This window comes from Cupriavidus pauculus (assembly GCF_008801835.1).
Lineage (GTDB): Bacteria > Pseudomonadota > Gammaproteobacteria > Burkholderiales > Burkholderiaceae > Cupriavidus > Cupriavidus pauculus.
The window spans coordinates 1-57,671 of record NZ_VZOW01000021.1; the positions used below are offsets into that span (position 1 = coordinate 1).

Sequence of the window (57,671 nt, forward strand, 5' to 3'; positions counted from 1 at the left end):
AGGCCCGCACCGACCAGACCGCCGGTTCGGCCACCCATGGCGTTGCCCGCCGCAGTGCCCGCGCCGCCACCCACCGCGCCGCCGAGCACGGCGCCGGTGCTGCCGCCCAGCGCGCCGCCTACGGCAGCGCCAGCCACGCCGCCCAGACCGCCGCCGAGCGCATTGTTCAGATCACCCCCAGCGAACGCCGGCAGCGCAGCCGCCGAGAGGGCAAGAGCCAGAGTCAGGTTGCGAAGGCGAGACATCGTATTTTCCTTATTCGGTGTGGATCTGGAGCGGAGTGTAGAGAAGGAGCCCTCCCCTTGCTGTAACTAGTTGTGAGGCCCTGTAACCCCCTGCAGAAACGGTATCGGTCTGTTAAAAAATGCGGCAAATCGGCAACAAATGGGTCGCAAAAGCCACTGCGCGCATAAAAAAAGCGGCCCCGAAGGGCCGCCCTGTGGCGCCGGAGCGCGTCCGGTCAGGTCAGCAGCATTTGCCCTGGCCGCCGCCGTAGCGCGCTTGCTGGCGTTCGCGGAAGAACTCCTCGTACGTCATCGGCGTGCGATCCGGATGGGTGCTTTCCATATGGGCCACGTAGGTCTGGTAGTCCGGCAGGCCCACCATCAGCCGCAGCGACTGGCCCAGGTAACGTCCCATGTTTCCGATCTGTTCCAGCATGATGGCCTCCGCCAGTGGTTCAATGCGACGCGGCCGAGGCCTGCGCAGGCATGGGTTCGAACGGCGTTTCGCTGTCCGTGCGCCTTGCCTGGTTGCGAGCGGCCATGGCCGTCTTGAAACCGTAGAACACAATCGACAGCACTACAAACATGAACAGCGCGCACAGGCCCGCGTCCAGATAGTCGTTGAAGACGATGCGGTGCATCTGTTCCATCGACTTGGCCGGAGCCAGCACCTTGCCTTCGGCAATCGCCGCGCTGAATTTCGACGCGTGGGTCAGGAAGCTGACCTTAGGATCGGCGTCGAACAGCTTCTGCCAGCCGGCGGTCAGCGTGCAGATCAGCAGCCAGCAGGTGGGCAGCAGCGTCACCCATGCGTACTGCCCGCGCTTCATCTTCACCAGCACGCAGGTGCCCAGCACCAGTGCCACGGCGGCCAGCATCTGGTTCGAGATGCCGAACAGCGGCCATAGCGTGTTGATGCCGCCCAGCGGATCCACCACGCCCTGGTACAGGAAGTAGCCCCAGGCGGCCACGGTCAGCGCGGTGGCGATCAGGTTGGCCGGCAGTGACTCGGTACGCTTGAGCGACGGCACGAAACTGCCCAGCAGATCCTGCAGCATGAAGCGGCCGGCGCGCGTGCCGGCGTCGACGGCCGTCAGGATGAACAGCGCTTCGAACAGGATCGCAAAGTGATACCAGAACGCCATCATGGCCTGGCCGCCCACCACCTGGTGCAGGATGTGCGCGATCCCGACGGCCAGCGTCGGAGCGCCGCCGGCACGCGAGATGATGGTGTTTTCGCCCACGTCCTTGGCGGTCTGGATCAGCACGTCGGGCGTGATCACAAAGCCCCAGCTGGACACGGCCTGCGCCACCGTTTCCGGCGTGGTGCCGATCACCGCGGCCGGGCTGTTCATCGCGAAGTACACGCCGGGTTCGATCACCGATGCGGCGACCAGCGCCATGATGGCGACGAACGACTCGGCCAGCATCGCGCCGTAGCCAATAAAGCGTGCGTGCGATTCGTTTTCCAGCAGCTTGGGCGTGGTGCCCGACGAAATCAACGCGTGGAAACCCGACACGGCGCCGCAGGCGATGGTGATGAACAGGAACGGAAACAGGTTGCCCGACCACACCGGGCCACCGCCCTGCGCAAACTGCGTGAAGGCCGGCATCTTCAGCTCCGGCGCCACGATCAGGATGCCGATGGCCAGCGCGATGATGGTGCCGATTTTCAGGAACGTCGACAGGTAGTCGCGCGGCGCCAGCAGCAGCCACACCGGCAGCACGGCGGCGATGAACCCATAGATGATCAGCATCCACGTCAGCGCCTTGCCGTCATACGTGAACAGCGGCGCCAGCGTGGCGCTTTCGTGCACGTGCTGGCCGCCGACGATGGCCAGCATCAGCAGCACGAAGCCGATCACCGACACCTCGCCGATGCGCCCCGGACGGATATAACGCGTGTAGATGCCCATGAAGATCGCGATGGGAATCGTCACCGCCACGGTGAACGTGCCCCAGGGCGAGCCAGCCAGCGCCTTCACCACGATCAGCGCCAGCACCGCCAGGATGATGATCATGATCATGAAGCAGCCGAACAGCGCGATCAGGCCGGGCACGGTGCCCATTTCCGACTTGACCAGATCGCCCAGCGAGCGGCCGTCGCGGCGCGTCGAGATAAACAGGATCATGAAGTCCTGCACCGCGCCGGCAAACACCACGCCCGCAAGAATCCACAGCATGCCCGGCATGTAGCCCATCTGCGCGGCAAGCACCGGCCCAACCAGCGGCCCGGCGCCGGCGATGGCGGCAAAGTGGTGGCCGAACAGCACCGCCTTGTTGGTCGGTACGTAGTCCAGGCCGTCGTTATGGCGCCAGGCTGGCGTCATGCGCTTGGGGTCAAGTTGCATCACCTTGTCGGCGATGAAACGGCTGTAGTAGCGGTAGGCGATCAGGTAGATGCAGAGCGCGGCAACCACGATCCACAGCGCGCTGACGGCTTCACCGCGCGACAGCGCGACGGTGGCGAAGGCAAACGCGCCGAGTACGGCGACGGCCAGCCACAACAGGTGTTGTCCGATGCGATTCATGTTGAAGGGTCTCCTCAGACCGGCTGAAAGAGCCTGCGGCGACGGATTGCGGGCAGCGGGGGCGTGCCGGATGGCGGCGCCGACAATCGTGCGGAAGGTGTCTCCTGAGTGTCTGCGACGCCCGGTCTGTTCTCGTCTGAGCCGGATCTTGTCGTGCAGGCAGGCAGTGCACCCGAGGCGGGCAATCGCCAGGGTCGGGGCACCTACTGCATAGGATTGCACCGCGGGCGGGCCCGGGTGCAATCCGGCGTGTAGTATTGACACCCGCCCATGTCGGCACAAGCGCGAAACTACGCAGCCATATTGCGTAGTAGTACGTAGATCGACGAAGTCAAGCGGCCTTCCCGGCATCGGTGTTTACCCCCGGCTCAGATGAAACTCCGCCAAAAGATACTTTTGCTCGCCGTGGCGCCGCTTGCCGTCGCCATGCTGGGCATCGCGCTGGCCGTCCGCTACCAGGCCACGGCGCTGGCTCGCCACGAGCGCGCGCTGGTCGAGGCGGCCTACCTGCAAAGCAAGGAAACCGAACTGCGCCACTACGTGGAGCTGGCGCAAAGCGCGATCGCGCCGCTGGTGCAGTCGGGCCGCACCGACGCCGCCACGCGCCAAGCTGCCATGGAGGCGCTGGCGCGGCTTGACTACGGCCCGGACGGCTATTTCTTCCTGTATGACCTGCAGGGCCGCAATCTCATGCATCCGCGCCAGCCGGAACTGGTGGGGCAGGATCTGTGGCTGCTGCGCGACCCGCAAGGGGCGTTGACGATCCAGAAGCTGGTGAGCGCCGCAAAGTCCGGCGGCGGATCGGTGCGCTACCTGTGGCGCAAGCCGTCGTCGCAGCAGGTGGCGCCCAAGCTTGGCTACGTGGTGGCCGTGCCGGCGTGGAACTGGATGCTCGGCACCGGCATTTACCTCGACGATGTGGAGCAGACCTTGCGCCAGCTCGATGCGCGCGCGGAAACCGACATCCGCGAGACCATGGCGTGGATTGGCGTGATTGCGGCCATCAGCATCCTGCTGGTGGCGGCCAGCGGCTTGGCGCTCAATATCAGCGAACACCGCGAGGCCGACGCCAAGCTGCGGCAACTGGCGCAGCGCGTGGTGCAGTCGCAGGAAGAAGAGCGTGCGCGCCTGTCGCGCGAACTGCATGACGGCATCAGCCAACTGCTGGTGTCCGTCAAGCTGGTGCTGGAGGCCGCCACCAACCGCATCCGGCTGGCCCCGGCCGAGGGCGCGTCCGTGGCGCCGATCCTCGGCATGGCGCTCAATCGGCTCGATTCCGTCTTCAACGAAGTGCGGCGCGTGGCGCGCAACCTGCGCCCGGCGTTGCTCGACGATCTTGGCCTGTTCGCCGCGCTTCAGCATCTGGCGCGCGAGATGCAGGCCGGCAGCACGCTGGGCATTGACGTCAGGCAGCGCGGCCAGCCGCGCGAACTGTCCGACGATCAGGCCACGGCGCTGTTCCGCATCGCCCAGGAGGCGCTGACCAATGTCGAGCGCCACGCGCATGCCACGCACGTCGATGTCGAACTCGAATACCTGCCGTCTGGCACGCGGCTGGTGGTGCGCGACAACGGCACTGGGTTCGACGTCGCGCGCATGCAGCGCGATCCGCAACGCGGCATCGGCCTGCGCAACCTGCGCGAGCGCATGGCGGCGTTGGGCGGCCAGTTCGACATCGTTTCACTGCCGTCCGGCACGCGGCTCACCGCGGCCTTGCCACTGAAAACTCCCTCCTCGGAACCTTCGCAGTCATGAATTCGTTGCACGACGACGATCCCGCAACCCATTCGCCCGCCAGCCCTGCGCGCGTGCTGTTGATCGACGACCACGCGCTGGTGCGCGACGGCATGCGCATGCATCTGTCGCTGCAGCCCGATCTCGAAGTGGTGGGCGAAGCCGACGACGGCGAGGCCGCGTTGGCGTGGCTGGCGCAAGCCCGGCCCGGGTGTCTGCCTGACCTGGTGATCACCGATATCGGCATGCGCGGCATGGGCGGGATTGCGCTGGCGGGCGCGCTGCACGACCAGTATCCGCAACTGGCCGTGCTGATCGTGTCGATGCACGACAACCTTGAATACGTGCGCCAGGCGATCCGCGCGGGCGCGCGCGGCTACGTGCTCAAGGACGCTCCCGCCGACGAATTGATGGCAGCCATTCAGGCCGTACTGGCGGGCCGCATGTTCTATAGCGCGCGCATCGCACGCGGCATGGCCGAACAGACGATCAGTCCGCTCGATGCGCTGACCCCGCGCGAACGCGACATCCTGCACGGCATCGGCAAGGGCCTGGCCAACAAGGAAATCGCCGCCGGGCTTGGTGTCTCCGTGCGCACGGTGGAAACGCACCGGCTCAACCTGAAGCGCAAGCTCGGCATCGAGGGCCGCGCGGAACTGGTCAAGTACGCGGTGCGGCATATCGTGACCGACGCAGATTCGGGACAGTCGATCTCGTGAGCGAGCCGCGACGAATCGTCCCGGGCCAGCGTTGCGCGCGCAAAAAAAAAACCGACCGGCGTCAACCGGTCGGCCTTGTACATCCGAAAAACGGCTGGGATCAGGCGGCCAGGCGTTTGGCCAGCGCTTCCTTGGTTTCCAGCAGTGCCTGCGGCAGGTTCTGCTTGAGCTGGGTGAACAGCTCGTCGTGCAGCGCCAATTCCTTCTGCCAGGCGTCGTGGTCGATCGACGTGACCTGTTCGAATTGCTCGGTGGTGAAGGTCAGGCCGTCCCAGTTCAGGTCGGTGTAACGCGGCGACGTGCCGAACACGTGATCGACGCCCTGGCCGCGGCCTTCCACGCGATCGATCATCCACGACAGTACGCGCATGTTTTCACCAAAGCCGGGCCACACGAACTTGCCGTCGGCGTCCTTGCGGAACCAGTTCACGCAGTAGAACTTCGGCAGCTTTGCGCCGGTTGCCTCGAGCTTCTTGCCCAGGGCCAGCCAGTGGCCGAAGTAATCGGCCATGTTGTAGCCGCAGAATGGCAGCATGGCGAACGGATCGCGGCGCACCACACCCTGCTGGCCGGCTGCGGCGGCGGTGGTTTCGGACCCCATCGTGGCGGCCATGTACACGCCTTCGGTCCAGTTGCGCGCTTCGGTCACCAGGGGCACCGTGCTGCTGCGGCGGCCGCCGAAGATGAAGGCGTCGATGGCCACGCCAGCCGGGTTGTCCCAGTTCTCGTCGATCGACGGGCACTGCGACGCCGGTGCGGTGAAGCGGGCGTTCGGATGCGCGGCCTTGGCGCCGGTCTGCTTGGCGATCTCGGGCGTCCAGTCATTGCCCTGCCAGTCGATCAGATGCGCCGGCGCTTCCTTGGTCATGCCTTCCCACCACACGTCGCCGTCATCGGTCAGCGCCACGTTGGTGAAGATGACGTTTTCCTTGAGCGTCGCCATCGCGTTGTAGTTGGTCTGCTCGCTGGTGCCTGGAGCCACGCCGAAATAGCCGGCTTCCGGGTTGATCGCGTACAGGCGGCCGTCCTGGCCCGGCTTGATCCACGCGATATCGTCGCCGATCGTGGTGACCTTCCAGCCGTCGAAGCCCTTGGGCGGGATCAGCATGGCGAAGTTGGTCTTGCCGCAGGCCGACGGGAACGCGGCGGCGACGTGGTACTTCTTGCCCTCGGGCGAGGTCACGCCCAGGATCAGCATGTGCTCTGCGAGCCAGCCCTCGTCGCGGCCCATGGTCGAGGCGATGCGCAGGGCGAAGCACTTCTTGCCCAGCAGCGCGTTGCCGCCGTAGCCCGAGCCGAACGACCAGATCTCGCGCGATTCCGGGAAGTGCACGATGTACTTGGTCGGGTTGCAAGGCCACGGCACGTCCTTCTCGCCAGCGGCCAGCGGCTTGCCAACGGTATGCACGCACGGCACGAATTCGCCGTCGGCGCCCAGCACGTCGTACACGGCGCGGCCCATGCGGGTCATGATGCGCATGTTCACGGCGACGTACGGCGAATCGGACAGTTCCACGCCGATGTGCGCGATCGGCGAGCCCAGCGGACCCATCGAGAACGGCACCACGTAGAGCGTGCGGCCGCGCATGCAGCCGTCGAACAGGCCGCTCAGCGTCTGGCGCATTTCGCCCGGGGCGACCCAGTGATTCGTGGGGCCGGCGTCTTCCTTCTTCTCGGAGCAGATGAAGGTGCGGTCTTCAACGCGCGCCACGTCGGACGGATCGGACAGGGCCAGGAACGAATTCTTGCGCTTGGCGGGATTCAGGCGACGCATGGTGCCGGCGGCGACCATCTGCTCGCACAGGCGGTCATATTCTTCCTGCGAGCCGTCGCACCAGTAGATCTGGTCCGGCTTGGTCAGCGCGGCGATATCGGCAACCCAAGAGACCAGTTTCTGGTTCTTTACCCAGGCCGGTACGTTCAGTGCCGGTGTGCCTTGCATTGTGGGATGGTTCATCTAACTGCTCCAAAGCTAAAAAGAAACCTTGCAATGTCCGACAGGCAGCTGCGACGGGGAAAGACGGCGTGTCGAGTGGCGGCCGCGTAGGGCCTGACGCACTCGCGCTCTGACCGTCACATCCCGTTACAACTCGGCGGCGACCAGATGGGTGCAAATGGTCGCGGGGGTCCCTGCGGCTGCGATACAGTTGCGCTTCGCCCGTTTCTGGCGGGCGGCAGGGGTCGGTCGGGCATTGTCCGGCGGCGCGCAGGAGGCGGGAGCGTGGCTCGACCGCACTGTCGCATCGCGAGAGCGCGCAAGGATACCACTGCACGGATCCCCTGTTTTTTGCTGCGCAGCATTGTCTCCCCTGTCAGAATGCCCGTTCGCCACCGCGCAGCATCGTCTCGCGGCGGTTGCCGCTCGGACGCGTCTGCAGTCAATGTTGCGTCAGGGAAGCCAACAATACTGTCGGTTGCGCGCTGATTCTGTGGCCGCGCACACCAAGCCCCCGAGGTTAAAGAGTTACCGATGAAGATTGCCGTTCTCGACGATTACCAGGATGCCGTCCGCAAGCTGTCCTGCTTTTCCTTGCTGGAAGGGCACGACGTCAAGGTCTTCAACAACACCGTGAAGGGCGTCGGCCAGCTCGCCGCGCGACTGTCCGACGTGGAGGCGCTGGTGCTGATCCGCGAGCGCACGCGGGTGACGCGCCAGGTACTCGAGAAGCTGCCGAAGCTGAAAATCATCAGCCAGACCGGCCGCGTGGGCAACCATGTGGATCTCGATGCCTGCACCGAGCGCGGCGTGGTGGTCTTGCAGGGCGTGGGCTCGCCAGTGGCGCCGGCCGAACTGACCTGGGCGCTGATCATGGCGGCGCAGCGCCGCATCCCGCAATACGTGGCCAGCCTCAAGCACGGCGCGTGGCAGCAGTCGGGCCTGAAATCGACCACGATGCCGCCCAATTTTGGCCTTGGCCAGGTGCTGCGCGGGCAGACGCTGGGGATCTGGGGATACGGCAAGATCGGCCGCCTGCTGGCCGGTTACGGTCGCGCTTTCGGCATGAACGTGCTGGTCTGGGGCCGCGAGGCGTCGCAGCAGGGCGCGCGCGAAGACGGCCTGAACGTCGCCGAATCGGTCGAGCAGCTGTTTGCCGACAGCGATGTGCTGTCGCTGCACCTGCGCCTGAACGACGAAACGCGCGGCATCGTCACATTGGCCGATCTGCAGCGCATGAAGCCGACAGCGCTGTTCGTCAACACCAGCCGCGCCGAGCTGATCGAGGAAAACGCGCTGGTGGCGGCGCTGAATCGGGGACGCCCGGGCATGGCGGCGATCGACGTGTTCGAGTCGGAGCCGATTCTGCAGGGCCACGCGCTGCTGCGCATGGAGAACTGCATCTGCACGCCTCACCTGGGCTATGTCGAGCGTGACAGCTACGAGCTGTACTTCCGCACCGCGTTCCAGAACATCCTCGACGTGCTGGCCGGCAAGCACGACAGCATCGCCAACCCCAAGGCGCTGACACCCGCGTTGTCGCGCTGACCCGGCGCGCTCCAGCCGATCCAGCGGGGCGCGTCTTGCGCGCCTGCGCTTCTCCCCGGCATGCCAGGTCCGGCGTTGCAGATGCACACCGTCGGCTGGCTGCCCGCTCGGTCGACGCGCCGTGCGTCTGTTTCCCCACATTTCCCGCCCTCAAACGTGCGCACGAGTCGGTACACTCGGTTCACAAACAACGTCAGCGCACGACGTCCCGTGATTGACGTTGCGCGCGGCCCCGCACACGCGAAGGAGGGCGTACCGTGGCCGAATCCGATCCGCGTCCCAATCCCGCAGGCGCCGGCGGCACGGCCGTCGGACGGGTGCTGGCGGTCAACGTCGGCACGGCGCTACCGCTGGTGGTGGCCGGCGCCGGCTGCGAGGCCGTGGTGCTGTCGGGCGTGCGCAAGCACCCGCTGAGCACGCTCCATCATCCGATCGCGGTCGGTGTGCATCGGCTCGGGCTGGCGGGCGACGAGCAGGTGGATCGCACGGTTCACGGCGGCCCCGACCGCGCCGTCTATGCCTATCCCATCGAGCACTACACTTGGTGGAACACGCGCCGGCGCGAGGCCGGCGTCGAGGAGTCCGAGCGGCCGCTGGCGTTTGGCGCGATGGGCGAGAACCTGACCACGCAGGGTCTGCTCGAAACGGCGCTATGGCTGGGCGACCGCCTGCGCATCGGCGAGGTGGAACTGGTGGTCAGCGCGCCCCGCCTGCCCTGCTACAAGCTCAATGCCGTGATGGGCTACGCCAACGCCGTGCGCGACATGACGCGCAGCGGTTTTTCGGGCGTCTACCTCAGCGTGGCCCGCGCGGGCGTGATCCGCGCCGGCGATACCGTGGTGCTGGCCGCCGGCCCCCGCGCGGTGCCGCTGCACGGCCGCCATCGACGCGAAAGCGCCTGATCCGGGTTTTTCCACGGTTTCCCACGGTTTCCCGCGTTTTTCCCGAGTGGTCCAGCCTGGATTTTCTGCTAATGTTTTAATTTCGATACAAGCAATCGGAGCGCCCTTCCGGGCTGGTCCGGGCAGCGTTCCATGCTGCTGTAATGGCTTGTAATACAACGCGCTGGCCTTGAAGGGTCCGGCGCGGTACTAGTAGCGGTTTGCGCGGGCAAAACCAGTTCCAAGAAACCGGTGCCAGGGAAGTCGCGCGCCAAGCGGTCTTTGAGGGTCCTCATAATGAAAACTGACGGGATCGACCAGCCCAAGGGCTTCGTCGATGGCAACTGGAGCGCGGCTGCCCGCGCAGGCCGCGGCCGGACTTCGCCCTGGGTGGCAATCGCGGTGGTCGTGCTGCTGGCCGTGCTGGGCTGGTTTGGCTGGAAGCACTGGTCCGCGCCCAAGCCGCAGACCAAGGGGCCGGCCGCCACCGCCGTCACCACGGCGCGCGTCATGCAGGGCGATGTGCCGCTCGAAGTCACCGCCAATGGCACGGTCACCGCGATGCAGTCGGTCGACGTGCGTCCGCAGGTGTCCAGCACGGTTCGCGCGGTGCATATCAAGGAGGGCCAGTCGGTCAAGCCGGGCGACTTGCTGTTCACGCTCGACACGCGCATGGACGAAGCCAATCTGGCCCGCGCGCGCGCGCAACTGATGCGCGATCAGGCCGATCTTGCCGATGCGCGGCGCACGCTGGCGCGCAGCCAGGAACTGCTGCAGCGCAATTTCATTTCGCGCAGCGCGGTCGATACCGCGCAGGCCAAGGTCGACGGCTTCGAAGCGACGATCCGCGCCGACCAGGCCGCCATCGAAGCGAGTCAGGTGGCCATCAGCTACGGCACCATCCGCGCCACGATCGGCGGCCGCACCGGCGTGATCAACGCGTTTCCGGGGTCGCTGGTGACGCCGGCCAACACGACCACCACGCCCGCGATGGTCACGATCGCGCAGATCGCGCCAATCACCGTGATGTTCACGCTGCCCGAGCGCCAGCTGGCCGCGCTGCGCGAGGCGCTGCAACAAGGCCCGGTCACCATTACGGCATTGCCCAACGACGGCAACACGACGCCCGTGACCGGCAAGATCACGTTCGTCGACAACACGGTCGATCCGCAATACGGCAGCATCCGCGTCAAGGCGACCTTCGACAATACCGAGCACCGGCTCTGGCCCGGCACCTATGCCAACGTCAGCGCCACGGTGCAGGTGCTGAAGGGCGCGCTGAGCGTGCCGCCGCAGGCCATCGTGACGGGTCCGGAGGGCCGCTTCGTCTATACGGTGCAGCCGGACAGCAAGGTGGCGCGCGTACCGGTGCGGGTGGTGGCGACCACCGCCGCCGCCGCCGTGGTGGAAGGTGTGCAGCCGGGCGTGCGCGTGGTGACCGAAGGCGCGCAGAATCTGCGTCCGGGCAGCCTGGTGCGCGAGGCCGCCCCGCGCGCCGCAGCCGCCTCCGCCGTCTCCCCTGCCGCGACGCCGGCAGCCGCCGACAAGCACTAAGACCATGACGCTGTCCGAGCTCTGTATCCGCCGGCCCGTCATGACGGTGCTGCTGTGCCTGGCCGTCATCGTGACCGGCATCGTGCTGTATCCGACGATTCCGATTGCGGCGTTGCCCAGCTTCAATTCGCCCGTGATCCAGGTCACGGCCACGCTGCCCGGGGCCAGCCCCGAGACGATGGCCGCGTCGGTGGCCACGCAGCTGGAAAAGCAGTTCGCGACGATTCCTGGCGTCACGGTGATCAGTTCGTCGAACACGCTTGGCAATTCGAGCATCACGATCGAATTCAACAGCGACCGCGATATCGATGCGGCCGCGGTCGACGTGCAGGCTGCGCTGTTCCGCGCCCAGCGCTCGCTGCCGATCGAAATGACGGTGCCGCCGTCATACCGCAAGGTGAATCCGGCCGATGCCCCGGTGATCCTGCTGGCGATCAATTCGCCGTCGATGAGCCTGGGCGAACTCAACGCCTTCGGCGACAACCTCATCTCGCCCACGCTGGCCACGCTGCCGGGCGTGGCGCAGGTGCAGATCTTCGGTCAGAAGCGTTTTTCGGTACGGGTCCGCGCCCATCCGGACGCCCTTGCCGCACGCGGCCTGACGCTGGACGAGCTGGCCACGGCGCTCAATCGGGCCAATGCCAACACGCCGGTCGGCACGCTCGACGGCGCGCGCCAGACGCTGACGATCCAGGCCAATCGCCAGATGACCAGCGCCGAGGCGTTCCGCAACATCATCGTGGCCAGCCAGCCCAGCGGCGCCGTGGTGCGCCTGTCGGACGTGGCCGATGTGGAGGACGGCGTCGAGACCATCAAGACCGGCAGTTGGCTCAACAACGAGCGCTCGATCGTGCTGGCCGTGCTGCGCCAGCCCGACGCCAACACCGTGGCGGTGGTGGACGCCATCAAGGCCGCGCTGCCGCGGCTGCTCCAGCAGATGCCGGGCTCGGTCAACGTCAATGTGGTGAACGATCGCTCGATGTCGATCCGCGAATCGATCCATGACGTGCAGTTCACCTTGGCGCTGACGGTGGCGCTGGTGGTGATGGTGATCTTCCTGTTCCTGCGCCGCGCTGCGGCCACGCTGATTCCAACCGTATCGCTGCCGATCTCGCTGATCGGCACCGTGGCGCTGATGAAGGCGTTTGGCTACAGCCTCGACAACGTTTCGCTGCTGGCCATCACGCTGGCGGTGGGACTGGTGGTCGACGACGCGATCGTGATGCTGGAAAACATCGTGCGTCATATCGAGGAAGGCGTGCCGCCGCTGAAAGCCGCGCTGGTCGGCTCGCGCGAGATGGGGTTCACGATTCTCTCGATCTCGATTTCGCTGGTGGCGGTGTTCATTCCGATCTTCTTCATGCCGGGCGTGATCGGCCTCCTGTTCCACGAATTTGCCGCGGTGGTGTCGCTGGCGATCCTGGTGTCCGCGCTGGTGTCGCTGACGCTGATTCCGATGCTGTGCGCGCGCTTTTTGTCGGCGGAAAACGTGCCGGTCGACGAGTCACAGCATGCCTATGGCGATCACGCCGGCGCCGCACCCGCGCATCGCGCGCCACAGCAGCGCACGCTTGGCATGCGCTCGACGCAGTGGTTCGAGGATCTGTTCGAATGGACGCTGCACCGGTACGCGCGGGGGCTCGACTGGTGTCTGGCGCATCGGCGCATCGTGCTGGGCGTGGCGGGTTTGACGTTCGTGCTGACCGCCGTGCTGTTCGTGAAGATTCCGAAGGGCTTTTTCCCTGAGGAGGACATCGGCCAGATCCAGGTCAACGCCGAAGGCCCGCAGGACATTTCGTTCGACGCGATGGCCGAGCGCCTGCGCGACGCGGCCGAGCGCATCCGCGCGAATCCGGCCGTGAAGAGCGTGGTGGCGTCGATTGGCGGCGGCCCGTCGCCGGCCATCAACACGGGCCGCATGTTCGTCGAACTGAAGCCGCTGGGAGAGCGGCCCAAGATGGCGCAGGTGGTGGAGTCGCTGCGCAAGGACGTGTCCGTGGTGCCAGGCCTGCAGGTGTATTTCTCTCCGGTGCAGAACCTGCGCCTGGGCGGCCGGCAGAGCAAGAGCCGCTACCAGTACACGTTGCAGAGCGTGAAGGCGGACCAGTTGCAGGCGTTCAGCGACAAGCTCATGGCCAGGATGCGCGCCGAGCCGATGTTCCGCGATGTCACCAGCGACTCGCAGCAGTCGGGGTTGGAGGCGCAACTGACGATCGACCGCGACAAGGCCAATGCGCTGGGCGTGCAGATGCAGGACGTGCGCACCGCGCTCTACACGGCGTTCGGCGAGCGCCAGGTGTCGACGATCTACACGCCGATCGACAATTACTACGTGATTCTGACTGCCGCCGATATCGATCGCGTCGATGAAACGGCTTTCTCGAAGCTGTACGTGCGCAGCAAGACCGGGCAGATGGTGCCGGTGTCGGCATTCGCCACGACCGAGCGCCGCGTCGGGCCGATCGCAGTCAACCACCAGGGCCAGCTTCCGTCGGTGACCGTGTCGTTCAACCTCGCGCCCGGCGCGGCGCTTGGCGATGCGTCAAAGTTGATCGACCGCTACCGCCAGGAGATCGACATGCCGACGTCGATCTTCACGAGCTGGGGCGGCGACGCGGCGGTGTTCCAGTCGTCGCAGGCCACGCAGGTGGTGCTGCTGGTGGCGGCCATCGCCGTGATCTACACGCTGCTGGGCGTGCTGTACGAAAGCTATATCCATCCGCTGACGATCCTGGCGGGCTTGCCTTCGGCGGCGATCGGCGCGTTGCTGACGCTGTTTATCTTCAACGTCGAGCTGTCCCTGATCGCCACGATCGGCGTGCTGATGCTGATCGGCATCGTCAAGAAAAACGCCATCATGATGATCGACTTCGCGCTGGCGGCGCAGCGTGAACAGGGCATGCATCCGTCCAAGGCGATCCGGCAGGCGTGCCTGCTGCGCTTCCGTCCGATCATGATGACCACGTTTGCCGCCGTGATGGGCGCCCTGCCGCTTGCGCTGGGGCTGGGCGCCGGCGCGGAACTGCGGCAGCCGCTGGGGCTGGCGGTGGTGGGCGGCCTGCTGTTCTCGCAGGTCATCACGCTGTTCATTACGCCGGTGATCTACCTGGCGCTGGACCGTTACTCGGGCACCGGCCCGCTGCAGATCGATGCGCAGGGCAACGCGTTGCCCGAAAAAGAGGTGGCCAGCATCCGCTAGGGAATGGGTTAGCGAAAAGCGATGCGTACGGATGCCGGCAGTTTCGGCATCCGTTTTCATTTGGGCCGAAGCCTGCGCGCGCGTTCAGGCCGGCACGCGCCGGATGCTGCCGCGACATTTCCGGTGCTATCTTGCTCGCCGACCGTCGTGCATCACAAAGTGCGGCAAAATGCTTAAAATTATCATCCCTATGAATTTCAAATAGCCTAAAACTGGCCAATTGATTGTTCATACGAATAGAACGGAGCCATGCGCCCATGACGCCAAGCCTGCTTGAAACCTTGATGTACGACGTCGGCCAGTTGTTTCTGTACCCGACGCTGGTGCTGATCGGCTTGCTGTTTCTCTACGCATTCTGGGCGCTCGGCGAGTTTGCGATGCAGGCGTGGCTGCGCCAACGCCACCCGATCGAGTCGGGGCGCGGCTACCTGCTGGTGGCATGGGCGCGCCGTAACAAGGTGACTCATCCCGATGCGCTCGACGTGACGGCGCACCGTCTTCTGGAGCGCCCGCGCATCGCCACGCGCGTAGCGCCGATGCTCGGCCTGGTAGCCACCATGATTCCGATGGGACCCGCGCTGAAGAGCCTGTCGGGCGGCAATCTGGCCAATGTCGGCGAGAACCTGACCATCGCGTTCTCGGCCGTGATCCTGGCGCTGATCGCGGCCAGCATCACGTTCTGGGTAGTCAACGTGCGCCGGCGCTGGCTGGCCGAGGAACTGGTCTGGCTGGGCCAGTCCCGGCCGCAATGGGACGTGGAGCCATGAAGTTTCTCGACGAAAGCGAGGCCGACGATCCGATTCTGTCGGTGGTCAATCTGATCGACGTGTTCCTGGTCGTGATCGCCGCATTGCTGGTGACCATCGCGCAGAATCCGCTCAATCCATTCACGCACAATGACGTGACCATCATCACCAATCCGGGCAAGCCGAACATGGAAATCGTGTCGCGCCATGGCGAGAAGATCGTGCGCTACCAGGCCAACGGGCAGACGGGCAGCGGCGACGGCGTCAAGGCAGGCGTCGCGTACCGCATGAAGGATGGTTCGATGGTCTACGTGCCCGAAAGCGCCGCCGACGCAGGCCATCCCGTTGACCATCCCGCTGACACCACGCAGGCGCAGGCATCGCCGCGTCCGCAACCGGAAAGCGCGCGGCCATGACCCGTTCGATCGTTCGGCTTGCAATCCTGATCGCGGCGCTGTCCGGCTGCGCCGCCACGATGCCGACACCGGAGACGGTGAGCCGCGCATTCAGCGGCAAATCGTATGTGCTGCTGGGCGAAGTGCACGACAGCGCGGCGGCGCAACGGCAGCGCTTGCAGGCGTTGACGCACGCGGTGGAGGCGGGCTGGCGCCCGGCCATCGCGATGGAACAGTTCGACCGCGAACGCCAGGCCGATATCGACCGCGCCCGCCGCACGCGTCCGCGCGACGTCGACTATCTGATTGCGCAGGCAGCGGGCGACAAGAGTGGTTGGGACTGGGATTTGTACAAGCCCGTGATTGCGCTGGCGCTGCAATACGATCTGCCGTTGCTGGCTGCCAACCTGTCGCGCGCCGACGCCTTCAGGATCGTGCGCAACGGATACGGCGAAGTGTTCGCCCCGGATCAACTGACGGCGCTCGGCCTGGACAAGCCGTTGCCGCAGGACATCGCCAGCGCGCAAACCGCAGTGCTCGATGCTGGCCACTGCGGGCATTTTCCGAAGGCGATGCTGCCCGGCATGCTCGACGCGCAGGCCGCGCGTGACGCAGTGATGGCACAGACGCTGCGCCTTTACGCGCAGCGTGGCGCGGTGCTGATTGCTGGCAACGGCCACGTGCGGCGCGATATCGGCGTGCCGCGCTGGCTGCCGGGTGACGCCACGCGCGTGCTGAGCGTCGGCTATCTGGAAACCGATTCGCCTGACGCCGGATTCGACACCGTGGTGCGCGTGCCGACCATGGACCGCGACGATCCGTGCAAGGATGCGGTGATGAGCGGGAATCCGGCGGGCCAGCGCGCCAAGCCCTGACGCACCTCAGAGATCGGCGTCGGCGATGCGCAGGGCAAGCTCCGCGCGCAGGCCGTGTCCTTGCAAGCCGTCGCGCAGCGTGACCGTGCCGCCCGAGCGCGCGGCCATCTCGCGCGAGATGGCGAGCCCCAGCCCCGATCCCGGTTCCGTGTTGCCGACACGACGATAGAAGCGCGCGAACACCTTTTCGCGTTCGGCCTCGGGAATGCCGGGCCCGTCGTCCTCGACCACCAGCAGCGCGCGCTGCTGCACGCGCGCGGCCGACAGCGTGATGCGGCTGCCGCGTCCCGAATACTGGATCGCGTTGTGCACCAGGTTGGCCAGTGCTTCACGCAGCAGCGCGGCGTCGGCGCGCACCGGCAGGCTTAGGCCGGCGGGACGCTCCCAGCCGAAATCCTGCTGCCGGCCGCGCGCCAGCGGCAGATAGTCGAGCGCGACCTGTTCGGCGACGGCCACCGCGTCGATCACGCCGGCTTCTTCATCGTGCGCGGACGCATCGCGCGCAGGCTGGCGCACGCGTGCCAGCGCCAGCAGTTGATTGGTCAGCCGCGCCGCCTGTTCGAGCTGCGTGACGATGCCGCCCACCGCTTCCGATGCGGCCGCCTGCGCGCCCGGAGTGGGATCGCGCGTCTGCAGTTGCCGCTGCGCGAATTCGGCCTGGGTCTTCAGGATGGCCAGCGGCGTGCGCAACTGGTGCGCCGCATCGGCAATGAACTGGGCCTGCGACTGCGCCATGGCTTCGGAACGCGACACATGCAGGTTGATCGCGTCGACCAGCGGGCGCACCTCCACCGGCACGCGATCGAATTCGAGCGGCGTCAGGTCGTCGGCGGGCCGCGCGCGCACATCGTCGCGCACGCGCTGCAATGGCTTGAGCACGTAGGTGATGCCGCCGACCAGGATCACGGCGGACAGCACGATCAGCGCGATGTCGCGCAACAGCGCGCTGCGCCACACGTTGCCGATCAGCGCCGCGCGCGGCTCGGCGGTTTCCGCGACCTGGATGATCACGCGCATGTGCGCGTCGGGCCGGTAGACCGGACGCGCCATGGCTGCGATGCGTACTGGGTCGCCGCGATACACCGCGTCGTAGAAGCGCGGCTGATTGTTGACCAGCGCGCCGCTCGGCAGCGGCAGGTCGTCATAGCCCGTGACGGTGTCCACCGCGCCACCGCGTTCCATCGATATGCGATAGAACACGTGGGTCTGCGCCGCGGTTTCGAACATCTCCATGGCCGCGTCCGGCAACGTCAGCTGCACGCTTTCGCCGGCCATGCCGATCGCGTTGTCGATGGTGCGCACCGAGCCATAGAGGGATCGGTCGTAGGCGGTGTTGGCGGCATCGCGCAGCGTGCCGTAGGTGAACCAGGTATCGGCAGCCATCATCAGCGCCAGCGCCGGCACCAGCAGGATCAGCAACTGGCGGCGCAGGCTGCCGCGCAGCCACAGCCGCACCGGCAGACGAGCACGCTGGCGCAGGCTGCGTGGCCACATGTCAGGCTCCAGCGGGCGGGGTGTCCAGCGCCTCGGGCTCCAGCAGATAGCCGAAGCCGCGCAGCGTGACGATCGTCACGCCGTGGCCGGCCAGCTTCTTGCGCAGCCGATAGACCAGCACTTCGATGGCGTCCGGGCTCACGTCCGCATCGAGCGAAAACACCTTGTCGAGCAGTTGCGCCTTGGTGAGCGGCTGGCCGCTGCGCGCCAGCAAGGCGCCGAGCAGCGTCGATTCGCGCGGCGTCAGCGACAGCGGTGCGCCGCCGAGCGTGAAGCTGCGGGTTTCGCCATCGAACACCAGCGTGCCGCATTGCAGGCGCGGATGCGCGCGGCCACGGCTGCGGCGGATCAGGGCCAGGATGCGCGCTTCGAGTTCGGCGATGGCAAACGGTTTGGGCAGGTAGTCGTCGGCGCCAAGGTTCAGGCCGCGCACGCGTTCGTCGAGCGTGTCCTGCGCGGTCAGGATCAGCACCGGCGTGCGGTCGTCGCGCCCGCGCATGGTCTTCAGCACGGCCAGTCCATCCTTGCCCGGCAGGCGCAGGTCGAGCACCACCGCGTCGTACTCCTCGGCCATCAGGCGCGCGTCGGCCTGCAGGCCATCGGCGACATGCTCGATGACGAAGCCGCCCTGCTCCAGCGCGCGCGCCACCCAGCGGGCCAGTTCCACTTCGTCTTCCACCAGCAGGATGCGCATGCCGGTCTCCTTCACCCAGTCTCGTTATGCCTTGCAGCCGCGCCAGTGCGCGCCGCGGGCGCCTATAATACCTCCGCACCGCGCGTCCGGTATCCGCGCCAGCCATCGATCTGTATTGATTGGCAATCGGGCGTCCCGCTTCACGCCTTGCCGATTTGCCCCTTCCTTCCGATCTCGTGTCCACCGCACCCCACATCCCGCCGCCGGCCTTCAGTGCAACGCGCCGCCAACTGCTGCTGGCGGGCGGCGGCGTGGCCGCTGGTTTGCCGGCGCTGGCGCTGGCGCAGCCGCGTGTGCCGGCCGGCTATCCGGGCGACTATGTCGAGATCATCGCGCGGGCGCAGCGCGAAGGCGCGGTGGCGGTCTATGCATCGACCGACCTCGAAGTGGTGCAGCCGCTGATCACGGCGTTCGAAGCGCGCTACCCCGGCATTCGCGTGCGCTACCAGGACCTGAACACGCTCGACCTGCACAACCGCTTCGTGGCGGAAACCGCCAGTCTCGGCCCGACCATGCCCGCGCGCGACGCCGACTATGCAGACGTGCTGTGGAGCACGGCGATGGATCTGCAGATCAAGCTGGTCAACGACGGCTATGCGCAGCGCTACGATTCGCCCGAACGCGGCGGCCTGCCAAGCTGGGCGGTGTGGCGCGACGAGGCCTGGGGCACCACGTTCGAACCGGCGGTGATTGTCTACAACCGCCGGCATTTTCACGGTGCGCATGTGCCGGGCAGCCGCAGCGGTCTGGCGCGGCTGCTGCAGGAGCACGCGCCGCAGTGGCGCGGCAAGGTGGTGACGTACGACGTGGAGCGCTCAGGCGTGGGCTATCTGCTGGCGCAGCAGGATGCACGCATGGGCAGCGAATTCTGGTATCTGGCGCAGGCGCTGGGCCGCGCGAAAGTGCAACTGTCGGCGTCGACGGCCGACATGATCGAGCGCATCGCCAGCGGTGAACTGGTGCTCGGCTACAACTTGCTTGGCTCGTACGCGTTGTCGCTGATGGAACGCGGCGCCGCCATCGGCGTGATCGCGCCGCGCGACTACACGCTGGTCATGTCGCGCGTGGCGTTTATCGCGCGTAAGTCGCCCCGTCCCCATGCGGCCCGGCTATGGCTCGATTTCGTGCTGTCGCGCGAAGGCCAGGCGTTGCTGAGCCAGTCGAGTTCGCAGCTCTACACGATCCGGACCGATACGGACAGTTCGCACACCGCCAATGCGCTGGCCGAACGGCTTGGCTATGCGCTCAAGCCGATCAGCGTGGGACCGGGCTTGCTGGCAGCGCAGGACGCGCTGCGCAAGAAGGCGTTTCTTGCGCGCTGGCACGACGCGCTGAAGGGCTGAAGGGCTGAAGGCTGAACGGTGTCAGGCCGTCAGCAGGTGCTGCGGCTGGCGTTCGCACAGCGCCGCCATTTCCGCGTCGAGCGGCGCCATGGGGCGCGGCACGTAACCGACGCGCAGCGCCGGCGAAAGCCGCAGGGTGTCGACGAAGGCGTCGGCAAGGCGCTCGGCCTCCCGGCCCAGTTCGAAGTCTTCCGGAGAAAACAGCCAGTGCGCCAACACGCCGCCGATCGCGGCGTGGAACGCCATCACCGCCAGGTTCAGGTCGAGATCGGCCGGTAGTTGGCCGCGTTCCATGGCCAGGCGCAAATGCTCGCGCATCTTGACCGTGCCTTCCTGATGCGACTGACGCTGGCGTTCGAAGATGGCGCCGTTGTCTTCCACCATCTCGCACTTGTGGAAGATGATCTCGAACACGCGCCGCCATTGCGGATTGATCACGGTCTGGCGGAACACGAAGGCGCAGATGTCGCGGATGCTGCCCAGCGGATCTTCCTGCTTGGCCAGCCGCTCGGGCGCGCAGAGCGCCTCGACCGGCAGGTTGACGCGATCGCACATCGCGGCGAACACGTCGCTCTTGTTCTTGAAGTGCCAGTAGATTGCGCCGCGCGTGACGCCTGCTGCCTCGGCGATGTCCGCCAGCGACGGGCGCGCCACGCCGCGGGCGTGGAAGACGGCTTCCGCCGCATCCAGAATCCGATTGCGCGTCTCTAGCGCTTCTTCCTTGGTACGTCTGACCATTTCCTTTTTCCCCGGGGCAGTGGTTTGCCGCCCGGGTCTCCTGACGCCCTCGCGGTGAACGAGGGAGTTTCTCTCCAGAATGCCCATTGGCACCGGCGGGCCGAATCGTACCGTGATTGGAACAATCCTGCTCGCACGACGGGAGCATTCCACTGCCCGCAATTGGTGCGATGTGTTGTAAAGAGCCCTCAATTCAAACTGACTCTTACATACATGCGCGAATGTATCTATACTACGCGCTTGCTCGGAATTCGACCAAACCGTTTTTTGGCGTCGTCTGGTGCCTGCCACGGCACCTCGGCCCCGAGCCCTGCCGAAGAGAATCAACTGTTTTGCCGCCGCGCTCCGCCCCCGGGGCGCGTTGTCCATGACGCTCCACGTTGAGGACGATGCGGCAAATTTCAAATTGCCATCATGGGGTTATCGATGAGGAAGTCCCAACGTATCCGTTGCGTAGCCACCGCTGCCGCTGTTGCAGCGGCCGCACTTGCGTTGTCCGCCTGCGGCGAGAAAGCGCCGCAGGGCGCCATGCCGCCGCCGGAAGTCGGTGTGGTCACCGTCACGCCGTCCGCCGTTGCCGTTGTCAACGAATTGCCCGGCCGCCTGGAAGGCGTGCGCACCGCGGAAGTCCGTGCGCGCGTGGAAGGCATCGTGCTGTCGCGCAACTACACCGAAGGCGGCGAGGTGAAGGCCGGCCAGGTGCTGTTCCGCATCGATCCGGCCCCGTACCAGGCGCAGTTGGCGTCCGCCAAGGCCCAGCTCGAACGCGCCGAGGCCAACGCCGTGTCGGCGCGCCAGAAAGCGGAGCGCTACAAGCCGCTGGTGGCCGTGAACGCGGTCAGCAAGCAGGAATATGACGAGGCGGTCGCCGCCGCCGGCCAGGCCAATGCCGACATCGCCGCAGCCAAGGCTGCCGTCACCACCGCGCAGATCAACCTCGGCTACACCACCGTAACCGCGCCGATCTCCGGCCGGGTGGGCCGCGCGCTGGTCACCGAAGGCGCGCTGGTGGGCAAGGGCGAGGCCACCAAGCTGACCACCGTCGAGCAGGTCGACCCGATCTGGGTGACCTTCACGCAGCCGGCTTCCGAAGTGGCGCGCCTGCGCGCTGCGATCGAGTCCGGCAAGGTCAAGGGCGTGAACGGCGCGCGCGTGCATCTGTTTCCGGAAGCCAGCGACAAGGAATACGGCGCCACCGGCAAGCTGCTGTTCTCCGACATGACCGTGGATCCGACCACCGGCGCCATCACGCTGCGCGCGGAATTCCCCAATCCGCGCCGCGAGCTGCTGTCCGGCACCTTCGTGCGCGTGAAGATCGAACAGGGCGTCGACGAGAACGCGCTGACCGTTCCGCAGCGCGCGCTGATCCGCAGCGCCCAGGGCGCCAGCGTGCTGGTGGTGGGCGCGGACGGCAACGTCGCCGCGCTGCCCGTCAAGGCGCCGCAGGCCGTGGGCGATCGCTGGGTGGTGACCGAGGGCCTGAAGGGCGGCGAGAAGGTGATCGTCGAGGGCCTGCAGAAGGTGCGCCCCGGCGCGCCGGCCAAGGCCGTGCCGTTCCAGGCGCCGAAGACCGCCGATGCGCCGGCCTCGGCGCCCGCGACCGCGCAGGACGAAAAGCCCGCCGCCGGCAAGGATGCCGCGGCTCAGGAAAAGTCCGCGGCCAAGCAAGGCTGATCCCGCCCTCTACCAAGAATATTTAGGGAGCCAGATTCATGGCGAAGTTTTTTATCGACCGGCCGGTGTTCGCGTGGGTGCTCGCGCTGATCATCGCGCTGGGCGGCGTGCTGGCGATCCTGCAGTTGCCGATCGCGCAGTACCCCAATATCGCGCCCCCGATCATCACGGTCAGCACCACCTACCCGGGTGCGTCCGCCAAGACGATCGAGGATTCGGTGATCACGCCCATCGAGCAGGAGCTCAACGGCGCGCCGAACCTGCTCTATTACGAATCGCAGAGCGAATCGTCGGGCCTGGCCACGATCAACATCTCGTTCGCGCCCGGCTCCAATGCCGACCTGAACTCCGTGGAAGTGCAGAACCGCCTGAAACGCGTGGAAGCGCGTCTGCCGGCGGAAGTGCGCCAACAGGGCGTCAGGGTCGACAAGGCCGGCAACAACTACATGATGTTCATCACGGTCTCGTCCAAATCCGGCAATTCGGATGCGATCGAACTGGGTAACTTCGTGTCGGCGCAGGTGGTGGACTCGATCCGCCGCGTGCCCGGCGTGGGCGCGGCCGACCTGTTCGGCACCGAGTACGCGATGCGCATCTGGCTGGATCCGGCCAAGCTGACCGGATACAACCTCACGCCGCTGGACGTCACCGCCGCGGTGTCTGAGCAGAACATCCAGGTGGCCGTCGGCGAACTCGGCGGCACGCCTTCGCCCAAAGGCACCGAACTCAATGCGACCGTCAGCACCGAAAGCCGGCTGACCACGCCGGAGCAGTTCGCCAACATCCTGCTGCGCGTGAATCCGGACGGCTCGTCGGTGCGCATCAAGGACGTGGGCCGCGTGGAGCTGGGCGGCGCCGACTATTCGACGCTGGCGCGCATCAACAGCAAGCCGGCCTCGGCCATCGCCATCAAGCTGTCGCCGACCGGCAACGCGCTGGCCACGGCCACCGCGGTACGCGCGAAGATGGCAGAGCTGTCGCGCTTCTTCCCGCCGGACTACGAGTTCAGCGTGCCGTACGACACTTCCGCGTTCGTGAAGATCTCGATCGAGGAAGTGGTCAAGACGCTGCTGGAAGCCGTGGTGCTGGTGTTCCTGGTGATGTACCTGTTCCTGCAGAACTTCCGCGCCACGCTGATTCCGACGCTGGTGGTGCCGGTGGCGCTGCTCGGTACGTTCGGCGCGATGCTCGCGTTCGGCTTCTCGATCAACGTGCTGACGATGTTCGGCATGGTGCTCGCCATCGGTATCCTGGTGGACGATGCGATCGTGGTGGTGGAAAACGTCGAGCGGATCATGAGCGAGGAAGGTCTCTCGCCGCGCGAAGCCACACGCAAGGCGATGGGCCAGATCACCGGCGCCATCATCGGCATCACGCTGGTGCTGACCGCCGTGTTCATCCCGATGGCGTTCTTCTCTGGCTCGGTGGGCAACATCTATCGCCAGTTCTCGCTGTCGCTGATCTCGTCGATGGCGTTCTCGGCCCTGCTGGCGCTGACGCTGACGCCCGCGTTGTGCGCAACGCTGCTCAAGCCGGTGGAAGCTGGCCATCACCACGAGAAAAAGGGTTTCTTCGGCTGGTTCAACCGCACCTTCAATACGGCATCCACCGGATACCAGAGCCTTGTGGCGCGCATCCTCAAGCGCTCGGGCCGCTACCTGATCATCTATCTCGTGATCATCGCGGGCGTGGTGGTGCTGTTCAAGCGCCTGCCGTCGTCATTCCTGCCTGACGAAGACCAGGGCTACATGATCACCGTGGTGCAACTGCCCACGGGCGCCACGCAAGAGCGCACGATCGGCGTGCTCAAGCAAATCGAGGACTACTACCTGCAGAAGGAATCGAAGGTGGTGGACCAGATGATCACGGTGGCGGGCTTCTCGTTCTTCGGACGCGGACAGAACGGCGGTATCGCGTTCGTGCGCCTGAAGGACTGGAAGGAACGACCCGGTGCGGACCAGACCGCGCAGGCGCTGGTGGGCCGCGCGTTCGGCACGCTGTCGTTCATCAAGGACGCGATCATCTTCCCGCTGAATCCGCCGGCGATTTCCGAACTCGGCAATTCGTCGGGCTTCGACTTCCGCCTGCAGGATCGTACCGGCCAGGGCCACGCCAAGCTGATGGAAGCGCGCAACATGATGCTGGGGATGGCTGCGAAGTCGCCGGCGCTGGTGGGCGTGCGTCCGGAAGGCCAGGAAGACGCGCCGCAGCTGCGCATCGACATCGACCGCGAGAAAGCGCGTGCGCTCGGCGTTTCGGTGGCGGACATCAACTCGACGCTGTCGATCGCGTTCGGCTCGTCGTATGTGAATGACTTCATCTACGAAGGCCGCGTGCGCCGCGTGATCGTGCAGGCCGAGGGCGCGGACCGTCGCCTGCCCGATGACCTGACCAAGCTGCGCGTGCGCAATGCCAATGGCGACATGGTGGCGTTTGCCGCGTTCTCCACGTCGCAGTGGATCATGGGGTCGCCGCGTCTGGAGCGCTACAACGGCATGCCGGCGGTCAAGCTGGCAGGCCAGGCCGCGCCGGGCAAATCGACCGGTGAAGCCATGCGCGTGATGGAAGAAAACTTCGCGAAGCTGCCGCCCGGGTTTGGTTTCGAATGGTCAGGCCAGTCGTTCGAAGAGCGCCTGGCCGGCTCGCAGGAGCCGATTCTCTACACGCTGTCGCTGATCATCGTGTTCCTGTGCCTGGCGGCGCTCTATGAAAGCTGGTCGATCCCGGTGGCGGTGCTGCTGGTGGTGCCGCTGGGCGTGATCGGTGCGTTGCTGGGCGTGACGCTGCGCGGCATGCCCAACGACGTCTACTTCAAGGTGGGCCTGATCGCCACGATCGGCCTGTCCGCGAAGAACGCCATCCTGATCGTCGAATTCGCCAAGGACCTGCAGGCGCAGGGACGCAGCCTGATCGACGCCACGCTGGAGGCCGTGCATCTGCGCTTCCGCCCGATCCTGATGACGTCGATGGCGTTCATCCTGGGCGTGCTGCCGCTGGCCATTTCCACCGGCGCCGGGTCCGGCAGCCAGCGCGCTATCGGTACCGGCGTGATGGGTGGCATGATCACGGCTACGGTGCTGGCGATTTTCCTGGTGCCGGTGTTCTTCGTGGTGGTGCGCGGCCGCTTCAAGGGCAGCAAGGCCCAGCACGAACGTGAACAAGCGCGTCTGGAAAGCCAGAAGGAAATTTGACCATGACAAAGACTTTGACCGCATTGCTGCTGGCAGCCGGCGTGATGAGCGGCTGCACGCTGGCGCCGCACTACGATCGCCCTGCCCCGCCGGTGGCTGCCGGTTATCCGGCGGCGCCGGAAGGCTACGCCACGGCCGAGGTGAAGACCGGCGAAACACGTCGCGCGGCCGATATCGGCTGGCGTGAATTCTTCACCGATCCGCGTCTGCAGCAACTGATTGCGACGTCGCTGGAAAACAACCGCGACCTGCGCACCGCCGCGCTGCGCATCGAAGAAGCGCGCGCGCAGTATCAGATCCAGCGTGCGGACCTGCTGCCGACGCTAAACGGCAACGCGAGCTTCCAGCGGGGGCGCTTCTCGGGCGCCACGTCGGGCGTGAACCAGTCGTTCACGGGCAACGTGTACCAGGTGGGCCTGTCGGTGACGCAATGGGAGCTGGACTTCTTCGGCCGCGTGCGTAGCCTGTCGAACGCCGCGCTGGCGCAGTACTTCTCGACCGAGGAGGCGCACCGCGCCGCGTACATCTCGCTGGTGTCCGAGGTGGCCAAGGCTTACCTGGCCGAGCGGGCCGCCGCCGAGCAGTACGATCTGGCACGCGAGACGCTGGAGGCGCGCCAGAACACGTTCGAGCTGGCGAAGAAGCGCTTCGATGCCGGCGCCACGTCGGCGCTGGACCTGCGCGACAACGAGTCGCTGGTGGCCCAGGCCCGCGTGTCCGCCGCCCAGCTCGCGCGTCAGCGCGCGCAGGCGCAGAACGCGCTGGAAGTGCTGGTCGGAAAGCCCATCGCCGAGATCCCGAACCTGCCCGCGCCGATGCGCCTGTCCGACGAGCGCATCATTAGCGATATCCCCGAGGGCCTGCCCTCGGAGCTGCTGACGCAGCGTCCGGACATCCGCCAGGCCGAGCAAGCGCTGCTGTCCGCCAACGCCAACATCGGCGCGGCGCGCGCGGCGTTCTTCCCGCGCATCACGATGACCGCCAGCGCGGGCAACATCAGCACGTCGTTCACGAGCCTGTTCGACAGCGGCGCAGGCGTGTGGTCGTTCTCGCCGCAACTGGTGCTGCCGATCTTCGACTACGGCCGCAACCTCTCGAACCTGGACTTGGCCAACGTGCGCAAGAACATCCAGGTGGCCAACTACGAGAAGACGATCCAGACCGCGTTTGCCGAAGTGGCCGATGCGCTGGTGGCGCGCGGCACGCTCGAGGAGCAGGTGGCGGGCCAGGAGCAGCAGCGCAACGCGGAAGCTGCGCGCTACGAGTTGTCGCGCCTGCGCTTCCGCAGCGGCGTGGCCAGTTATCTCGATGAACTCGATGCGCAGCGCCAGCTGTTCTCGGCCGAACAGGCGCTGGTGCAGGCGCGCCAGTTGCGCCTGACCAACTCGATCGATCTGTATCGCGCACTGGGTGGCGGGCTCAATGAAACCGGCACGGTGGCGCAGCAGCCGGCACCGCAGGGCGCCACGACGACGCAGTAATCGTCGGGCGTCACAGCCATGACAAAGGGCGAAGCCGCAAAAGCTTCGCCCTTTGTTTTTTTGTGCGCGCCGGCAGCGGCGCAGCGCGTGCTCAGAACTTGTAGGTCGCCGCCAGGAAGAACACAAGCGGATTCGGCCGCAAGGTGGTCTTCGATGTCGATAGTACGGTGCCGTCGGACGCCTTGATCGTCATGGTCGATTCCGACTTCAGCGGAATGTAGGTGACCGCTCCGGTCACGCCCCAGTGCTCGTTGAAGTTGTAGGTGCCGCCCAGATTGAAGATCGGCGCCCACGACGACGACGCATCGGCGGTGACCGACGTGGGCCCCGGAATGCCGGCGCCCGCGGCCAGGATCGCGCCGAGGTTGTTGTTCACCGATTCGGCGAACGCGGGATTGACCTTGATGTCGGTGAAGAAGTTGTACGAGACCCCCAAGCCGACAAACGGCCGGAACGACACGCCCGGCGAGCGGAAGTGGTATTGCACCATTGCAGCCGGGCTCCACTGGCGCGCGCGCGTGATGATCGGGTTCAGCGACGGATCGCCAAGGCTCTGACGACCCAGCGCACCGGCCGGCCCGGGCGGAATCAATTCGCCGTGCCCGTAGATCTTGAAGGTGGGCGGAATGCCGCCGACCCCGGTGATGGCGATATGGTCCGTGACGAAGTGGCTGAACGTCAGGCCGAGCGTATCCGAATTCGATGACGACAGGCCGCTGCCCGGCGCGCTGAACGACGACGGCAAGCCCAGCGGATAGTTGATCGGCACGTCCACCACATTGGTGGTCAGCGGACCGCTGGTGCCGAAGGTCTGGATGTGGAACCAGCCAGCCGACACCACGTTGTCGCCGGCCTTCTGCGCATGCGCGGGCGCGGCGGTGATGGCGGCGATAGCGGTGGCGGCGGCAATGGCGGCCGCGCCGGAAGCGAGCCGCGCCAGCGCGCGGCGCATGTCGGTCTTCATCTGCATGGTTATGTCTCCCCGGTCTTGTTATTCGACGAACGCGCCGATCGTGAAATACGGGCTGCCGTTGCGGTTTTCGAGGAAGCCGAATACGCCGCCGGTGAACATGAACTTGCCCGTGATGCCCGCCGTGCCTTCCTTGCGCGTGGTGGTCACGATGCCGGGCGTGGTCTGCGAGAAGTCGAGCTTCAGCGCGATCGCGCGCGTGGCGTCCGACGCATGGAAGGGATCGAGCATTGCCGCATCGGCACCCACCAGCGCCGTGGTCTTGTATTCGAAGCTGCTGTCCACGCCGATGTACTCGCCGTTCACGCTGCCCTGCACCGCCGATACCGCCGGCGCCATCATGCCGATGCCGATCTCGTCGTCGGCGCCCAGCGGCAACTTGTCGGCGCTGGCATAGCCCACGCGGATCATCACCGGCACCAACTGCCCGCGCAGCTTGCCGACGATCAGATACGCGCGGCCCATCACGCCGCCCAGGCTAGGCGGCTGTTCGCCTTCGTAGTTGGTCGACAGCAGCGTGCCGTTGGCTTGCGGCGCGAACTTGTTGCCCTTCTGCTTGCAGGCGCCGCCGGCCTTGTTGTCGCACACCGTGAACGATCCGTCGGCAGCCAGCGACATCCTGTAGTCCTGCGCCACCTGCGCAAAGTTCTTGGAAGGGATTTCGTGGAAGCCCGAGCCGTTGTACACACCGGCAATCTTGCTCAGATCGGTCTCGGTCTGCGCAAAGCCGATGAACTGGAAGTACGGGAACGTGGTGTCCGGCACCGCGCCCGCGCCCAGCAGTCCGTTGAACTGGATGCGCGCGCCGGGGATGGTGCCGCCCATCACGCCTTCGCCGAGGAACAGCTTGGCCGGACGCGATGCATCGAGGCTCGCGCCCTGCAACACGAACGCGCACTGATTGAGCTTGTCGGTCGGCAGCGTGGTTTCCTGCGCCAGCGTGCCGGTCATCACGTTCTGGCCGTTGGTCGGGTCCGAGCGCGTCGGCGAGACCGTGCCGGTGTTGCGTGGCACGGACGAATCGAGGAACGTGACGGCCCAGGTCTTGGCCTGGGTGTCGATCTGCACCTTGACCAGTTCGCCGGAGCCGGTGCCGCCGATGTACGGCGTCGAATAGTCGACCGATGCCGGGCACAGGCGCGGCGTCACCGCAGCGGGAGTCGATGTGCCGCCGCCACCGCCGTCGCCCCCGCCGCACGCGGCGAGCATGGTGAGCGTGGCGAGCGCCAGCGCGATGCGTGGCACCCAGGTGCGCCGCGCGGTGGCGGCATGCGGACGAAGCGATTGCGGCAGTTCCTGCATGATGGTGTCTCCTTGGGGCTTTCTTGTAGGTGTGGCGATGCTGTACGGTGGCCGGCTAGCGGCTGGCCACCGCATTGACGCGGAACGTCGGGTTGGCGTCCGGTCCAAACAGATGTGCGTACACCGGGCCGGTGGTGATGATCGATCCGGTGCGGCCGCTGTTGTCGACGGTTGCCACCACGCCGGGTTTCACGGCCTGCGTGAAGTCCATCTGGAATCCGCCGGTAGGCGTCAGCGACGGATCCTGTGGATCGATCCAGACGCCGGTGTTGTCGTGCAGCGACGAGGCCGTGTACTTGAAATCGCTGCCCGAGCCGATATAGCCGCCGTTGGTTACCGAGGTCGAGGTGTTGGTGGTGGCCGACAGCAGCGCGATGCCCGATTCGTCGTCCACGCTAAGCACGCCCGCGAGCAGGTCGACACGCGCGTAGCCAACGCGAACCAGCAACGGCACCAGCTTGCCTTCGAGCTTGCCCACGATCAGCACGCCCTTGGCCAGCGAACTCGCACCGGGCAGCCAGGCCGACTTGTAGAAATACGGATAGGGCTGCAGGCTGCTCGGGTCGCTGCTCTCGAATGCGCCGTCGTTGCCGGGGCGCAATTCCCATGCGTGGCCCGTGGTGACGCAGTCTCCCGATGCGGCAGTGCATGTGCCGTCGGCCTTGAGGGTTTCGACGGCGCGCGAGATCGCCGGGACGAAGTTGACGCCGATCTGCGTGAAGTCGCCGCCCGATGGCACGAGGTGATAGCCGAGCACGTTGTAGGTGCCGGCGACCTTGCTGAAATCGGTCTCGGTCTGCGCGAACGCCAGCACCGGATACATCGGGAACGTGGTCGATGGAATCGTGCCGATGCCGCCCAGGCCCGGATCGTAGGCGATGGTCGCGCCCGGAATGCCGCCGCCGGCCACGCCATTGCCGACGAACAGGATCGGCGGATGCGCGGGATCGATGACGGCTTCCGAAATGCCGTCGGAAGCGGTGACGGTCTTCAGTTCGTACGCGCAGTTGTTCTGCGCCTCGGTCGGCAGCGGTTTGGACGGATGGGTCATGGTGCCGGTCAGCGTCACGCCGGCGCGCGTCGGATACACGGTGCCGACGCTCTTGGGCACGGCCGATTCGAGAATCTGGATCCGGTACGTGCCCTTCGCGCTGTCGAGCTGGATCTTCACGAATTCCCCGGCGCCGGAGCCGCCGGTGTACGTGGTGTTGTAGTCGAGCGTGGCGGGACACATGGCGGCCACCGGCTGGTTCACGGTGGGGCCGGAAGGCGTGCACGTGCCATTGGCCGCGCACTGCTGCGCGGCGGCCTGCGGGGTGGTGCCGCCCGGTTCTCCATCGCCGCCGCCGCAGGCTGCGAGTGCGATCGTCAGGCTTACCCCAGCCAAGGCGAAAATGGTGCGTCGAATATTCGACTGTTGCATGGTTGTCTCCTCGTTCTTATGACCGGCGCCCGGGCTATTCCGGAAGCTCGCACGGTGGTCGGAATCTCGCGTTTCAATCGCCTGCGCGCAATAGAGCGCTCGTTCCAAACACCGTGGCGGAGCCGTGTACCGTTGTCAGCAAAGCGGCTGCCGTTCCTGTTCAAACCGCGTGGGCTGCCGTATGCGGACGAATTCAAACGCCCGGTCTTCGCGCGGTGCGCGCATGGCGGATGCATTGCGGTCGCCATGCGCAGCGCGGAAGCGTCAGAACTTGTATTCGCTGTTGCCGGGATCGAACGCGGATGCGTCGAAGGTCTTTTTCACGGCCTTTTCAAACATGATCTTCTCGACCATATTGCCGTCGGCGTCCCACGCGGTTTCCGCGCGCGGCCACGGATGCTTGAGATCGAACATCAGTTGCACTTTCTTGGCGTAATACTTCGGCGCGCCTTCGGGCAGGTCCCATGTCAGCGCCACCATGCGCGCGCCGTGCTCCTGCACGATCTCCACGCGGCTGTATTTTTCGGAAAGCCCCGCGGCGCGCAGCGTCCTGGCATCGCGCTCGAGCATCGACAACACAAACTGGAAGCCGAGGTCGCGCACCGTGTGGTTCGATTGCGATTTGGCCAGCGTACCGTCGATTGCGGTCCAGATCGACGTGAAGCCCATGATGCCGCCGAGGTGGCCGTACATCTCATCCTTGCGCTTGGTTTCGTCGTAGATGATTTCCTGGCCCGACTGCGCGCCGTTGGGCAGCCACTTCGCATAGAGCTGCCGCGGCAGATGACGGTAGCGGATCATCATGCGCGCGGGCTTGTCTTGCCATTGGCCGTTGAGCCGTTCCTGGCGCGTCATCCAGTATTCGTATTCGGGATAGCGGTTGATTTCCTGCCGCGCCCACGTCAGCAGCGCCTCGGGCTGCAGTGCCTCGAACACCGCGATCACCTGCGCGTCGGACATCGCCGCGAGTTCTCCGTTGGCAATCTGCTTGCCGAACAGCGCGGTCTGCTGCGAAGTCGGCAAGCCATCGTACGGGGTGGGTGCGCGCGCGCTCTGGGCGGCGGGTGCGCCTTGCGCGTGGGCTTCGAACAGCGCGCCAGTCGGCGCCGCCAGACATCCGAGCACACCGCCAAACGCGGCGATCACAAACAGCTGCTTCATTGCGTGTCTCCATTATTTTTGGCAAGACGCAGCCCTCCCGCCTGTCCGGTGACGGCGGGTGACACGCGCACCGGAACCGTGGCGCGCAGCGGGGTCACGCCTCGCGTGTTGCGTGGCGAATCAGGTTGTCGGAATCGAAAGCGACGGGTGCCGTCGCGGCTCGCTGCTGCATGCGCGGCGGTCCTGGTGGAGACCGCCGCGGCGTGCGGCTAGGTCCGGGGGCGGGTGCGCATCCAGTCGTCGAGCGGATTGCTGGGGAAGGTCGCGCAGTGCTCGCGGCGCACCGCCATGCTGGCGGTGGCCGAGCGCGTCGCGCCCTCGTTGCGGACGGCGCGCGCACTGCGTCGGGCGCGGCCCATCGCGGCGGCCGTGGCTGCGGCGGCCTGCTGGGCTTCACTCTCCACCGTAGCGGCCATCGCGGCGAGCTGGGCCTGTTCGTCGGCGTGTTGGGTCTCGCCGATTTCGAACACCTCCTGCAGCGCGCCCAGTTCCTGCATCGCGGGCGATGGCGCCTTGAGGGCGGCCACCACCATCGATGTCAGCTGCGCCAGGATCTGCGCATCGCTCATCCGCTTGCCTTGCGTGAACGCCGGCATCAGGTTGCCGAGTTCGTCGCCAGCCAGCACGCCGGCCAGCGCCTTGAGCGCGAAATGCAGGCGCCAGCCCAGCTCCTGGCGCGGCACGTCGGGCAACGCGCGCGCAAACGCTTCGAAGAAGCGGCCGAAGACGGGCGCGTAGTGCCCCATCAGCCAGGACTGGATGAACGGGGACGTATCGGAATACACGCGCCCGAGCAGGCGCAGGAACGACGGCCCACCGACTTCGGGCTCGCGCGCCATCTGCAGCGCGGGCACGAACAGTGCGCCCATCACGTGTTCGCAGCGGATCTCGTTACCCGGCCAGCGCGCCTCGCATGCATCGAGCAAGGCCAGCCTGCGGACATTGAGCGGATCCAGCCGGCGCCCAAGCACCGACTGCATCATGATTTCTTTGCTGCGGAAGTGATAATTGACGGCGGCCAGATTGACGATCGCGCGGGAAGTCACCTGCCTGAGCGATGTCGCTTCGTAGCCTACCTCGATGAACAACTTCTCGGTCGCATCCAGGATGCGAGCCTTGGTATCTCCTGCCGTGGTTTTCCCGGTCTTCATGGGGGCGTCTCTCGCTCAAATACCGCTGTGGACCCCTGCAAAAAAATTTCATCCACGACCGCCTTGGCTCCGAGCTCTATCGGCATACGGATGCTTGAAACGGTTGTAGGGAGCCTATCTACGACTCCGTCCGTTTCACAAGACCATTTTTCGAGGACTTGCTCTAAATTGCAAGCCACAATTCTGCATGTCGATACACGCATCACGCGGTGATGGTCCGGGCAAACGAGTCAGCATTCTGCGCCGTCAAAGCGAACACTGACAATTGGGGGTTGGCACCGATGCTGGTAGGAAACACCGATCCATCGAATACAAAAAGATTCGACAGTTGATGATGCTGGCCGGCGCTGTTGACCACGCCCCGTTTTGGGTCGTCGCTCATCGCGCAGCCGCCCATCAGGTGCGCCGTGAACAGCAGCGCGCGAAATTTTTTCAAAGGCAGTTCGTCGATGGCTTTGCGCGCCTGCGCCCAGCTTTTGTAGTACGTCGCATCGAGGTGGGCCGGACGCACGCGCAGCGCGCCCGCCGCGAACTGCGCTTCGGCCATGCTCAGATACGCGCGCCGCACGCCATCCCAGACGTAGTCGCCGAGGTCGTAGTCGAGCACGGGACTGCCATCGTCGGCCACGCGCACGCGCCCGCCAGGACTTTCCGCCACGAAGCCGTCGCGCAGCAGCGCCAGCATCGCGTTGGTATGCGGCAGCGCCGCCATCTCCCGCTGCAGGTCGTCGCCAATTGCATTGAACACCCCGGCGCTGATGCCCGGAAACATCGGCGGCACCTCGAGCTTGAAGCCCATGCGGCCGGTGGCGCCATCGCGCCATTGGAAATGATCCGATGCCACCGATTGCGGGGCGCCATAGTACGGATCGATTTTATTTGGCATTTCCGCAATGCTTAAATTCACCGGATGAATAAATGTCCGGCGTCCGGTCTGTTCGTGCGGATCGGGCACGCGCGACCGCAGCAGCAGCGCCGGCGTATTGATCGCCCCGCCGGCCGCGATCACGTACTTGGCGCGGATGGTCACGGCGATGCCGGTGGGCGTGTAGCCGTCGTGGCCGATGGCATCGGCGGTCAGGCCGCGCACCGTCTTGCCGTCGTGGTCGATCGCGCGCGCGCGCAGCCGATGCACCAGCGTGGCGCCGTGCGCGAGCGCGGTGGGAATGGTCGATACCAGCATCGACTGCTTGGCGTTGACGGGACACCCGAAGCCGCAATATCCCGAATTCCAGCAGCCTTTGACGTTGCGCGGAATTACATGCCATTCCCAACCGAGCTTCTCGCAGCCCGCGCGCAGCACCGCGTTGTTGGGATTCGCATCCATTGCCCACGGCGCCATGTTGAGTCGCGCTTCGATCTTTTCGAACCACGGCGCCATGTCGGCTTCGCCATGGCCGTTCACCGCGTGCTCGGCGGCCCAGTGCGCCAGCGTTTGCGGCGGCGTGCGAAAGCTCGACGACCAGTTCACGGTCGTGCTGCCGCCGACCGAGCGGCCCTGCAGGATGGCGATGGCGCCGTCCGACGTGGCGCGCGCCGCCGCCTCCTGATACAGCTCGCGATAGGCGCGCGCCTCGTCCATGTCGCGGAAGCTGTCTGAGGTGTGCAGACCGCCCTCTTCCACCATCAGCACCTTGAGTCCGGCCTCGCTGAGCCGTTCGGCCGCAATGCCGCCGCCCGCGCCGGTGCCGACGATCACGACGTCGGCGTCGAATGTGCGCGGCGCGGTGAAGGTGGCAGCGTCCAGAACCTTCCAGCCGGACGCGATGCCGGCGCTATAGATATCGTTGATGGCCATGGTCGGGTGCTCAGCTGTGGAGGGCGCGATATACCGCGGGATTGGGGCCGGGATAGCCGCTCGCTTGCCAGGTGTCGGGCATCACGAAATAGGCCACGCTGGTCAGCTTGACCAGCACCACGCCGCCCGCGTTGAGTGTGGCGAGGCGGCTGGCACGCCAGCGCGCCAGGAACGCGCGCACCTGCTCGGGCGTCGCCTGGTCCCACGGCGAGCGCACGCCGGCGATCGCCCAGCGCAATGGCGTGCTCGACAGCAGGTCCAGCAGCTTGCGCAGTTCGTGCTGGCCGTTTTGTCCCATCGCCGCCAGCGTGCCGTCGATGTTTTTGAGCGCGGCGGCAATGCGCGCATCGCGCACCTTCGCTTCGACGTGCTGCAGATCGCTGGCGATGGCCGGTAGCAGCGCGCGAAACAGCGCCACGTCCGCGGGACGCAGGAAGGCCATGCCGGGATGCGGCGGCGTTTCCGAGGTCGAACAGCCGGTCAGTCCGGGCAGCAGCGCGCTGCACGCGAAGGCTGCGGAAAACCCTGCGCCGACCTTCAGAAACTGGCGGCGCGACGGATGGGACGGCGGCGCATGCGGCGCGCGGCGCAATGGTGTGGGCATGTTGTCTCCGTGTGTCTTTTCTTCTATGCGATGGCGTGCCGCGCAGCGTTGGGTACGCACTGCCATGACAGCGTTGCGATTCTGCCGAAGCGGCCGAAGATTTTTTTCTTTGTCGCATGGGTTTCAAACGCACGACCGACCGCCTTGGTCCGTGCCGCTTTGTTGTCGTGCGCGCCGTTTCATGTGATGCCTCAGTCGCTGGAAAACCCTCGGAAATAGAGCAATTCTTCAAACCAGCGGATTGACCGGCCGGACATCGGTGCCTAGGATGACATCGAACAATGTCACAATCAATGGTGTCATTGATGTCACGCCGCCGCTTCTGCCGCTACGACGACGTCAATGCGCCCCACTGGAATGCGCCCCAATGAATGCACCCGTGGATCTGCCAAGCCACCTGTCCCAAGCGCCATCGTCCGAGGTGGTATGCGATATCGCCATCATCGGCAGCGGCTTTGCCGGGCTCGGCATGGGTATCCGCCTCAAGCAATCGGGCGTCGATGACTTCCTGATTTTCGAGAAGGCCGATTCGGTGGGCGGTACCTGGCGTGACAACCACTACCCCGGCTGTGCGTGCGACGTGCAATCGCATCTCTATTCGTTTTCGTTCGCGCCAAATCCCGACTGGTCGCGCATGTTTTCCACGCAGCCGGAAATCCGCCGCTATCTGGAGCACTGCACCGATCGCTTCGACTTGCGCGATCACCTGCGCTTTGGCCACGAACTGCGGCATGCGCAGTGGGATGGCGCGGCGGCGGTCTGGCGGCTGGAGATGGCCGACGGGCGGCGCGTGCGGGCGCGCGTGCTGATTTCGGGCATGGGCGGCCTGAGCCGTCCGTCGATTCCCGATATCCCCGGCCTCGCATCGTTTGCCGGCACCACGTTTCATTCGCAGCAGTGGCGTCACGACTATCCGCTGCAGGGCAAGCGCGTGGCGGTCATCGGCACCGGCGCCAGCGCGATCCAGTTCGTGCCGCAGATCGCACCGCAGGTGGCGCAACTCGACCTCTACCAGCGCACGCCGCCGTGGATCATGCCCAAGCCCGACCGCGTGGTGAGCCGCGCCGAGCGCTGGTTGTTCCGGCACCTGCCGTTCACGCAGACGCTGATGCGCACCGGCCTGTACTGGATGCTGGAATCGCGCGTGCTCGGCTTTGTCATTCATCCGAAGCTGATGAAGGCCGTGGAGCGCGTGGCGCGTCGTCATCTGAAGAAGCAGGTGGCGGACCCGCAGCTGCGCCAGACGCTGACGCCGGACTACACCATCGGCTGCAAGCGCGTGCTGATCTCCAATGACTATTATCCGGCGCTGTCGCGCAGCAATGTCGATGTGGTGACGACGGGCATCGACCATATCGAAGCCGACGCCGTGGTGATGCGCGACGGCACGCGGCGGCCAGCCGACGCGATCATCTTCGGCACCGGTTTTCACGCGACCGATCCGTTGCCGCGTGGCGTGATCGTCGGACGCGACGGGCGCGATCTGCTCGATGCGTGGCGCGATGGCGCCGAGGCGTACCTGGGCACCACGGTGGCCGGTTTTCCGAACCTGTTCCTGATCGTTGGACCGAACACCGGGCTCGGACACAGCTCGATGGTGTTCATGATCGAGTCGCAAGTGACATACGTGCTCGACGCCCTGCGCCAGATGCGGCGCGAACGCGTGCAGGCAGTCGACGTGCGGCCGCCCGTGCAGGCGTCGTTCAATCGCGGCATCCAGCAGAAGCTCGGCCATGCGATCTGGGCGGCGGGCGGCTGCGCCAGCTGGTACATCGATCCGCGCAGCAACAAGAACACTACGCTCTGGCCCGGATTCACATGGCAGTTCCGCCGCGCGACACAGCGCTTTCGCATGGCCGATTACGAACGCTGGCCAGTGCGCCACACCAGCGTCGAGCCGCTTGCCCAACCGAACCCATCCACGGCCGCCGTGCGCGCCTGAAAGCGCGCGCCGGCGTCCCACATCGGCGCCGGCACGCCGCATCGTCAGAAAAGCAGAACAGCAGAACAGCAGAACCATCGACAGGAGACATGCATGAAGGATTTCCGCAACAAGGTCGCCGCGATCACCGGCGCGGGCTCGGGCATGGGCCGGTGCCTGGCGGTACAGCTCGCGCAAGCGGGTTGCCACGTGGCGCTGTCGGACTGCAATGAAGCCGGACTGGCGCAGACGCTGGTCGATGTGCAGCGCGCCGCGCCCGATGTTAAGGTGACCACCGACCGCGTCGACGTGGCCGATCGCGCCGCCGTGCATGCGTGGGCCGAATCGGTGGTGCGCGCGCACGGCCGCGTCAACATGATCTTCAACAACGCTGGCGTGGCGCTTTCCAGCACCGTGGAAGGCATGGCCTACGACGATCTCGAATGGATCATCGGCATCAATTTCTGGGGCGTGGTGCATGGCACCAAGGCGTTCCTGCCGCATCTGAAGGCCAGCGGCGAAGGCCATATTGTCAACACGTCGAGCGTGTTTGGCCTGTTCGCGCAGCCCGGCATGGGCGCCTATAACGCCAGCAAGTATGCGGTGCGCGGCTTTACCGAATCGTTGCGCCAGGAACTGGACCTGATGGACTGCGGGGTGTCGGCCACCACCGTGCATCCCGGCGGCATCAAGACCAACATCGCGCGCGCCAGCCGCGTGTCGCCAAGCGTGAATGGTCTGCTGGTGCGCGACGCGCAGCAGGGCCGCGAGGAATTCGAAAAGTTTTTCATCACGACGGCGGACAAGGCGGCGCGCGTGATCCTGGCCGGCGTGCGCGCCAACAAGCGTCGCGTGTTGATCGGGCCGGACGCCTATGCGGCCGACGCGATGGCGCGCTTGCTGCCGGCCGCGTACCAGTCGCTGGTGGTGCGCGAGACGCGGCGCAAGCGCAAGCAGTTGATGCCGGACGCCGCGGGCGCGCCGGCAGGCAGTGGAGAACGCGCATGACGCGCGCCGCGTTGCCGCGCGAGGCGGCGTTGCAGGCGCCGCCCGGCCCGTTCACGCGCTGGTTCGGCCAGGGGCGCGTCGGGCTGTTCAGCCTGTCGCGCGACACGCTGGCGCGCCGCTACGCGCTGCCCGCATCGCGCTGGGTGCAGGTGATGGGCGCGCTGGTGCACTACACCGAGGAAGGCGTGCCAGAGGGCGAGCCGCTGGTGCTGATCCATGGTTTCGGCGCGTCGCTGCATACGTGGGAAGGCGTGATGCCGGCGCTGCGCCAGCACTACCGCGTGATCCGTCTCGATCTCGCGCCGTTTGGCCTGACCGGGCCGTTGCGCGATTCGCACGGTCGCATCGTGACGATGGACATCGACGCCTACCGCGCCTTTATCGACGCGTTCCTCGCGGCGGTGAACATTGCGCGCGCGACGCTCGTCGGCAACTCGCTGGGTGGACTGATCGCGTGGGATCTTGCCGCGCGCCGGCCGACGGCCGTCAACCGGCTCGTGCTGATCGATGCGGCGGGATTTCCGATGAAGCTGCCGATCTACATCGACCTGTTCCGTCACGCGGCGGTGCGCTGGTCCGCGCCGTGGCTGTTGCCGGAATGGATCATCCGCGCCGCCACGCGCGACGTATACGGTGATGCCGCGCGCGTGCCCGAGGCTACGTTCCGGCGCTATGTCGATTTCTTTTACGCAGCGGGCAGCCGCGAAGCGGTGGGCCGCATGGTGCCGAAGCTCGATTTCGACGCGCTCGACACCGGGCGCCTGCGCGCCGTGCGTCAACCCACGCTGGTGTTGTGGGGCGAGCGCGACCGCTGGATCCCGCCCGCGCACGCAGCGGAGTTTGCGGCACGTATCCCCGACGTGACGCTGCACCGCTATGCGGGTCTTGGCCATGTCCCAATGGAAGAAGACCCGCAGCGCGTGGCGGCCGACCTGCTGCGTTTCCTTGAACGCGCCGACACGGCGCACCACTCTTCGAACCAGGAGTTCACATCATGATGCCTGTCCGCCGTGACGTGCACCCACACCTTCCGCCGGAACGCATTTGCGACTGGCACGAACGCGGGCAGCATGTCACCCACTTCATCAATGCGCTGTCGATTTTCTTTCCTGCCGGCGAACGCTTCTTCATGGACAGCGTGCGCAACTATCGCGACCGCGTGACCGATCCAGAACTGAAGCAGGCGGTGGCCGGCTTTATCGGCCAGGAGGCGATGCACACGCGCGAGCATATCCTCTACAACCGGCTGCTCGACGACGCGGGACTGCCGGCGACAAAGCTCGACAACGTGGTGGCGCGGCTGCTCAATCTGCTGCGCAAGATCCTGCCGAAGTCGTGGCAGCTGGCGCATACCATCGCGCTCGAACACTACACCGCGATGCTGGCTGGCGGCATGCTTTCGGACCCGCGCCACATGGGCGAATCGGAGCCCGGCTACCGGCAGGTCTGGACCTGGCACGCGCTGGAGGAAACCGAGCACAAGGCGGTGGCCTACGACGTCTGGAACGTCGTGATGAAACCGGGCCCGTATCGCTATTTCCTGCGCACGTTCACGATGCTGACCACCACGCTGACGTTCTGGGCGATGGTATTCGTGTTCCACGTCCGGCTGGTGATGGCGGACAAGACGTGCCGCAACAAGCTGCTCGGCTTTGGCAGCGTGATCAAGTTCCTGTGGGGATCGCCGGGCGTGCTGCGCAAGATGATTCCGGAATGGTTCGACTACTTCCGGCCGGGCTTTCATCCATGGGACGAGGACAACCGCGCGGAACTGCAGCGCATCATGCCGCTGATCGCCGAGATCGAGGACACGGCGATACGCGCCGGCGCCAGCACGCGCGCGCCGTCGATCCGCAACGCGGCCTGAGGCGCGGTGTCGTTTTGATTGCTGAGGTGTTTCCCTCTCCCGTGCGCGGGAGAGGGGTTTTGTCAGGGCCGCGGCGTGTCGTGCAGATGCTCGAGGATCGCCGCGACGCGGTCGCCGAGATACTTGTTTGCCGAGATCTCGAGCGCACGCATCATTTCCGTTTCGAGCGCGACCAGCGCCAGCGGACGGATGCGCCACAGCACATCGACGATGCGCGGCACTTCGGCGGGCGGCGGCAATTGTCCTTCGCCAAAACGGTCGAGTTCGCGCACCACCATGCCGACGATGCGGTCCGACACGGCCTGGAAATGGCCGCGCGCGTGATCGATGATGTCGAGCACATCTTCCAGCGCAAATCCGGCACGCGCCATTTCTGCACCCGCCTGCAGCGCGCGCGGGCTGCGCGCCAGATAGCCGAAGCCGTCCGGCTCCAGCAGTCCCAGTGAAATCGCCTTAGCCAGTGCCGGCCGTGAAATCGCGCGCCCGAACAGGCGGGCCAGCGCCAGGTAGGAATAGTGGCGCGGCGCCTCGCTGTTCCACGGGCTGCTGATCGCGGTTTCCAACCCCAGGATCGACCGCAGATCGTGCCCTTCCACGATCGCCTTGAGCAGCTCCATGATGTTGGCCAGCGTATAGCCGCGCGCCAGCAGATGGTGGATCAGCCGCAGGCGCCCCAGATGGGTCTGCGTGTAGATGCCGACGCGTCCGCGCCGCTCCGGCGGATCGATCAGGCCGCGATCCTGGTACGAGCGGATATTGCGCACCGTGGTGCCCGCAGCGCGCGCCAGTTCGTCGATCGTGTATTCGGGAAACGCTGCGCGGCCCGACGCGTCAGCATCGGTGTCGGACGGAGCGGATGGAGTTGGCTGAGCGCCGCGCTTTGGGGAAACCATGGCGAAAATTCTAACCGAGTCGGGCAACGTTACAATGGCCCACCACTCCCCCGCCCTCCCCATGCACATCCGTTGGCTCGAAGATTTCGTCTGCCTGGCACAGGCCGGAAGCCTGGCGCGTGCCGCCGAGCTGCGCAACGTCACGCCGCCCGCGTTCGGGCGCCGCATGCAGGCGCTGGAGGTGTGGGCCGGCGCGCCGCTGATCGACCGCAGCGTATTCCCGGTGCGCCTGACTATCGAGGGCCGACAGTTCCTGGAAGCCGCGCAGGCGGCGTTGCGCACGCTGGACGAAGCGCGCCTGTCGCTGCGCGCGGCGCATCGCGCCGATGCCAGCACGATCACCATCGCCACCGGCAAGACGCTCGCGCGCTCGATGGTGCCAGCGTGGCTGGCGGGACTGCGCGACGCGCTGCGCGACGACCCCGCGGGCGCGGGGTTCCGCACGCGACTGTCGACGCACGCCACGCACGATGCGCTGGAAATGTTCACCGAAGGCGACGCCGATTTCCTGCTCTGCTACAGCCCGCACGATCTGCCCGTGATGCTGGACGATGCGCGCTACCAGTTTCATCCGGTAGGTGTGGAACGGCTGGTTTGCGTGTCCGCCGCCACGGCGCGCGGCGGCCCGGAATTCCGGCTGCACCAGCCCACTACCGCGAAATCGAAGGCCGGCGTGCGAAGCGCGCCCGTGCCGATGATCGCGTACGCGGAAACGCTGACGATGGGCCGCATGGTCAATCAGGAAATTGCACGCCGCCAACTGGCCGGCTGGCTCGACGTGATCGCGGTGAGCGACTTTGCCGAATCCGTGCACGAGATGGTGCGGCAGAGAATGGGCCTGGCGTGGCTGCCTGCACGATTGATCGCCGACGACTTGCACACGGGGCGATTGGTGCGCGCCGATCTGCACGGCGCGGATTCGGCCGATCTGGCGCTCGACATTCGTCTGTACCGCCCGCGCGCGCCGATGCGTCCGCTGGCCGAAGCGTTCTGGCGCGCGGCCGCGGCGTAGCGGCATAGCGCCGTCGCTGCGGCGCGTGTTCGCCGGCGCCAGATACAGCGTCACAACCTCGCGGCGCCCTCCTCCGCAATCGCCGCGCACCGCACGTGTGCACGGCACGCGTGGCGCAGCTGGCGATGCACCATGCCGGTCATTGCCGAAACGGCAACCGGCGTTGCCAAAGCGGCATGCCGCGCCGGTGCATGCTCTCTACCATCGCCGGAAAACATTCAAAGCCACGATCCGGAGAAATCATGAAGTCCCTGCTACGCGTTGCCGCTTCCGTTTCCCTCTCTTGCTGCGCCTTTGCCGCCACGCAGGCCTTGGCCGCTGCGCCCGCTTACCCGACCAAGCCGATCACGCTGGTGGTTGGCTACACCGCCGGTGGCAGCGTCGATCTGGTGGCTCGCACCGTGGCGCCGGAACTCGGCAAGCGCCTCGGCCAGAGCGTGGTGATCGAAAACCTTGGCGGCGCGGGCGGCACGATTGGCGCGCAGAAAGTGGTCAAGGCCGAGGCCGACGGATACACGCTGCTGATGGGCTCGGGCAGCGAAGTATCGATTGCGCGCCTGACCAATCCCGCCGTGCGCTACGACGGCGAAAAGGACCTCGCGCCGATCACCTTCGTCGGCACCCAGCCGATGGTGCTGGTGGGCAAGCTGCAACTGCCGGCCAAGGACGCTGGCGAACTGATGGCGCTGGCCAAGGCCAAGCCCGGCACGCTGTCGTACGCATCGTCGGGCGTGGGGACGCCGCTGAACCTGGCCGGCGAGCTGATCAAGCAACAGGGCAAGGTCAACATCACCCATGTGCCGTACAAGGGCGCCTCGGCCATGGCCACGGACCTGCTGGGCGGCCAGATCGACCTCGCGGTGATGGTGCTGTCGTCCGCCCTGCCGCATATCCAGGCCGGCCGCGTGCGCGCCTATGGCGTGACCGAGGCCAAGCGCGCGGGCGTGGCGCCCAACGTTCCGGCACTGGCCGAGACGCCCGCGCTCAAGGGCGTGGACATGGGAGTATGGTTCGGATTGATGGCGCCTACGTCCACGCCGCGTCCCATTATCGATCGCCTGAATACCGAGATGCAGGCCGTGCTGGCCATGCCGGACGTGCGCAAGAAGCTGGCCGAGGCCGGCGTCGAGGTGGCACCGGCCAATCCGGCCCAGTTCGCCAGCTTCGTCAAGCGCGAGACGGCCAAGTACCGCGCCATCGTCCAGGCCGCCGACATCCGCGAGTAACCGCAAGGAAGAATTTATGACGCAAAGTGCACCTGACTTTGACGCTTATCCGGTCGAAGTCGAGTTTCCCGATATCCGCCCCTATGCCGATGGCAACACGGGCGTGCCGTACATCCACACCTTCGACAGCGGCCTGCCCGGCCCGCACGTGATGATCAACGCGCTGACGCACGGCAACGAGGTGTGTGGCGCGATTGCCGTGGCCGGCCTGCTCGATCACGGCCTGCGTCCGCGCAGCGGCCGGCTGACGCTGTCGTTTGCCAATGTCGACGCCTACGCTACGTTCGACGCGGCCCGGCCTGATGCGTCGCGCTTCGTCGATCAGGATTTCAATCGCGTCTGGACCGCGAGTGTGCTCGACGACATGTCGCGCGATTCCTCGGAATTGCGCCGCGCCCGCGCCATGCGACCGGTGATCGACACCGTCGACCTGTTGCTCGACCTGCATTCGATGCACGAGAAAAGCCGCGCGCTGATCGTGTCCGGCCCGCTGGACAAGGGCATCGCGCTGGCGCGTGCATTGGGTGCGCCGGCCGACATCATCGTCGACGAAGGCCATCCCGAGGGCCGTCGCATGCGCGACTACGCCGATTTTGGCGACCCGGCCAGCGCGCGCAATGCGTTGCTGATCGAATGCGGCCAGCACTGGGAGACGATTGCGGTGGACGTGGCGCGCGACAGCGCCGCGCGCTTCCTGCTCAATGCCGGCATCGTCGCCGAAGCCGATCTGCCGGCGGGCTGGCTGCGCCCGCTGCCGGCCGCGCAGCGCGTGATCCGCGTGACCGAGCCGGTGGTGGCCAGCAGCATGGACTTCCGCTTCGCCGGCCCTTACACGGGGCTGGAAACCTTCGACGATGCCGGCACCGTGATCGGCTGGCGCGATGGCCAGGCGGTGGTCACGCCGTATCCGCATTGCGTGCTGGTGATGCCGTCGCTGCGCCAGCTGCGGCCTGGCGTGACGGTCGTTCGGCTGGGGCGGCTCGAGGTCTGAAACCAGTTGCAGTGTCGGTGTCTCCGATCTGGTGCGACGCGCCGGCAAGCGGCTCCCGCAAGAAGCCGCGTCCGGCGCGATTTTTTCCATCATGCCGTGATGTATGGGGACGCGATCTAGAGTAAGCATTCCTTGAACTCAAGGCGGCTGTTCGGACATCCGATAACTCCGTTGTGACGATCTGCCGTCAGAGCAGACGTCGCCCGTGCGCCATGACGGCGCACGGCGTTATTCACGGAGCGCCCCTTGTCTTCTACCTCTTCCCTTACCCTGCCTGCGCAGACGTCGGCGGGCCGCGTGCGCGCCGGCGGCTGGAGCATCGGCACGCGCATTGCGCTGGTCGTGCTGGCCGTGCAGGTCGTCGCCTTCGGCGCGTTTTCGCTGGCGCTGTCTGCCAGCAGCATGAACCAGCTGGAATCCCAGGCGCGCGACGCCATCGCGACCGAAAGCCACACCCTGCGCGAACTCGTGGCGCAGCTCGACGACACGATGCTGCAGGAAGCCGACCGCTTTATGCTGAGCCTCGCCGCGGTGCTGCCCGGACCCTACGCGGTCGATCCGTCGCAATCGATCGAAGTGGCCGGCAAGCCGACGCCGGCGTTTCGCAGCGGCGATCAGGTGCTGAATAACAGCTTCGACGTGCCCGACAAGTTTTTCGCCCACACCGGCGGGGTCGTGGCCACCGTGTTCGCGCGCACCGGCGATGACTTTATCCGCGTGACGACATCGCTGAAGAAGCAGGACGGCCAGCGCGCGGTCGGCACGCTGCTGGACCGCACCGGTGCGGCGTATGCGGCGGTGTCCTCGGGCAAGTCGTACCGCTCGCTGGCGTGGCTGTTCGGCAAACCGTACATGAGCAAGTACGAGCCCGTGCGCGACAGCGCCGGCAGGATCGTCGGCGCGCTGTTTGTGGGCGTGAACGTGGAAGCCGAACTGGCCGCGGTGAAGAACCGCATCCGTCGCAAGGCCATCGGCGGCACGGGCCAGTTCCTGGTGATCGACGCCAGGCCGGGGCCGGACCAGGGCAGGGTGATGGTCGACCGGTCCGGGTCGGAAGGCACGGTGCAGCTCGATGCCAAGGATAGCGACGGCAACGCGTGGGTGCGCGAGATGATCGCCGCAAAAGAGGGCGTACGCGTGAACACCGTGGCGCTCGGCAACGGCGCGCCGGCCGAGCGCCTGACCGCCTTTGTCACCTATCCCGAATGGCAATGGCTGATCGCGGGCAGCGTGCCGATGGCGTCGCTACGCGACGAACTGGCCGCCAGCCGCAACCGCTTTTTAGCCGGCGGGTTGCTGGCCGCACTGGCGGTGTCGGCGGCGTTCTGGTGGCTGCTGCGCAGGATGGTGAGCGTGCCGCTCGCCAACGCCGCCGATGCGGCGGGACGTCTGGCGTCGGGCGATCTCAGCGCTCGACTGGACAGCGCGCGTCATGACGAAATCGGCCAGCTGATGCGCGCCATCGACGGCGTGGGGCAGGGTCTGAGCGGCATTGTCGACAAGGTGCGCGGCAGCGTTGCCGCGATCGCCGGCAGTACCAGCCAGATCGCCAGCGGCAACGCCGACCTGTCGGCGCGCACCGCAGCGCAGGCCGGCAGCCTCGAGCGCACGGTGGCAAGCATCGAAGAGCTGTCCGCCACGGTCAAGCAGAACGCCGACAATGCGCACGATGCCAACCAGGCCGTTACCAGCGCCGCCGAAGCCGCGCGCACCAGCGGCGACACGGTCAGTGGCGTGGTGGCCACCATGGCCGACATCCATCGCAATGCACAGCAGGTGGTGGACATTATTGGCCTGATCGACGGCATCGCTTTCCAGACCAATATCCTCGCGCTCAATGCCGCAGTGGAAGCGGCGCGCGCCGGCGAGCACGGGCGCGGTTTCGCGGTGGTGGCCGGCGAGGTGCGCAGCCTGGCGCAGCGCAGCGCAAATGCGGCGGCCGAGATCAAGCAATTGATCGAGCGCACCGTCACGGATCTGGAAAGTGGCAACGCGGCCGTGCAGCAGGCGGGCAATGCGATCGACGACATGGTGCGGCGCGTGGAAGGCATCGCCGCATTGATGGGCGATATCAGCGTGGCATCGCGCGAGCAGTCGCAGGGGCTGGCGCAGGTGAGCGGCGCCGTGGCCGAAATGGACACCGTGACGCAGCAGAACGCGGCGCTGGTGGAAGAGGCGGCCGCCGCCGCCGACAGCCTGCACCATCAGGCGCAGGAGTTGCGTCAGGCCGTGGAAGTGTTCCGGCTGGCCTGAACGCGCGGAGACGGCGGCAGTGCGGCGTCAGGCTGCCGGGGCTGCGGCCGGTGCGGCCTGGGGCGTGGCGGCCGGCGCCGGCGCGGCTTGCGCCGGTTGTCCCGGTTGGGTCGGTTGCGGCTTGAGGCCCGGGAACAGCCGATCGACCAGTTCCTCGATCTTCGCGCCCGGCTGGATCAGGTGGCTCAGGTTGATGCCACCCGCGCTGCGGTTAGCGTTGAACACGGCTTTGCCGACGCGCTCGCCGTTGCGGAACACGGTGATGTCGGCCGACACCAGGAACGGCGTGATGTAGGTCTGGCGCTGCGCCACGTACAGTGCCGTCATCGGACATGCCGCCACGGAAGAATAGGGCGGCAGCATTTTGACTTCGAAGTTGCGCGCGCGCAGCGCACTGGCGAAGTCTTCCACGAATGCGTTGCCGTTCACCTGGTTGGTGATCACGCAGAACAGCGCGCCGTCGGCGCCCACCACGCGATTGCCGTCCACGCGGAACTGGGCCGGGCCGCCGTAGGCGCCGGGCTGGAAGCCGGCGATTGGATCGGGCTGGTCGGCACGGTCCACGGGTGCGACGCTCTGGTAGGTGGAACAGCCCGCGGCCATCAAGGCCAGCGCGGCGGCAATCGTTGCTCTCTTCATCTTCGGTCCTGGAAACGCGTCGGCGACACCGCCGGCGTTCCGGGCCCGCGCGAATCGCGGTTCAGCGGCGCAGTGGCGGCAGCATGCCCCTGTAATGTAGGCGGGCAGGCCGCGGCGCAAAGCGTCGAAAAGCGTGGGACAGTTGCCGTATATCCGGATCGATGCGTGCTTCGCGCCGGTTGCGGGCGGCGCAATCCCGACACGCTTCAGTTGGCGCCGCCGCGCACCAGGCAGTCGGCCAGCAGCGGCGTGCCGCTGTCGTCCCGTCCCGCGCCCGTGCACTCGACCGCGACTTTCTGGCCGCGCCGGACCATCGTGGCGCGTGCTTCCACTTCGCAGGTGCGCCCGGCCGGACCGCAAATCTGGCGAGGAAGCAGCTCGGCGCGGACCACGTCGCCGGGATTGTTGGCGCGGATTTCCAGGAACACGCGATCGCCATCGCGGCGCACGCCGCTGGCCACGCCTTCCACGATGAAATACTTGCCGCGATAGCGGTCGTCGGCCGCACCGCTGTTGTCGCGATAGTCGTCGAAAAGATTCTCGGCCTGGTATTGCGGCAGGGGATTGGCGGGGCGATCGGGATCGATGCTGATCGGGTCGAGCGTGCCGTTGCGCGGGATGCCGCGCGGCACGCTGGCGGGCGCGTCGCCCGCGGCGGCCGGGAGTTCGGTTTGCGCCGCGTCGTTCCGGTCATTGCCGACGAACCACAACAATCCAAGTACGACGACGGCAACGATGGCGATAAGGGTTTGCTGGAGGCGGCTCAACATCTGTGGGGCGGACCGCGCGCGCGGCCAATATGCGGAAGCTTCGAAGTCCGCCAGTGTAGCGCGCCTACGCGGCGTCGATGTCGGCCAGCAGATGCGCCTTGGTGGCCGCAAGCACTTCGTTGGATAGTGGCGTGCCCTGCGTGGCGCGCGCCAGCACCAGCGCGCCGGCCAGTGTCGCCATCTGCGCGATGGCCGTGCTGCGTCGCTGCGTATCGTCGTCGCCGGGCTGGACGCTTGCCAAAATCTCCAGCAGGTTTTCCAGTCCTTCATGAAACACGGCGCGCACCGGTTTGCCTTCGGGCTCGCGCGCCACGTCGTTGGCGAGCGCCGCCACGGGGCAGCCGGAGCCCGGACCATTGCGATTGCGCGCGGACAGGTAGCCGTCGACCAGCGCGGTCAACGCCGCGGCGCGATCCGGCGCATCGTCCACTCGCTTGCGCCAGCGCGCTTCCGATTCCTCGAATGCGCGCGCGCAGGCAATCGCCGCGAGCGCATCCTTCGATTCGAAATGGCCATAGAAACCGCCATGCGTCAGCCCCGCCGCGCCCATTAGATCGGCCACGCTGACGCCATGGAAACCTTGCTCGCGAAATAGTCGTGAGGAGACCTGTTCGATGGCTGCGCGGTTTTTCTCCGCTTCCGCTTTCGATACACGCGGCATGATGGACTCCGGTTCGATATGTGGCCGATGGTCCGCCACAATGCGCGCCAAGTCAACGTAACCCGGGCGTAAGTGGGGACGCTTGCGGCAACACGCAAGTATCAGACGATGTGGGACTCGGTGCCGCCGAGCGCGGCAAGAAACTGGTCGACCCGGTACGGCGACGCCTGTCCGCGCTGCGCCAGAAAGTAGTCGCGCAGGATGTCGCCCTGTTGTTCGAGCTTGTAGGCGGCAAGCGGCTTGCCCGTCTCGAGGCGATAGCGATATTGGTTGAGGCCAAGCCAATGCAGCACTTGTTCGCACGCGCCGCGCGCCATGACGTTGACGCCGCGCTGGTGCTGCCACACATGCGTCATCTCGTGGATGAACAGCGCCGCGATACGCACGCCCGCCGCGCTGAAGTCGTTCAGGTGGCGCAGCTTGCGGCCCAGGTAAAGGTGACCGTTCGGCGCGACGATGTAGTTCGCGCCCTGCCAGAACACGAAGTTGCAATGGTGAATGCGCACGGCGTCGTAGTCGATCGCATCGCCAAAGATCTGCCGCGCGAGATCGCGCTCGCCGCTAGTGAGCGGCCTGCCAGGATCGCGGCGTGGTTGCGGTCGTCTCACTTGCCGATGCAGGCGCACGCGCGTTGCTGCAAGTCGTTGATGTGTAGAGACATTGGTTATTCCCGGCGAAAGGTGCTTTCTATGGTTCGGTAGCTGGAGCTGCTACCGCGGCGTGGTGGTGGTCAATCCACACTTCGGTCGCTACGGACAGCGCCGCAAACAGCAGCATGCCACTCATGTAGGGCCCCAGCGCGCGCATTCGAATTGCGCGACGCTGGAACACCGTACACAGCATCAACACAGCCCCAAGGCCCAGAATTGATAGAACCACTGCGGTGACGTAAACGATCGCCGCGACGGCCAGCACGGGGCCGACTGTTCGTGTTTCCAGCGTTAGCGGCGTGACCAAGACATAGACACTGCGCGCAATGGCCACCAGCGCAAGGAGAATGGCGACACCGTCTATAAACCGAATCGCTCGCCGCCGCAGTCGAGTCGTCACCTTCCCCCTTCGGCCGCAATGGCCCGAGCCAACGACGGCCAGCAATTGATAAACCTTAACCGGCATCCGGTCCTCGCGTCCCTTGCAGACGCTTTACATCCGATTACTTGCCGATGCAGAACCGCGTGAAAATCGTTCCCAGCAGATCATCGCTGGTGAACTCGCCGGTGATGCTGTTCAGGTGATCCTGTGCCAGCCGCAGTTCCTCGGCGAATAGATCCAGCGCCTGGGCGTTTTGCGCGGCGCGTTCCACGGCGCAGTCCAGATGCGATTGCGCGTTGCGCAGCGCGGTGAGATGCCGCTCGCGCGCCAGGAACGTGCCCTCGTTGCCGGATTGCCAGCCAATCAGCCGCAATAGTTCGCGACGCATCAGGTCGATGCCCGCGCCGGTGCGCGCGGAGATCCAGATTTCGGTGGGATTGGGGCCGTTGGCCGCTACCACGTGCGGCCGGTTGGCGCCGAAGCCCATCGCGCCGCTGGCGGGTGCAAGGTCGATCTTGTTGACCACGCGCACGATGGGCGAACCCGGCGGCAGTTGGCCGCTCAGGCGATCGTCGATATGGTCGTCGATTTCCGAGATGCCATGTTCCACATACTCGGCGGCGTTGACCAGATGCAGCACGATGTCGGCGCGACGAATCGCCTCCCAGGTGCGTTCGATGCCGATGCGTTCGACTTCGTCGGCGGCATCGTCGCGCAAGCCAGCGGTGTCGATGATATGAAGCGGGATGCCATCGATCTGGATCGTTTCGCGCACGCGATCGCGCGTGGTGCCGGCTATTGGTGTGACGATGGCCAGTTCCGCGCCGGCCAGCGCGTTCAAGAGCGACGACTTGCCGACGTTGGGCTGGCCCGCCAGCACCACCGACAATCCTTCGCGCAGCAGCGATCCCTGGCGCGCCTGCTTGAGAACGCCGGCCAGATCCTCGCGAATGCTGGCGAGCTGGCCGCGCGCGTTCGACGCTTCGAGGAAGTCGATTTCTTCCTCGGGAAAATCGAGCGTGGCTTCGACCAGCATGCGCAGGTGAATCACCTTTTCCACCAGCGCGTGGATCGCGGCCGAGAATGCGCCTTCCATCGAACGCGCTGCCGAGCGCGCCGCGGCTTCCGTGCTGGCTTCGATCAGGTCGGCGACGGCTTCGGCCTGCGCCAGATCGAGCTTGTCGTTGAGAAACGCGCGGCGCGTGAATTCGCCCGGTTCGGCCACGCGCAGGCCGATATCCTTGCCGGCTTCGAGACAACGCGACAGCAGCATCTGCATGACCACTGGCCCGCCATGGCCCTGCAGCTCCAGAACCTCTTCGCCGGTGTAGGAGTGGGGCGCGGGGAAATACAGCGCCAGGCCATGATCGATGACCTTGGCGTGGGCGTCGAGAAACGGCAGATAGGTGGCGTGGCGCGGTTGCAGCGCGCGCCCGCATACGGCATGCATGATGGCGCTGACGTCCGGTCCGGATACGCGCACGACGCCGATGCCGCCGCGGCCCGGCGCGGTGGCAATGGCGGCAATGGGAAGCTGGGTTGCTGTCATGGGCGGTATTGTCGCAGATCGCTCTGGAAGGGAAAGGGCGGGGCGGCAGCCCGATTGCGGCGGCTCACGCTACCGGCTTGCGTGGTCAGGATCGATACCAAGGCATTCGCACATCAGCCGGCGCGCCACCGCGCCATCGACCATCGCGCCGAGCCGGCTCTGCTGCGTCGTCAACTTGTTGCGCAGACGTTTGCGATAGCGCTTCGGCAGGACATCGGACAGCGCCTCGATGGCGTAACGCAGCCGCTTGTTGGCGATGCGCAGCGCGTGGATGTGGGCGATCTCGCGATCGCGCGCACGATGCGCCAGCGCCTGTACCTTGTTGCGTGCCTTGCGAATACGCCGGGACGCAAACGTGCCAAGCCGCCCGGATCCGGCCCGCGCCGACACATGCTGCAGGTCGCGCTTGAGCGTGGGGAGCGGCGCTTGCCGGTACCGTGACAATCTCGTCATCATCGCCGCATGCGCCTTGGCGCGCTTGGCCTGCGCGGTGTCGAGCAGGGCGGTCAGCACCGTGCTGTCGGGCTGTTTGGCCAGCGCGTCGGCCAGGGTCTCGGTGATGAAGACGTCCCAGTCGCGCACGTCGCCCGCGGCATCTGCGACGTCGTGCAGCGTCCGCTTCCAGCGTGTCTTCACCGGATCGGGCACCACCGGCCCGAACGCCCACGTTACGGCGCGCAAATGACGCACCGCCACGCGCAGCGCGTGGACGTCTTCGGGCTCATCGTGATGCTGCAGCGAGTCCAGATGGCGGTCGATGGTCCGCAGGCCGCTTTCGCCCAGCGCCACGAACGCGGCGGCGGGGCGCATCTTGCGATGCAGCGTAGGTTGACGGCGCATGGCGGTTTCTCAGTTACGCGAATGAGAGAGACTGCACGATCCCGTCTAAGTGTAGGCGATGGCGCACCCGATCGCGCGGTGCGCGGTTCGGCGCTCCGCCCGCCGCCGCATCGATCGGCCCGAGCAGAAACGCTAGCGCGTGGCGACGATGAACACGCGCGGGAAAGGCAGCAGCACCGTGCCATCGGACAGCGGCGGGAAGACTTTGGCCAGCGCGGCCTCGTACTGCTTCAGGTATTCGGCTTTTTCCGCATCGTCGAGCGGCGCGAGGAAGGGCCGTAGTCCGCTGCCCTTGAACCATTCGACGACGGCCGCCGTGCCGCCCTTGAGCGGATGCTGATAGATGGTGCGCCAGATGTCGACGCGCGAACACAGCGGCTGTAGTAATTCGTAATACCAGCGCTCCGACGCCAGCGGCGAGCGCGCCTGCGCCGCCGCGGTGAGCTTGGCCGACCACGGTCCGTTGGACGCGGTTTCCCGCATCAGTAGGTGTGGCGGCTCGTTCAGGTTGTCGGGCATCTGGACGGCCAGGCTGCCGCCCGGCGCAAGCTTGTCGATCAGCGACGGGAAAAGCCGCGCGTGATCGGGCACCCACTGGAACACGGCGTTGGCCAGGATCACGTCCCACGCGCCAGCGTCCTGCCACTGCGCAACATCGGCGACATCGAACTTCAGCGCCGGCAGACGTTTGCGGGCGGCGGCGATCATGTCGGCGTCGCTGTCCAGGCCCGTGACCTCGGCGTCGGCGTAGCGGGCCGCCAGCACCTCGGTGGAGTTGCCGGGGCCGCAGCCGATATCGACAACCCGTCGCGCGGCCACGGTTGGGATGGCTGCGACAAGATCCCGGACCGGACGGGTCCGTTCATCCTCGAACTGCACGTATTGGCTGGCCGACCACGTCATGGCATCTCCTTGCTGGGGGCGTTGGGGGCTAAGTCTTATATAAGACTCGAAGCATACGCCCGAAACAGAAAACCCGGCGCGAGGCCGGGTTTTTCTGGTGAAGCGGATCGGGCGCAGCAGCGCTTAGCTCTTGGCCACCGCGGCCGCCTTGCCCTTGCCGAGCATGCGGTTGATCTGCCATTGCTGGGCGATCGACAGGATGTTGTTCACAACCCAGTACAGCACCAGGCCGGCCGGGAAGAAGAAGAACATGAACGAGAACACCAGCGGCATGATCATCATGACCTTGGCCTGCACCGGATCCGGCGGAGTCGGGTTCAGCTTGGTCTGCACGAACATCGACACGGCCATCACGATCGGCAGGATGTAGAACGGATCCGGCACCGACAGATCGTGGATCCAGCCCAGCCACGGCGCGCCGCGCATTTCCACCGACGACAGCAGCACCCAGTACAGCGCGATGAACACCGGGATCTGGATCACGATCGGCAGGCAGCCGCCGAGCGGATTGACCTTCTCGGTGCGATACAGCGCCATCATTTCCTGGTTCATCTTCTGCGGGTCGCCCTTGTGGCGCTCGCGGATGGCCGTCATGCGCGGCTGCAGGTCCTTCATCTTGCCCATGGACTTGTAGCTGGCCGCCGACAGCGGGAAGAACACCAGTTTGATCAACACCGTCAGCGCGATGATCGACCAGCCCCAGTTGTTCAGCACGCCGTGCAGTTTTTCGAGCAGCCAGAACAGCGGCTTGGCGAGGATCGTCAGCCAGCCGTAGTCCTTCACCAGCTCCAGGCCCGGCGTGATCTGCTCAAGCATGCGCTCTTCCTGCGGACCGGCGAACAGGCGTGCATCGGTGCTTACCGTTGCGCCCGGGGCGATCTGGCCCAGCGGCTGCTGGATGCCCACGCGGTAGAGGTTCGGGTCGATCTGCTCGGCATAGAAGCTGTGCTGCTTGCCCGACTGCGGGATCCAAGCCGAGGCGAAGTAATGCTGCACCATCGCCACCCAGCCGCTGTCGGTTGCGGCCGGTACGCTGGCCTTACCCTTGGCGATGTCCTCGAAGCTGATCTTGTGATACTTGTCGGCGTTCGTGTAGATGGCCGGGCCCGTGAACGTGCTGTAGAACTGCGACTGTTCCACCTTGCTGCCGTCGCGTGCCAGTTCCAGGTACAGCGTCGGCGACACCGGCGCGGTCCCCGTGTTGGCCACGTCGAAACGTGCGTCCACCACGTAGCTGCCCTTGCGGAACGTATAAGTCTTGGTGAACTTGACGCCGTTTTTCTCGGCGCTCAGCACCACATCGAGCTTGTCCTGTCCCGGCGCCAGCGCGCGTGCGCCCGGCTCGGCAGTGAATACCGTGGTGTGGTTGGGCAAGTCGCCGCCGATCAGGCCGGAGCGCGCCAAGTACGTGCGGGTTGCGTCACGCTCGAACAGGACCACCGGCTTGCCGTCCTTCTCGTGCTCGTTGAGCAGTTCCAGGCGCGACAGGATGCCGCCGGCCGTATCGATCTCGGCACGAACTTCGTCGGTGGTGACCACCACCTTTTCGCCGGCAGGCTGCGCGGCGCCCTGCGGGGCGGCCGGGGCTGCGCCAGGGGCCGACGCGTTCGTCCCGGCGGCCTTGGGCACATCACCCTGGGCCGCGGCGCCGCTCGCACCATTGGCCGGGGCGGCCTGCTGTTGCGTGTTGGCGCTCGGGAAGAACATCGACGCGTGGCCGTTGGCGCGCTGCCAGTTGTCGTAGAGCAGCACGAGGGACATCGAGAAGATGACCCACAGGATGGTGCGTTTGATATCCATGTCTCGCTATGGTCTGGGAAATCAGGGGCGGGGGAGCCGGACCGTGACAGGCGGGTGACCTGCCGCGGCGGACGCCGGAGGCGCCGAGGCGGCCGTCCCGTTTACTACGGGCTCGGGCACGGGATCATACCCGCCCTTTGCGAAAGGATGACAGCGACAGAGTCTGCATGCGGTCATCCACGTGCCGCGCGCCGCGCCATGATGGACGATGGCGTCGCGGGCATAGTCGGAACAGGTGGGCAGGAAGCGGCACTGCGAGCCCAGGTACGGACTCAAGGCGATCTTGTAGATGCGCAGCAGGGCAAGCAGGATTCGCTTCATGGTGATGGTTGGGCAGGCGCGGCGGGCGTGGCTGGCTGTTCGGGCGCAGGCGCCGCGACGGGCGGCGCTGCCGGCACCGGCTTGGCCGCGACATCGAGCAGACCGCTCAGTTCAGCCAGGCAGGCGCGCCTGATGGCCGTCCGGCTGGCAAAGTCGGCGCGCGCAAACTTGGCCTGTAGCCGCAACAGGATATCGCGGCCCGCGAATTGGGCCTGCCGGCTGCGGAACAGTTCCCGCACCATGCGCTTCACGAGATTGCGCTCGGCGGCGCGCGGTGCGAACTTCTTGCCGACGACGATGCCCAGCCGGGATTGCTCCTGGCCGTTGGCGCGCACGTACAGCACGAAATGCGTACTGCGGCGCCGGGGCCGCAAAGCAAAAACGGATGAAAACTCATCCGTCTTTGTGAGCCTTGCGGCCTTGGGGAAGGCATGGGTCGACACGCTGGTCAAAGCTGGCGGCAAGCCGGGCTTCGGCAGCAGCGCTGCTGGCCATCCTGAGTGCAAGGCGTTGGACCGGGTCATCCGCGGCATTGACGGCGAAGCGTCATGCTGCCAGAGACACCGGCCAGTCGCCCGGCCCTCAGATCGCCAGGCGCTTGCGGCCCTTGGCGCGACGCGCGTTGATGACGGCACGGCCGCCGCGGGTCTTCATGCGCACGCGGAAACCATGGGTACGCTTGCGGCGGGTAACGGAAGGTTGGTAGGTACGTTTCATGTTGCACTCTCTGGTTGATCCGGGCTTTCCGGGCGCCGGCCGATGCCGGAGCGCCTTGGCCGCCGCGTATGGTTCGCATGGGGCTGCCGCAATGCGGACGCTCTGCATTCAAATCAGAGAGGTCGCTGCGGCCTTGCCGACGATTCTGGTTCTGTCTTGCTGCCGGCCGCCGCTGGCCGCGCCGCAAACGACGAAGCACTGGCGGGGATCAGACCGCTTGCCTGATGCCGCACATGCGGACATGTTGCGGTACGGGCCAGACCCGGCGATGCGCATACGTGATCCCCTGCCGCATCGCAGAACCCGCCATTTAACCGATTTTCGTAAACCGTGTCAAGGCGGCCGATGGCTGGTGACGTAATGTCCGCCACAGCGGCGCCGTGTCGGCCGGGCCTTGGGCGGTGCGTCATTGTCCACAATATTCGGTGGGTAACTTTTTGTCTGCTGGGGAGCATGCGCCGGGGCCATCGACCACGGCCAAGTCTTTGTTTCCGATGCATTAACAGGCCGGACGGGCATATCGGGCCATGCCTGCGGGGGCAAGTTGTGCACATCAATCCACTGAATCTTCACAACTTGTCCACAGGGTTATCCTTTGTGGATAACTCGGGCAGGGGGGTACAATCCCGGTCCAAACACAACACGGGCCGCGTGGCGCACGCACAACCCGAGACTTCCTGCCATCGGTATACCGTCGTGTCCAGTGCCCGGTATACCTGTCGTCAGCCGCCAGATGTCATGCGCAGCGCATGGGGGCGGCGTCTTGCCTTTCGCGTTCGGCAATGCGGCGCGAGGCAGGCAGGGGTCCCGCGGATGCTTGCGCTTCGATATCCGTGATGCGTTGCCACCAGGCGGCGCGGTCACTTAAAACAACACATGCAAGATTTCTGGCAGGCGGCAGCCGCGCAACTCGAGCGCGAACTGACGCCGCAACAGTACAAAACCTGGATCAAGCCGTTGGCGCCCGTCGCCTTCGACGAGGAAGCGCATGCGCTGCGGATTGCTGCGCCCAATCGCTTCAAGCTCGACTGGGTCAAGAGCCAGTTCTCGGGCCGTATCACCGCGCTCGCGTGCGAATACTGGGAAACGCAGGTTAGCGTTCACTTCGTCCTGGATCCTGCTGCATCGGGCCGTACGGCCACCTATGCGCAGCAGGCCATGCAGCAGGGCCAGGACGCCGGCCATCCGCACGCCGGCATGGGCGCAGCGGCGCCGTATCCGGGCGCGGCCGGCGGCGCACAGCCGGGGATGAACGGACAGCCGCACGCGCCAGCGCCCCAGATGGGCGGATTTCATGACTATCCGGGCCAGCAGCATGCCGCACAGCCCGGCTACGGTCCGATGTCGGGACAGTCCGCGTATCCGGCGTCGCCGTCCGCGATGCCAAACCGCGGCGCCGTGCCTACCGGCCACCCGTTGCAGGGCAATGCCGGCGGCCACGCACCCGAGATGGGTGAAATCGACATGGCCCAGATGGATCCGGCCGAGGCCAGCGCGCGCTCGTACCGGGTGCCGTCGCAGCAGCCGGCGGCGACTGGCGCCGTGCAGCAGAACGATACGGTGCACGAGCGTTCGCGCCTGAATCCAATCCTGACGTTCGACAATTTCGTTACCGGCAAGGCCAACCAGCTGGCGCGCGCCGCGGCGATCCAGGTCGCCAACAATCCCGGCAAGTCGTACAACCCGCTCTATCTGTATGGCGGCGTCGGCTTGGGCAAGACTCACTTGATTCACGCCATCGGCAATTTCATGCTGATGGAAAACCCGCGTGCGCGCATCCGCTACATCCACGCCGAACAATATGTGTCCGACGTGGTGAAGGCCTACCAGCGCAAGGCGTTCGACGAATTCAAGCGCTACTACCATTCGCTGGACCTGCTGCTGATCGACGATATTCAGTTC

Annotated in this window: 47 protein-coding genes and 2 pseudogenes (1 of these 49 running past the window's edge); 22 read left to right on the top strand and 27 right to left on the bottom strand. The window is 66.1% G+C overall.

From position 1 onward, the window contains the following. From F7R19_RS19720 to F7R19_RS19730, 3 genes and pseudogenes are all read right to left on the bottom strand, one after another. Positions 1 to 245 (bottom strand): annotated as a pseudogene (locus F7R19_RS19720) (hypothetical protein); the annotation flags it as partial. A 220-nt stretch (positions 246 to 465) separates the two neighbouring features. Continuing rightward, complete coding sequence (locus F7R19_RS19725) at positions 466 to 660, bottom strand: YbdD/YjiX family protein (RefSeq protein ID WP_150981723.1); 195 nt, start codon at positions 658 to 660, stop codon at positions 466 to 468. Positions 661 to 679: 19 nt separating this feature from the next. Next, positions 680 to 2,755 (bottom strand): carbon starvation CstA family protein, encoded by a 2,076-nt coding sequence (locus F7R19_RS19730; RefSeq protein ID WP_061957424.1) that lies wholly within the window; start codon positions 2,753 to 2,755, stop codon positions 680 to 682. 372 nt (positions 2,756 to 3,127) lie between these two features. Between F7R19_RS19730 and F7R19_RS19735 the strand changes: the two genes are divergently transcribed. Both F7R19_RS19735 and F7R19_RS19740 read left to right on the top strand, forming a co-directional pair. After that, entirely contained in the window at positions 3,128 to 4,510 is a 1,383-nt protein-coding gene (locus tag F7R19_RS19735; RefSeq protein WP_150981724.1) for a cache domain-containing protein, read from the top strand. Continuing rightward, complete coding sequence (locus F7R19_RS19740) at positions 4,507 to 5,208, top strand: response regulator (RefSeq protein WP_150981725.1); 702 nt, start codon at positions 4,507 to 4,509, stop codon at positions 5,206 to 5,208. The genes F7R19_RS19735 and F7R19_RS19740 overlap by 4 nt, the downstream gene beginning before the upstream one ends. Before the next feature lie 100 nt (positions 5,209 to 5,308). Here the strand turns inward: F7R19_RS19740 and F7R19_RS19745 are convergent, their stop codons facing one another. Further along, positions 5,309 to 7,165, bottom strand: a complete 1,857-nt coding sequence (locus F7R19_RS19745) for a phosphoenolpyruvate carboxykinase (GTP) (protein WP_061957427.1) — start codon at positions 7,163 to 7,165, stop codon at positions 5,309 to 5,311. Between the two features lie 513 nt (positions 7,166 to 7,678). On the opposite strand from F7R19_RS19745, the gene F7R19_RS19750 reads away from it, so the two are divergent. The 7 genes and pseudogenes from F7R19_RS19750 (at position 7,679) to F7R19_RS19780 (ending at position 16,342) form a co-directional block, all read left to right on the top strand. Next, positions 7,679 to 8,692, top strand: a complete 1,014-nt coding sequence (locus tag F7R19_RS19750; RefSeq protein ID WP_061957428.1) for a D-2-hydroxyacid dehydrogenase family protein — start codon at positions 7,679 to 7,681, stop codon at positions 8,690 to 8,692. Between the two features lie 257 nt (positions 8,693 to 8,949). After that, the gene (locus tag F7R19_RS19755; protein WP_061957429.1) at positions 8,950 to 9,594 is read left to right on the top strand and encodes an MOSC domain-containing protein; all 645 of its coding nucleotides are present in this window, start codon (positions 8,950 to 8,952) and stop codon (positions 9,592 to 9,594) included. 276 nt (positions 9,595 to 9,870) lie between these two features. Continuing rightward, on the top strand, positions 9,871 to 11,127 hold the full coding sequence (locus F7R19_RS19760) for an efflux RND transporter periplasmic adaptor subunit (protein ID WP_150981726.1): 1,257 nt from the start codon (positions 9,871 to 9,873) through the stop codon (positions 11,125 to 11,127). A 4-nt stretch (positions 11,128 to 11,131) separates the two neighbouring features. Continuing rightward, positions 11,132 to 14,326 (top strand): efflux RND transporter permease subunit, encoded by a 3,195-nt coding sequence (locus tag F7R19_RS19765; RefSeq protein WP_150981727.1) that lies wholly within the window; start codon positions 11,132 to 11,134, stop codon positions 14,324 to 14,326. A 257-nt stretch (positions 14,327 to 14,583) separates the two neighbouring features. Then, complete coding sequence (locus F7R19_RS19770; protein WP_061957432.1) at positions 14,584 to 15,093, top strand: MotA/TolQ/ExbB proton channel family protein; 510 nt, start codon at positions 14,584 to 14,586, stop codon at positions 15,091 to 15,093. Continuing rightward, positions 15,090 to 15,398, top strand: a pseudogene (locus tag F7R19_RS19775) (DUF2149 domain-containing protein); the annotation flags it as partial. The gene F7R19_RS19770 and the pseudogene F7R19_RS19775, both read left to right, overlap by 4 nt. An 86-nt stretch (positions 15,399 to 15,484) precedes the next feature. After that, positions 15,485 to 16,342, top strand: a complete 858-nt coding sequence (locus F7R19_RS19780; RefSeq protein ID WP_150981729.1) for a ChaN family lipoprotein — start codon at positions 15,485 to 15,487, stop codon at positions 16,340 to 16,342. A gap of 6 nt (positions 16,343 to 16,348) precedes the next feature. On the opposite strand, the gene F7R19_RS19785 is transcribed toward F7R19_RS19780, so the two are convergent. Further along, positions 16,349 to 17,836 carry a sensor histidine kinase gene (locus F7R19_RS19785; protein WP_150981730.1) on the bottom strand — a complete coding sequence of 496 codons (1,488 nt, stop codon included), beginning with the start codon at positions 17,834 to 17,836 and terminating at the stop codon, positions 16,349 to 16,351. A gap of 1 nt (position 17,837) precedes the next feature. Further along, entirely contained in the window at positions 17,838 to 18,530 is a 693-nt protein-coding gene (locus F7R19_RS19790; protein ID WP_061957435.1) for a response regulator, read from the bottom strand. A 236-nt stretch (positions 18,531 to 18,766) separates the two neighbouring features. Between F7R19_RS19790 and F7R19_RS19795 the strand changes: the two genes are divergently transcribed. Further along, the gene (locus tag F7R19_RS19795) at positions 18,767 to 19,873 is read left to right on the top strand and encodes an ABC transporter substrate-binding protein (protein ID WP_061957472.1); all 1,107 of its coding nucleotides are present in this window, start codon (positions 18,767 to 18,769) and stop codon (positions 19,871 to 19,873) included. A gap of 21 nt (positions 19,874 to 19,894) precedes the next feature. Here the strand turns inward: F7R19_RS19795 and F7R19_RS19800 are convergent, their stop codons facing one another. Next, positions 19,895 to 20,611 carry a TetR family transcriptional regulator gene (locus tag F7R19_RS19800; protein ID WP_061957436.1) on the bottom strand — a complete coding sequence of 239 codons (717 nt, stop codon included), beginning with the start codon at positions 20,609 to 20,611 and terminating at the stop codon, positions 19,895 to 19,897. A 426-nt stretch (positions 20,612 to 21,037) separates the two neighbouring features. On the opposite strand from F7R19_RS19800, the gene F7R19_RS19805 reads away from it, so the two are divergent. The 3 genes from F7R19_RS19805 to F7R19_RS19815 are packed head-to-tail and all read left to right on the top strand — an operon-like array spanning position 21,038 to position 26,957. Continuing rightward, complete coding sequence (locus F7R19_RS19805; protein ID WP_061957437.1) at positions 21,038 to 22,285, top strand: efflux RND transporter periplasmic adaptor subunit; 1,248 nt, start codon at positions 21,038 to 21,040, stop codon at positions 22,283 to 22,285. Between the two features lie 38 nt (positions 22,286 to 22,323). Further along, positions 22,324 to 25,476 (top strand): efflux RND transporter permease subunit, encoded by a 3,153-nt coding sequence (locus F7R19_RS19810; RefSeq protein ID WP_150981731.1) that lies wholly within the window; start codon positions 22,324 to 22,326, stop codon positions 25,474 to 25,476. A gap of 2 nt (positions 25,477 to 25,478) precedes the next feature. Beyond that, on the top strand, positions 25,479 to 26,957 hold the full coding sequence (locus F7R19_RS19815) for an efflux transporter outer membrane subunit (RefSeq protein WP_061957439.1): 1,479 nt from the start codon (positions 25,479 to 25,481) through the stop codon (positions 26,955 to 26,957). A 91-nt stretch (positions 26,958 to 27,048) separates the two neighbouring features. Here the strand turns inward: F7R19_RS19815 and F7R19_RS19820 are convergent, their stop codons facing one another. The 7 genes from F7R19_RS19820 to F7R19_RS19850 form a co-directional block, all read right to left on the bottom strand. Further along, on the bottom strand, positions 27,049 to 27,927 hold the full coding sequence (locus F7R19_RS19820; protein ID WP_223505896.1) for an OmpW/AlkL family protein: 879 nt from the start codon (positions 27,925 to 27,927) through the stop codon (positions 27,049 to 27,051). A 21-nt stretch (positions 27,928 to 27,948) separates the two neighbouring features. Next, positions 27,949 to 29,229 (bottom strand): DUF2957 domain-containing protein, encoded by a 1,281-nt coding sequence (locus F7R19_RS19825; protein ID WP_150981732.1) that lies wholly within the window; start codon positions 29,227 to 29,229, stop codon positions 27,949 to 27,951. 55 nt (positions 29,230 to 29,284) lie between these two features. After that, on the bottom strand, positions 29,285 to 30,652 hold the full coding sequence (locus F7R19_RS19830) for a DUF2957 domain-containing protein (RefSeq protein WP_150981733.1): 1,368 nt from the start codon (positions 30,650 to 30,652) through the stop codon (positions 29,285 to 29,287). A gap of 264 nt (positions 30,653 to 30,916) precedes the next feature. Further along, on the bottom strand, positions 30,917 to 31,813 hold the full coding sequence (locus tag F7R19_RS19835) for a DUF1571 domain-containing protein (protein WP_150981734.1): 897 nt from the start codon (positions 31,811 to 31,813) through the stop codon (positions 30,917 to 30,919). 209 nt (positions 31,814 to 32,022) lie between these two features. Continuing rightward, positions 32,023 to 32,964, bottom strand: a complete 942-nt coding sequence (locus F7R19_RS19840) for a TetR/AcrR family transcriptional regulator (protein WP_061957443.1) — start codon at positions 32,962 to 32,964, stop codon at positions 32,023 to 32,025. Positions 32,965 to 33,166: 202 nt separating this feature from the next. Further along, complete coding sequence (locus F7R19_RS19845; protein ID WP_150981735.1) at positions 33,167 to 34,762, bottom strand: GMC family oxidoreductase; 1,596 nt, start codon at positions 34,760 to 34,762, stop codon at positions 33,167 to 33,169. A gap of 10 nt (positions 34,763 to 34,772) precedes the next feature. Next, positions 34,773 to 35,366, bottom strand: a complete 594-nt coding sequence (locus tag F7R19_RS19850) for a hypothetical protein (protein WP_150981736.1) — start codon at positions 35,364 to 35,366, stop codon at positions 34,773 to 34,775. Between the two features lie 367 nt (positions 35,367 to 35,733). Here F7R19_RS19850 and F7R19_RS19855 point away from each other — a divergent pair, with 367 nt between their 5' ends. The 4 genes from F7R19_RS19855 to F7R19_RS19870 all read left to right on the top strand — a co-directional run bounded on the left by F7R19_RS19855 (position 35,734) and on the right by F7R19_RS19870 (position 40,162). Then, on the top strand, positions 35,734 to 37,308 hold the full coding sequence (locus F7R19_RS19855; protein ID WP_150981737.1) for a flavin-containing monooxygenase: 1,575 nt from the start codon (positions 35,734 to 35,736) through the stop codon (positions 37,306 to 37,308). A 93-nt stretch (positions 37,309 to 37,401) separates the two neighbouring features. Next, positions 37,402 to 38,295 carry an SDR family NAD(P)-dependent oxidoreductase gene (locus F7R19_RS19860; protein WP_150981738.1) on the top strand — a complete coding sequence of 298 codons (894 nt, stop codon included), beginning with the start codon at positions 37,402 to 37,404 and terminating at the stop codon, positions 38,293 to 38,295. Next, the gene (locus F7R19_RS19865) at positions 38,292 to 39,293 is read left to right on the top strand and encodes an alpha/beta fold hydrolase (RefSeq protein ID WP_061957448.1); all 1,002 of its coding nucleotides are present in this window, start codon (positions 38,292 to 38,294) and stop codon (positions 39,291 to 39,293) included. Before F7R19_RS19860 ends, F7R19_RS19865 begins: the two co-directional genes overlap by 4 nt. After that, the gene (locus F7R19_RS19870; RefSeq protein WP_061957449.1) at positions 39,290 to 40,162 is read left to right on the top strand and encodes a metal-dependent hydrolase; all 873 of its coding nucleotides are present in this window, start codon (positions 39,290 to 39,292) and stop codon (positions 40,160 to 40,162) included. Before F7R19_RS19865 ends, F7R19_RS19870 begins: the two co-directional genes overlap by 4 nt. Positions 40,163 to 40,224: 62 nt before the next feature. Here F7R19_RS19870 and F7R19_RS19875 read toward each other — a convergent pair whose 3' ends face one another. Continuing rightward, the gene (locus F7R19_RS19875; protein WP_061957450.1) at positions 40,225 to 41,055 is read right to left on the bottom strand and encodes a MerR family transcriptional regulator; all 831 of its coding nucleotides are present in this window, start codon (positions 41,053 to 41,055) and stop codon (positions 40,225 to 40,227) included. Between the two features lie 61 nt (positions 41,056 to 41,116). Here F7R19_RS19875 and F7R19_RS19880 point away from each other — a divergent pair, with 61 nt between their 5' ends. From F7R19_RS19880 to F7R19_RS19895, 4 genes are all read left to right on the top strand, one after another. Further along, positions 41,117 to 42,067 carry a LysR family transcriptional regulator gene (locus F7R19_RS19880; RefSeq protein ID WP_150981765.1) on the top strand — a complete coding sequence of 317 codons (951 nt, stop codon included), beginning with the start codon at positions 41,117 to 41,119 and terminating at the stop codon, positions 42,065 to 42,067. A gap of 242 nt (positions 42,068 to 42,309) precedes the next feature. After that, a complete protein-coding gene (locus tag F7R19_RS19885) occupies positions 42,310 to 43,293 on the top strand; it encodes a Bug family tripartite tricarboxylate transporter substrate binding protein (RefSeq protein ID WP_150981739.1) in 984 nt (327 codons plus the stop codon). Positions 43,294 to 43,309: 16 nt separating this feature from the next. Further along, positions 43,310 to 44,284: a M14 family metallopeptidase gene (locus tag F7R19_RS19890; protein ID WP_061957453.1), complete on the top strand. Its 975-nt coding sequence runs from the start codon at positions 43,310 to 43,312 to the stop codon at positions 44,282 to 44,284. A 246-nt stretch (positions 44,285 to 44,530) separates the two neighbouring features. After that, entirely contained in the window at positions 44,531 to 46,537 is a 2,007-nt protein-coding gene (locus F7R19_RS19895) for a methyl-accepting chemotaxis protein (RefSeq protein WP_223505898.1), read from the top strand. A gap of 27 nt (positions 46,538 to 46,564) precedes the next feature. Here the strand turns inward: F7R19_RS19895 and F7R19_RS19900 are convergent, their stop codons facing one another. The 12 genes from F7R19_RS19900 to rpmH form a co-directional block, all read right to left on the bottom strand. After that, complete coding sequence (locus F7R19_RS19900) at positions 46,565 to 47,176, bottom strand: Sbal_3080 family lipoprotein (RefSeq protein WP_061957455.1); 612 nt, start codon at positions 47,174 to 47,176, stop codon at positions 46,565 to 46,567. Between the two features lie 206 nt (positions 47,177 to 47,382). Next, entirely contained in the window at positions 47,383 to 47,946 is a 564-nt protein-coding gene (locus tag F7R19_RS19905) for an OB-fold putative lipoprotein (protein ID WP_061957456.1), read from the bottom strand. A 64-nt stretch (positions 47,947 to 48,010) separates the two neighbouring features. Further along, entirely contained in the window at positions 48,011 to 48,607 is a 597-nt protein-coding gene (locus F7R19_RS19910) for a TetR/AcrR family transcriptional regulator (RefSeq protein WP_061957474.1), read from the bottom strand. A 101-nt stretch (positions 48,608 to 48,708) separates the two neighbouring features. Then, positions 48,709 to 49,215: a hypothetical protein gene (locus F7R19_RS19915; protein WP_223505900.1), complete on the bottom strand. Its 507-nt coding sequence runs from the start codon at positions 49,213 to 49,215 to the stop codon at positions 48,709 to 48,711. A 79-nt stretch (positions 49,216 to 49,294) separates the two neighbouring features. After that, positions 49,295 to 49,723 carry a hypothetical protein gene (locus F7R19_RS19920; RefSeq protein WP_150981741.1) on the bottom strand — a complete coding sequence of 143 codons (429 nt, stop codon included), beginning with the start codon at positions 49,721 to 49,723 and terminating at the stop codon, positions 49,295 to 49,297. A 37-nt stretch (positions 49,724 to 49,760) separates the two neighbouring features. Next, positions 49,761 to 51,188, bottom strand: coding sequence for a tRNA uridine-5-carboxymethylaminomethyl(34) synthesis GTPase MnmE (mnmE, locus tag F7R19_RS19925; RefSeq protein ID WP_150981742.1), 1,428 nt, complete (start codon positions 51,186 to 51,188; stop codon positions 49,761 to 49,763). A gap of 69 nt (positions 51,189 to 51,257) precedes the next feature. Next, positions 51,258 to 52,028 carry a CHAD domain-containing protein gene (locus F7R19_RS19930; protein ID WP_150981743.1) on the bottom strand — a complete coding sequence of 257 codons (771 nt, stop codon included), beginning with the start codon at positions 52,026 to 52,028 and terminating at the stop codon, positions 51,258 to 51,260. A gap of 132 nt (positions 52,029 to 52,160) precedes the next feature. After that, entirely contained in the window at positions 52,161 to 52,931 is a 771-nt protein-coding gene (tam, locus tag F7R19_RS19935; protein WP_150981744.1) for a trans-aconitate 2-methyltransferase, read from the bottom strand. 123 nt (positions 52,932 to 53,054) lie between these two features. Beyond that, positions 53,055 to 54,731 carry a membrane protein insertase YidC gene (yidC, locus tag F7R19_RS19940; RefSeq protein WP_061957462.1) on the bottom strand — a complete coding sequence of 559 codons (1,677 nt, stop codon included), beginning with the start codon at positions 54,729 to 54,731 and terminating at the stop codon, positions 53,055 to 53,057. 21 nt (positions 54,732 to 54,752) lie between these two features. Then, a complete protein-coding gene (yidD, locus tag F7R19_RS19945; RefSeq protein ID WP_084004029.1) occupies positions 54,753 to 55,052 on the bottom strand; it encodes a membrane protein insertion efficiency factor YidD in 300 nt (99 codons plus the stop codon). Continuing rightward, positions 55,049 to 55,495, bottom strand: coding sequence for a ribonuclease P protein component (gene rnpA / locus F7R19_RS19950; protein WP_211922765.1), 447 nt, complete (start codon positions 55,493 to 55,495; stop codon positions 55,049 to 55,051). Before rnpA ends, yidD begins: the two co-directional genes overlap by 4 nt. Before the next feature lie 139 nt (positions 55,496 to 55,634). Further along, positions 55,635 to 55,769, bottom strand: a complete 135-nt coding sequence (gene rpmH, locus F7R19_RS19955; RefSeq protein ID WP_008650850.1) for a 50S ribosomal protein L34 — start codon at positions 55,767 to 55,769, stop codon at positions 55,635 to 55,637. An 876-nt stretch (positions 55,770 to 56,645) separates the two neighbouring features. Between rpmH and dnaA the strand changes: the two genes are divergently transcribed. Continuing rightward, positions 56,646 to 57,671, top strand: the 5' portion of a protein-coding gene (dnaA, locus tag F7R19_RS19960; RefSeq protein ID WP_150981746.1) for a chromosomal replication initiator protein DnaA. It continues 687 nt past the right edge of the window; the window shows 1,026 of its 1,713 coding nt (coding positions 1–1,026); its start codon is at positions 56,646 to 56,648; the stop codon falls past the right edge of the window.

Coding starts and splice junctions, on each gene's coding strand:
- F7R19_RS19725 (WP_150981723.1), bottom strand. CDS start 660: ATGCTGGAACAGATCGGAAACATGGGACGTTACCTGGGCCAGTCGCTG.
- F7R19_RS19730 (WP_061957424.1), bottom strand. CDS start 2,755: ATGAATCGCATCGGACAACACCTGTTGTGGCTGGCCGTCGCCGTACTC.
- F7R19_RS19735 (WP_150981724.1), top strand. CDS start 3,128: ATGAAACTCCGCCAAAAGATACTTTTGCTCGCCGTGGCGCCGCTTGCC.
- F7R19_RS19740 (WP_150981725.1), top strand. CDS start 4,507: ATGAATTCGTTGCACGACGACGATCCCGCAACCCATTCGCCCGCCAGC.
- F7R19_RS19745 (WP_061957427.1), bottom strand. CDS start 7,165: ATGAACCATCCCACAATGCAAGGCACACCGGCACTGAACGTACCGGCC.
- F7R19_RS19750 (WP_061957428.1), top strand. CDS start 7,679: ATGAAGATTGCCGTTCTCGACGATTACCAGGATGCCGTCCGCAAGCTG.
- F7R19_RS19760 (WP_150981726.1), top strand. CDS start 9,871: ATGAAAACTGACGGGATCGACCAGCCCAAGGGCTTCGTCGATGGCAAC.
- F7R19_RS19765 (WP_150981727.1), top strand. CDS start 11,132: ATGACGCTGTCCGAGCTCTGTATCCGCCGGCCCGTCATGACGGTGCTG.
- F7R19_RS19770 (WP_061957432.1), top strand. CDS start 14,584: ATGACGCCAAGCCTGCTTGAAACCTTGATGTACGACGTCGGCCAGTTG.
- F7R19_RS19780 (WP_150981729.1), top strand. CDS start 15,485: ATGACCCGTTCGATCGTTCGGCTTGCAATCCTGATCGCGGCGCTGTCC.
- F7R19_RS19785 (WP_150981730.1), bottom strand. CDS start 17,836: ATGTGGCCACGCAGCCTGCGCCAGCGTGCTCGTCTGCCGGTGCGGCTG.
- F7R19_RS19790 (WP_061957435.1), bottom strand. CDS start 18,530: ATGCGCATCCTGCTGGTGGAAGACGAAGTGGAACTGGCCCGCTGGGTG.
- F7R19_RS19800 (WP_061957436.1), bottom strand. CDS start 20,611: ATGGTCAGACGTACCAAGGAAGAAGCGCTAGAGACGCGCAATCGGATT.
- F7R19_RS19805 (WP_061957437.1), top strand. CDS start 21,038: ATGAGGAAGTCCCAACGTATCCGTTGCGTAGCCACCGCTGCCGCTGTT.
- F7R19_RS19810 (WP_150981731.1), top strand. CDS start 22,324: ATGGCGAAGTTTTTTATCGACCGGCCGGTGTTCGCGTGGGTGCTCGCG.
- F7R19_RS19815 (WP_061957439.1), top strand. CDS start 25,479: ATGACAAAGACTTTGACCGCATTGCTGCTGGCAGCCGGCGTGATGAGC.
- F7R19_RS19820 (WP_223505896.1), bottom strand. CDS start 27,927: ATGCAGATGAAGACCGACATGCGCCGCGCGCTGGCGCGGCTCGCTTCC.
- F7R19_RS19825 (WP_150981732.1), bottom strand. CDS start 29,229: ATGCAGGAACTGCCGCAATCGCTTCGTCCGCATGCCGCCACCGCGCGG.
- F7R19_RS19830 (WP_150981733.1), bottom strand. CDS start 30,652: ATGCAACAGTCGAATATTCGACGCACCATTTTCGCCTTGGCTGGGGTA.
- F7R19_RS19835 (WP_150981734.1), bottom strand. CDS start 31,813: ATGAAGCAGCTGTTTGTGATCGCCGCGTTTGGCGGTGTGCTCGGATGT.
- F7R19_RS19840 (WP_061957443.1), bottom strand. CDS start 32,964: ATGAAGACCGGGAAAACCACGGCAGGAGATACCAAGGCTCGCATCCTG.
- F7R19_RS19845 (WP_150981735.1), bottom strand. CDS start 34,762: ATGGCCATCAACGATATCTATAGCGCCGGCATCGCGTCCGGCTGGAAG.
- F7R19_RS19850 (WP_150981736.1), bottom strand. CDS start 35,366: ATGCCCACACCATTGCGCCGCGCGCCGCATGCGCCGCCGTCCCATCCG.
- F7R19_RS19855 (WP_150981737.1), top strand. CDS start 35,734: ATGAATGCACCCGTGGATCTGCCAAGCCACCTGTCCCAAGCGCCATCG.
- F7R19_RS19860 (WP_150981738.1), top strand. CDS start 37,402: ATGAAGGATTTCCGCAACAAGGTCGCCGCGATCACCGGCGCGGGCTCG.
- F7R19_RS19865 (WP_061957448.1), top strand. CDS start 38,292: ATGACGCGCGCCGCGTTGCCGCGCGAGGCGGCGTTGCAGGCGCCGCCC.
- F7R19_RS19870 (WP_061957449.1), top strand. CDS start 39,290: ATGATGCCTGTCCGCCGTGACGTGCACCCACACCTTCCGCCGGAACGC.
- F7R19_RS19875 (WP_061957450.1), bottom strand. CDS start 41,055: ATGGTTTCCCCAAAGCGCGGCGCTCAGCCAACTCCATCCGCTCCGTCC.
- F7R19_RS19880 (WP_150981765.1), top strand. CDS start 41,117: ATGCACATCCGTTGGCTCGAAGATTTCGTCTGCCTGGCACAGGCCGGA.
- F7R19_RS19885 (WP_150981739.1), top strand. CDS start 42,310: ATGAAGTCCCTGCTACGCGTTGCCGCTTCCGTTTCCCTCTCTTGCTGC.
- F7R19_RS19890 (WP_061957453.1), top strand. CDS start 43,310: ATGACGCAAAGTGCACCTGACTTTGACGCTTATCCGGTCGAAGTCGAG.
- F7R19_RS19900 (WP_061957455.1), bottom strand. CDS start 47,176: ATGAAGAGAGCAACGATTGCCGCCGCGCTGGCCTTGATGGCCGCGGGC.
- F7R19_RS19905 (WP_061957456.1), bottom strand. CDS start 47,946: ATGTTGAGCCGCCTCCAGCAAACCCTTATCGCCATCGTTGCCGTCGTC.
- F7R19_RS19910 (WP_061957474.1), bottom strand. CDS start 48,607: ATGCCGCGTGTATCGAAAGCGGAAGCGGAGAAAAACCGCGCAGCCATC.
- F7R19_RS19920 (WP_150981741.1), bottom strand. CDS start 49,723: ATGCCGGTTAAGGTTTATCAATTGCTGGCCGTCGTTGGCTCGGGCCAT.
- mnmE (WP_150981742.1), bottom strand. CDS start 51,188: ATGACAGCAACCCAGCTTCCCATTGCCGCCATTGCCACCGCGCCGGGC.
- F7R19_RS19930 (WP_150981743.1), bottom strand. CDS start 52,028: ATGCGCCGTCAACCTACGCTGCATCGCAAGATGCGCCCCGCCGCCGCG.
- tam (WP_150981744.1), bottom strand. CDS start 52,931: ATGACGTGGTCGGCCAGCCAATACGTGCAGTTCGAGGATGAACGGACC.
- yidC (WP_061957462.1), bottom strand. CDS start 54,731: ATGGATATCAAACGCACCATCCTGTGGGTCATCTTCTCGATGTCCCTC.
- yidD (WP_084004029.1), bottom strand. CDS start 55,052: ATGAAGCGAATCCTGCTTGCCCTGCTGCGCATCTACAAGATCGCCTTG.
- rpmH (WP_008650850.1), bottom strand. CDS start 55,769: ATGAAACGTACCTACCAACCTTCCGTTACCCGCCGCAAGCGTACCCAT.